The organism is Paenibacillus athensensis, assembly GCF_004514475.2.
GTDB classification, from domain to species: Bacteria; Bacillota; Bacilli; order Paenibacillales; family NBRC-103111; genus Paenibacillus_AL; species Paenibacillus_AL athensensis.
The window spans coordinates 1-57671 of record NZ_MYFO02000001.1; the positions used below are offsets into that span (position 1 = coordinate 1).

53 protein-coding genes and 1 pseudogene (1 of these 54 running past the window's edge) are annotated in these 57671 nt (G+C 55.5%); 40 read left to right on the forward strand and 14 right to left on the reverse strand.

The features are described from left to right. The 18 genes and pseudogenes from B5M42_RS00005 to B5M42_RS00090 form a co-directional block, all read left to right on the forward strand. Positions 1–283 (forward strand): annotated as a pseudogene (locus tag B5M42_RS00005) (PKD domain-containing protein); the annotation flags it as partial. 53 nt (positions 284–336) lie between these two features. Beyond that, positions 337–852: an A24 family peptidase gene (locus B5M42_RS00010; protein ID WP_134756960.1), complete on the forward strand. Its 516-nt coding sequence runs from the start codon at positions 337–339 to the stop codon at positions 850–852. A 20-nt stretch (positions 853–872) separates the two neighbouring features. After that, positions 873–2453: a DUF6382 domain-containing protein gene (locus tag B5M42_RS00015; RefSeq protein WP_134756958.1), complete on the forward strand. Its 1581-nt coding sequence runs from the start codon at positions 873–875 to the stop codon at positions 2451–2453. After that, positions 2453–3385 (forward strand): PP2C family protein-serine/threonine phosphatase, encoded by a 933-nt coding sequence (locus B5M42_RS00020; RefSeq protein WP_134756956.1) that lies wholly within the window; start codon positions 2453–2455, stop codon positions 3383–3385. The genes B5M42_RS00015 and B5M42_RS00020 overlap by 1 nt, the downstream gene beginning before the upstream one ends. Before the next feature lie 104 nt (positions 3386–3489). Further along, positions 3490–4449 (forward strand): CpaB family protein, encoded by a 960-nt coding sequence (locus tag B5M42_RS00025; RefSeq protein ID WP_134756954.1) that lies wholly within the window; start codon positions 3490–3492, stop codon positions 4447–4449. A 12-nt stretch (positions 4450–4461) separates the two neighbouring features. Beyond that, positions 4462–5679 (forward strand): AAA family ATPase, encoded by a 1218-nt coding sequence (locus B5M42_RS00030; RefSeq protein WP_134756952.1) that lies wholly within the window; start codon positions 4462–4464, stop codon positions 5677–5679. 12 nt (positions 5680–5691) lie between these two features. Continuing rightward, complete coding sequence (locus B5M42_RS00035) at positions 5692–7101, forward strand: ATPase, T2SS/T4P/T4SS family (protein ID WP_134756950.1); 1410 nt, start codon at positions 5692–5694, stop codon at positions 7099–7101. Then, positions 7102–8067, forward strand: coding sequence for a type II secretion system F family protein (locus B5M42_RS00040; RefSeq protein ID WP_134756948.1), 966 nt, complete (start codon positions 7102–7104; stop codon positions 8065–8067). It abuts the gene before it with no gap. Between the two features lie 3 nt (positions 8068–8070). Next, positions 8071–8961 (forward strand): hypothetical protein, encoded by an 891-nt coding sequence (locus B5M42_RS00045; RefSeq protein ID WP_134756946.1) that lies wholly within the window; start codon positions 8071–8073, stop codon positions 8959–8961. Next, a complete protein-coding gene (locus B5M42_RS00050; protein WP_167690277.1) occupies positions 8958–9095 on the forward strand; it encodes a hypothetical protein in 138 nt (45 codons plus the stop codon). Before B5M42_RS00045 ends, B5M42_RS00050 begins: the two co-directional genes overlap by 4 nt. A gap of 51 nt (positions 9096–9146) precedes the next feature. Next, positions 9147–9323 (forward strand): hypothetical protein, encoded by a 177-nt coding sequence (locus B5M42_RS00055; RefSeq protein ID WP_167690275.1) that lies wholly within the window; start codon positions 9147–9149, stop codon positions 9321–9323. Between the two features lie 12 nt (positions 9324–9335). Further along, positions 9336–9491 carry a hypothetical protein gene (locus B5M42_RS00060; protein ID WP_167690273.1) on the forward strand — a complete coding sequence of 52 codons (156 nt, stop codon included), beginning with the start codon at positions 9336–9338 and terminating at the stop codon, positions 9489–9491. Beyond that, positions 9470–9979, forward strand: coding sequence for a hypothetical protein (locus B5M42_RS00065; RefSeq protein WP_134756944.1), 510 nt, complete (start codon positions 9470–9472; stop codon positions 9977–9979). Before B5M42_RS00060 ends, B5M42_RS00065 begins: the two co-directional genes overlap by 22 nt. Beyond that, complete coding sequence (locus tag B5M42_RS00070; protein ID WP_134756942.1) at positions 9972–10535, forward strand: hypothetical protein; 564 nt, start codon at positions 9972–9974, stop codon at positions 10533–10535. The genes B5M42_RS00065 and B5M42_RS00070 overlap by 8 nt, the downstream gene beginning before the upstream one ends. A 325-nt stretch (positions 10536–10860) precedes the next feature. Next, positions 10861–11226 (forward strand): NucA/NucB deoxyribonuclease domain-containing protein, encoded by a 366-nt coding sequence (locus tag B5M42_RS00075; protein WP_230632622.1) that lies wholly within the window; start codon positions 10861–10863, stop codon positions 11224–11226. Positions 11227–11378: 152 nt separating this feature from the next. Then, positions 11379–11951 carry a hypothetical protein gene (locus B5M42_RS00080; RefSeq protein ID WP_134756940.1) on the forward strand — a complete coding sequence of 191 codons (573 nt, stop codon included), beginning with the start codon at positions 11379–11381 and terminating at the stop codon, positions 11949–11951. 16 nt (positions 11952–11967) lie between these two features. Continuing rightward, on the forward strand, positions 11968–12363 hold the full coding sequence (locus tag B5M42_RS00085) for a hypothetical protein (RefSeq protein WP_134756938.1): 396 nt from the start codon (positions 11968–11970) through the stop codon (positions 12361–12363). 209 nt (positions 12364–12572) lie between these two features. Then, complete coding sequence (locus B5M42_RS00090; protein ID WP_134756937.1) at positions 12573–13853, forward strand: MFS transporter; 1281 nt, start codon at positions 12573–12575, stop codon at positions 13851–13853. 106 nt (positions 13854–13959) lie between these two features. Here the strand turns inward: B5M42_RS00090 and B5M42_RS00095 are convergent, their stop codons facing one another. From B5M42_RS00095 to B5M42_RS00145, 11 genes are all read right to left on the reverse strand, one after another. Then, a complete protein-coding gene (locus tag B5M42_RS00095) occupies positions 13960–15132 on the reverse strand; it encodes a radical SAM protein (RefSeq protein WP_134756935.1) in 1173 nt (390 codons plus the stop codon). Next, the gene (locus B5M42_RS00100; protein ID WP_134756933.1) at positions 15104–16216 is read right to left on the reverse strand and encodes a UDP-glucuronosyltransferase; all 1113 of its coding nucleotides are present in this window, start codon (positions 16214–16216) and stop codon (positions 15104–15106) included. Before B5M42_RS00100 ends, B5M42_RS00095 begins: the two co-directional genes overlap by 29 nt. 21 nt (positions 16217–16237) lie before the next feature. Beyond that, complete coding sequence (locus B5M42_RS00105) at positions 16238–17596, reverse strand: hypothetical protein (RefSeq protein ID WP_134756931.1); 1359 nt, start codon at positions 17594–17596, stop codon at positions 16238–16240. Continuing rightward, on the reverse strand, positions 17589–17861 hold the full coding sequence (locus tag B5M42_RS00110) for a phosphopantetheine-binding protein (RefSeq protein WP_209280789.1): 273 nt from the start codon (positions 17859–17861) through the stop codon (positions 17589–17591). Before B5M42_RS00110 ends, B5M42_RS00105 begins: the two co-directional genes overlap by 8 nt. 50 nt (positions 17862–17911) lie before the next feature. Then, positions 17912–18487, reverse strand: coding sequence for a hypothetical protein (locus B5M42_RS00115; RefSeq protein ID WP_134756929.1), 576 nt, complete (start codon positions 18485–18487; stop codon positions 17912–17914). A gap of 7 nt (positions 18488–18494) precedes the next feature. After that, positions 18495–19469: a cysteine peptidase family C39 domain-containing protein gene (locus B5M42_RS00120; protein WP_134756927.1), complete on the reverse strand. Its 975-nt coding sequence runs from the start codon at positions 19467–19469 to the stop codon at positions 18495–18497. 15 nt (positions 19470–19484) lie between these two features. Further along, entirely contained in the window at positions 19485–20474 is a 990-nt protein-coding gene (locus B5M42_RS00125) for an LLM class flavin-dependent oxidoreductase (protein ID WP_134756925.1), read from the reverse strand. Between the two features lie 277 nt (positions 20475–20751). After that, entirely contained in the window at positions 20752–21078 is a 327-nt protein-coding gene (locus B5M42_RS00130) for a hypothetical protein (protein WP_134756923.1), read from the reverse strand. A 146-nt stretch (positions 21079–21224) separates the two neighbouring features. After that, entirely contained in the window at positions 21225–22019 is a 795-nt protein-coding gene (locus B5M42_RS00135) for a hypothetical protein (protein ID WP_134756921.1), read from the reverse strand. Positions 22020–22037: 18 nt separating this feature from the next. Continuing rightward, a complete protein-coding gene (locus B5M42_RS00140; protein WP_134756919.1) occupies positions 22038–24350 on the reverse strand; it encodes a hypothetical protein in 2313 nt (770 codons plus the stop codon). Positions 24351–24439: 89 nt separating this feature from the next. After that, positions 24440–25546, reverse strand: a complete 1107-nt coding sequence (locus tag B5M42_RS00145; protein WP_167690271.1) for an alpha-xenorhabdolysin family binary toxin subunit A — start codon at positions 25544–25546, stop codon at positions 24440–24442. Between the two features lie 559 nt (positions 25547–26105). Between B5M42_RS00145 and cysT the strand changes: the two genes are divergently transcribed. From cysT to B5M42_RS00185, 8 genes are all read left to right on the forward strand, one after another. Continuing rightward, positions 26106–26912 carry a sulfate ABC transporter permease subunit CysT gene (gene cysT, locus B5M42_RS00150; RefSeq protein ID WP_134756915.1) on the forward strand — a complete coding sequence of 269 codons (807 nt, stop codon included), beginning with the start codon at positions 26106–26108 and terminating at the stop codon, positions 26910–26912. After that, complete coding sequence (locus B5M42_RS00155) at positions 26909–27703, forward strand: sulfate ABC transporter permease subunit (protein WP_134756913.1); 795 nt, start codon at positions 26909–26911, stop codon at positions 27701–27703. The genes cysT and B5M42_RS00155 overlap by 4 nt, the downstream gene beginning before the upstream one ends. A gap of 27 nt (positions 27704–27730) precedes the next feature. Then, a complete protein-coding gene (locus B5M42_RS00160) occupies positions 27731–28840 on the forward strand; it encodes a sulfate ABC transporter substrate-binding protein (protein WP_134756911.1) in 1110 nt (369 codons plus the stop codon). Positions 28841–29039: 199 nt separating this feature from the next. Continuing rightward, complete coding sequence (locus tag B5M42_RS00165) at positions 29040–30770, forward strand: sensor histidine kinase (protein WP_134756909.1); 1731 nt, start codon at positions 29040–29042, stop codon at positions 30768–30770. Between the two features lie 29 nt (positions 30771–30799). Next, positions 30800–32428, forward strand: a complete 1629-nt coding sequence (locus tag B5M42_RS00170) for a response regulator (protein ID WP_134756907.1) — start codon at positions 30800–30802, stop codon at positions 32426–32428. Between the two features lie 40 nt (positions 32429–32468). Further along, a complete protein-coding gene (locus tag B5M42_RS00175; RefSeq protein WP_167690269.1) occupies positions 32469–34136 on the forward strand; it encodes a type 2 periplasmic-binding domain-containing protein in 1668 nt (555 codons plus the stop codon). Positions 34137–34325: 189 nt separating this feature from the next. Continuing rightward, positions 34326–39674, forward strand: coding sequence for a discoidin domain-containing protein (locus B5M42_RS00180; protein ID WP_230632527.1), 5349 nt, complete (start codon positions 34326–34328; stop codon positions 39672–39674). Positions 39675–39902: 228 nt separating this feature from the next. Continuing rightward, entirely contained in the window at positions 39903–40598 is a 696-nt protein-coding gene (locus B5M42_RS00185; RefSeq protein WP_230632529.1) for a DUF421 domain-containing protein, read from the forward strand. Between the two features lie 118 nt (positions 40599–40716). Here B5M42_RS00185 and B5M42_RS00190 read toward each other — a convergent pair whose 3' ends face one another. Next, positions 40717–42009 (reverse strand): hypothetical protein, encoded by a 1293-nt coding sequence (locus tag B5M42_RS00190; RefSeq protein WP_134757349.1) that lies wholly within the window; start codon positions 42007–42009, stop codon positions 40717–40719. Positions 42010–42185: 176 nt separating this feature from the next. Here B5M42_RS00190 and B5M42_RS00195 point away from each other — a divergent pair, with 176 nt between their 5' ends. Both B5M42_RS00195 and B5M42_RS00200 read left to right on the forward strand, forming a co-directional pair. Further along, positions 42186–42419 (forward strand): hypothetical protein, encoded by a 234-nt coding sequence (locus tag B5M42_RS00195; RefSeq protein WP_134757351.1) that lies wholly within the window; start codon positions 42186–42188, stop codon positions 42417–42419. 145 nt (positions 42420–42564) lie between these two features. Continuing rightward, positions 42565–42990 (forward strand): MarR family winged helix-turn-helix transcriptional regulator, encoded by a 426-nt coding sequence (locus B5M42_RS00200; RefSeq protein ID WP_134757353.1) that lies wholly within the window; start codon positions 42565–42567, stop codon positions 42988–42990. A gap of 221 nt (positions 42991–43211) precedes the next feature. Here the strand turns inward: B5M42_RS00200 and B5M42_RS00205 are convergent, their stop codons facing one another. Next, positions 43212–44186 (reverse strand): helix-turn-helix transcriptional regulator, encoded by a 975-nt coding sequence (locus B5M42_RS00205; RefSeq protein WP_134757355.1) that lies wholly within the window; start codon positions 44184–44186, stop codon positions 43212–43214. 143 nt (positions 44187–44329) lie between these two features. On the opposite strand from B5M42_RS00205, the gene modA reads away from it, so the two are divergent. The 3 genes from modA (at position 44330) to B5M42_RS25840 (ending at position 46566) form a co-directional block, all read left to right on the forward strand. Beyond that, positions 44330–45181: a molybdate ABC transporter substrate-binding protein gene (gene modA / locus B5M42_RS00210; protein WP_134757357.1), complete on the forward strand. Its 852-nt coding sequence runs from the start codon at positions 44330–44332 to the stop codon at positions 45179–45181. Positions 45182–45192: 11 nt separating this feature from the next. Continuing rightward, the gene (gene modB / locus B5M42_RS00215; protein WP_134757359.1) at positions 45193–45873 is read left to right on the forward strand and encodes a molybdate ABC transporter permease subunit; all 681 of its coding nucleotides are present in this window, start codon (positions 45193–45195) and stop codon (positions 45871–45873) included. A gap of 201 nt (positions 45874–46074) precedes the next feature. Continuing rightward, positions 46075–46566: a hypothetical protein gene (locus B5M42_RS25840; RefSeq protein ID WP_456238741.1), complete on the forward strand. Its 492-nt coding sequence runs from the start codon at positions 46075–46077 to the stop codon at positions 46564–46566. Positions 46567–46749: 183 nt separating this feature from the next. Here B5M42_RS25840 and B5M42_RS00225 read toward each other — a convergent pair whose 3' ends face one another. Further along, the gene (locus B5M42_RS00225) at positions 46750–47295 is read right to left on the reverse strand and encodes a hypothetical protein (RefSeq protein WP_134757361.1); all 546 of its coding nucleotides are present in this window, start codon (positions 47293–47295) and stop codon (positions 46750–46752) included. Between the two features lie 144 nt (positions 47296–47439). Between B5M42_RS00225 and B5M42_RS00230 the strand changes: the two genes are divergently transcribed. The 9 genes from B5M42_RS00230 to B5M42_RS00270 all read left to right on the forward strand — a co-directional run. After that, on the forward strand, positions 47440–48291 hold the full coding sequence (locus B5M42_RS00230; RefSeq protein WP_134757363.1) for a YwqG family protein: 852 nt from the start codon (positions 47440–47442) through the stop codon (positions 48289–48291). Positions 48292–48528: 237 nt separating this feature from the next. After that, positions 48529–49176, forward strand: coding sequence for a DUF2306 domain-containing protein (locus B5M42_RS00235; RefSeq protein WP_134757365.1), 648 nt, complete (start codon positions 48529–48531; stop codon positions 49174–49176). Positions 49177–49255: 79 nt separating this feature from the next. After that, positions 49256–50968: a cache domain-containing sensor histidine kinase gene (locus tag B5M42_RS00240; protein WP_134757367.1), complete on the forward strand. Its 1713-nt coding sequence runs from the start codon at positions 49256–49258 to the stop codon at positions 50966–50968. 84 nt (positions 50969–51052) lie between these two features. Next, on the forward strand, positions 51053–52087 hold the full coding sequence (locus B5M42_RS00245; RefSeq protein WP_134757369.1) for a response regulator: 1035 nt from the start codon (positions 51053–51055) through the stop codon (positions 52085–52087). A 2-nt stretch (positions 52088–52089) separates the two neighbouring features. Then, positions 52090–53781: a type 2 periplasmic-binding domain-containing protein gene (locus B5M42_RS00250; protein ID WP_167690328.1), complete on the forward strand. Its 1692-nt coding sequence runs from the start codon at positions 52090–52092 to the stop codon at positions 53779–53781. Positions 53782–53940: 159 nt separating this feature from the next. Next, positions 53941–54843: a DUF5677 domain-containing protein gene (locus tag B5M42_RS00255; RefSeq protein ID WP_134757373.1), complete on the forward strand. Its 903-nt coding sequence runs from the start codon at positions 53941–53943 to the stop codon at positions 54841–54843. 355 nt (positions 54844–55198) lie between these two features. Next, the gene (locus B5M42_RS00260; protein ID WP_230632531.1) at positions 55199–56161 is read left to right on the forward strand and encodes an ABC transporter permease; all 963 of its coding nucleotides are present in this window, start codon (positions 55199–55201) and stop codon (positions 56159–56161) included. Positions 56162–56176: 15 nt separating this feature from the next. Next, complete coding sequence (locus B5M42_RS00265; protein WP_134757375.1) at positions 56177–57058, forward strand: carbohydrate ABC transporter permease; 882 nt, start codon at positions 56177–56179, stop codon at positions 57056–57058. A gap of 124 nt (positions 57059–57182) precedes the next feature. Continuing rightward, on the forward strand, positions 57183–57671 hold the 5' portion of the coding sequence (locus B5M42_RS00270) for an extracellular solute-binding protein (protein WP_134757377.1). It continues 1074 nt past the right edge of the window; only the first 489 of its 1563 coding nucleotides appear in the window; it begins with the start codon at positions 57183–57185; its stop codon lies beyond the right edge, outside the window.

Genomic DNA, 57671 nt, shown 5'->3' on the forward strand with positions numbered 1-57671 from the left:
GCTGATGGTATCAGCGAATGTGACGAACACGGGAACGGCGACGGTAGCAACATCAGTCAGTGCTAAATTAATGGGGCCGGACACAAGCGCAGGCTTAAACAGCGCCAATCGGGTGAACTGGAGCGGCGAGCTATGGGACGGGGGATTTGACCGGTTGGCGGACGGGCTGTACACGGTTCGGTTTACGACGGTTTGGAGCAACGGATACGTCCAAACGTATGATGTGCCGATCACGATTAAAAACAAGATATACAGCTTTTTGGTGACGCAGCTAAGAGATTGAATCCGTACTGCGCAGTCGTTTAACTATACATCTGAGAAGAGAGGCGTAGCTTCATGCCGTTACATCTTTATTTGTTGGCCGCGTTTATTCTAGTTGCATTTTATTTTGATGTTATGTACAGTAAGCTTCCGAATTGGCTGAATGCCACAGGTTTTGTTGCAGGACTTGCCCATCACGGGATCAGGAACGGATGGCAAGGTCTACTCCATGCTATACTGGCGGCGTTGGTCGGTTTTGCAATTTTGTTGCTCTTATATGTCATGAAGGCTATGGAGGCTGGAGATGTCAAGCTGTTCGCTGCAATTGGTGCATTGACGGGATTGGAATTTGTGTTGTATTGTCTCATGTACGCAATTGTTTATGCAGGGATAATCGGTGTACTGCTGATCCTGTTTCGTAAAGAATTTTTCCTGAGAATGCGGCGAATTTTACGTTATCTATTCGGCGTACTGCTTTTGCGCAATATGACGGCGGTCAAGCAGATTACAAAGGAAGATAATCTCCGATTTCCGTTTATGTATGCAGTATTGCCTGCGGTAGCAACAACTTGTTATTATTTTATTCATTAAAAGGAAAGCAGGCGGTAACGATGAAGCAGCAAGTGTGTGGTCTTTCTTGCGAGTTTGTACAGGATAACGGTCATTTTCTGCTGGTAGGCGCTGACGGGCACTTGAAAAGTACGGAGCTGGCCGAATTGCAGATTCAGATGCTGCAAGCCAATTCCATTCCCCGGCTTCTTCCTCTACATGTAGAGGAGCTGAATTTAAGTGCCCATCTCCGATACGATCTTACGGCCAGGCGAATGTCCTCTAAAGTTATTTCGGCGTCACGGTTCAGCTTGATCGATTACTACGGTATTTTGTTGGCTATCGCAATAGCGATTGAAGAAGGCGGAGCTTACATGCTGTACGAAAATCATTTTGTGATTGATGAGGATTTCATTTTCATTGGTGAGCAGCTGACAGACATTTATTTGATGTATCTGCCCGTTAAGCAGCTCCAGCAAGCGATTCCGCTGGCAGAAGCTTTTCGAAATTTGGCTTTAAACTGGATTGGTCATGTTAAGGAAGTCTATGGAGACGGCTTGCAGGCTGTACTGAACTATTGCAGAGCAGATACATTCTCGGCTAGTGGGCTGAAGAAACTGCTGTTGCAGGTGCTTAATGCTGAAATTGCCCGCCCGATGCAAGCCGGCGCTACGCTGCCTGAACGGAGCCCTGCTCCTGCTGCAGAGGCAGAGTCATCATTTGCTCAAGCAGCTTCGATTCGTCCGGCGAAGACAACGGGACAGGAGCCGCAACCTTCGTATGTGAAGAGCCAAGTTGGAGCGCCAGTTGTCAAGCCCGGAGCTGCGACACAAGGAGCCAAGCCGCAAACACCTGAAAGCAGCGGATCTATGCCGGTGACGCAAAGGGAAAAAATCGTTTTGGCTTTACTTGTACTGCTGGGAAATGCCTTGATTTGGCGGGTTTATACCGATCATCCGGGAGAAGGCAGTCTGTTGATCGGTCTTGGCGCGACCTTATTGACATTTGATATGGCTTATGTGTATATATGCTTTCGTGATGAGCTAAAGGCCAAATTCGGACGCGGTGCAGAGAAAGATGAGGTTGCGGTCGCCAAAGAGCTTTCCCTTAAAGCATCTTCTCCGGCGAGATCGCCAAAAGCGGCGAAGCGAAACCGTGGAGCAACGGATGTGGAACCCAAACCGATCGGATTTGATAAATCGCAGCTCGCCGTGCAGCCGCAAGGGCCGCTTGATGCCGACTATTATAACCAGTTATCAATGCAAACGACGCTGTTGAACCAACCTGAACATGAGAAGACCGTTCTTTTGAACACCATGTCCGCTGGAACAGCCAAACCGGTGCCGCAACTGGAGGTTCGCAGGGATGGACGGACAGCTTTTCACGCACTTTCCGTACAGCCTTTCGTTATTGGGCGAGGGGGGGCAGCTGTACATCTTGAAGATAATACCGTAGGTGTGTCAAGGATGCATATGGAGCTACAACAAGATAATGGAATTTGGTACGCTAAAGATTTAGGGTCCAAGAATGGCAGTTTACTTAATGAGCAGCCGATGGTCGCTTACAGAGCCTACCCGCTCAAGGATGGCGACGTCGTGAAAATTGTCAAAACGGAATTTGTATTCCGTATGGTTCCTGTCTGATGCGTAATGACTGGGAATACGGTTTGTCTACCGATCCGGGGATATACAAACCCATTAATGAAGATCGCTGCTTTCTCAGACTGGGCGAAAAACGGCGTCCAGGTCGCCGTGCAATATTGGCTGCGGTCGCGGATGGAATGGGCGGTCACGGAGCTGGAGACCGGGCAAGTCAATTAGCGATTGACCGGCTCAAAAACTGGTGGGATAGAAGTATGCCTTTGATTGTAAGGCTGGACGAACGCATGGGTTTACTGGAGCGGGAAATGGCGGAAGTTTTTCGACAAATCAATGAGGAGCTGTGGAATCCGCCGGAGGGGGCGGCGTCAGGTAGCGGTACGACGCTCTCCGTTCTTATCGTTATCGATACGGAATATTATGTGTTTCATACGGGCGATACACGCGTTTATCTGCTTTGGAAGGATCAGGAGGGCAGGGGAGCCCAGCCGATTCCCTCGTCCTCTTGTCTGCAAAGCACGGGCAACATTCATCTAAAGGATTCATGGACTTACAACTCATTATTGCAGCTATCCATAGACCAGACATGGGTGGCTGAAGAAGTGAATCGAGGGAGGCTGGGGAGAGAAGCGTTGTATACGCATCCGAAACGCAACGTCTTGACGCATTGTCTCGGCATTAATGATCATGTGGAAACGATTAGGACAAGTGGAACTTGGCAAATGGATGAGCTGTTTGTAGTATGCAGCGACGGCTTCTTTTCTTTGTTTCCGGAAGATCGGTTGTTGTATGAAATCAACGCAGCTTTGGAGCGACACAAGAGCTTGCAGGAAGTCAGCGATGCTTTGGTTCATAAAGCCTGTCTTTTGGGGGCTCCCGATAATGTAAGCTTGCTGCTCCTGCGACCTGCGTCATCAGGCACGTTCAGAGGTGCATGGACAAAAAGACTGTGGAACGCGGCAAAAAGCAAGAAATAAAAAATATTTCAACATTCTATTTTATTCGTCATAATTCGACAATATGAGGCTGTGTTCCTAGTATATAATACATATATGCAAAGAGGTGAGGAGAGCATATAGTCATGCGGTTGCGCAAAATGCTGGTTTATCTGATCGGGATTTTATTCATCGTAATTTCTGTTTATTTGTACGTAAAGGTCATCAATAGCTATAAGGAGTCCGTTACTACGACGTTAACGCTGCAGGCTACCCGGCTTATTCAAGCCGGTGAAATCATCCAGACGGGTATGTTTCAGCCTGTAACTGTTCCCATTGCGCAGCATCGTGATGATGCAGCTATCAGCGAGCAGGAACTATTGGGCAAGATGGCCCTGGTTCCGATCGGAATGGGTGAGGAATTTGCCAAATGGAAGATCGGCGTCGATATTGCCGCGCCCGCGCCTGGACAATTTCTTTCCAGCTTCAAGACAGATTCATTGACGAATGTAAACAATATGGTGCGTAGAGGGGATCGCGTCGATGTTTGGATTGATTTCGAGAATCCGCGGCAGTTCGTCGATGCAAGCGGTTCGCGAATGCAGATTGGCAGTGTCAAAATCATATCCGGTTTGAAAGTTGTCAACGTAAAAACAGCCGAAGGTGCGGAGGTAGAAGAAAACGGGGGCGGGGCTGAAGTGCTCGATGCGATCAGAAGCGGAGCGCTACAGGTGAATCAGGATAATATTGGTCGAGTAAGGTCCAAGCCCAGCGGCATAGCTTTTGCCAATACGTATATTATGGACGACGAAATCAGCAATGCCTATGTGCTCGGTTCTCTTGGCGGCAGAATAAGGCTTACGCTGCCTAATCTGTATAGCAGACTAGAAGGATCGGGACAAACGGTCTTGACGGATACCTTTCAGCAGTTAAAGCACACCGGAATTTTTAATAAAGAAACAAAGGGCGAAGAGGTACAGGTTGGAACGATTGTCCCTTCAGAGGTCAAAGGTATTGAGGGATCAGCGGAAAGCTTGCCTTCCTCCGACACAAACAGCAAGGTTTCTGATGAACCCAAGCAGCCGACGATTATTGAAGTCAAATAGGGGGGCTCTCGGATGAAAATACTAGTGGGTCTGCCGGATACAATGTCTGCGGAGCTTGCTTCCGGGAACATGAAAGCTGTTCAGGCGATTAGTGTTCACAGCTTTGAACAGTATCAATATAAACTTGATGATCAATACGAGAAAATAGTGCTTCATTGCGACTTATTCGCCACAGTGTATCCGTGGGAATGGATGCAGGAACTAAAGCGGCGCCATCCGCATGTGCCAGTTGCTGTTATTTTGTCGGAGGGTGTTTATGATTCGATAATGAGCGATATCGTTTGCCGTTTGGCTGTCGATTTCGAAATGACTGTTATTCCGCAAAGCTTGACGGCGGATGAATTGGCAGAAGTCATTAAATATTTCGTTACAGGTGAACAAAGGCAATTTCCGGTCCGTGGCACCTTGATTGCAGTGATGTCCGCAGCTCCGCAGGACGGAGCGACGACAATTGCCGTTAATACGGCGATCGAATTGGCTCGCATGACATCTCTGCAAGTCGGTGTGCTGGATTTAAATCTATGGAGTCCGGTGTTAAAAGACGTGTTGAATATGCCCGCTCAAGGAAGAGATTTGCTGACACTGAGGCCCAGATTGGCCTCGCGTACGCTGACCTCCGAGGACCTTCTTCAGCACTGCGTCTCCAGCCGCAGCTATGCCAATCTAAAATGGCTTTTTGGTACGAGCCGTCGCGACACGGCGCCGGATTTATCGATGGAGCAGGTGCGTATATTGCTGGACACCGCCAAAAGCACTTTTGACGTCACGCTTGTAGATGTTCATACTTTGCCTAACAATGCAGCTACCGTATACAGCGTCAAACATGCTGACGAGCGTTGGCTGGTGACTCAGCCTGTGTATACAAGTTTTAAAACCAGCTGGCCGGATTGGTTTGAATGCTATTGGAGACATTGCGGGTTGACTGCCAAAGATTTTTCAATGATCATCAATCGATATGACCCTTCTGGAAAAATTAAGAAAAGCGCAATCGAAGCTTCGACGGGCTTGAACAGCATCGCTGAGATTGCCAATGTAGGCGGAGGCATGGGGATCAAAGCGGTTAACGATGGACAACCGTTACTTTTGCAAACCAATAATGAACAATTCGTTCGCGATATTCGCCGGTTGACGGAGAAGATTGCTGCGGGTTTGGGCATTCACACGCTTGGGGCGGATGCGGCAAATCGAACTCCCTTACTGAAAAAATGGCTGAATCGGCTGCTCAATTAAGGAGGCTAATCGATGACAACCATGCTAAGAATGCGTCCCCGTACCCCTTTTAATATGAAAGAATCGCTGCTAAATAGCAAAATTATGGATCAGCAGTTGTCCGAGCCGAGTGAACGACAAGCTAAAAATGGTTCATTTGCCATAGTACCTTTACGTAAAGCTGTAGATGTGATTTATGGACATATCACTGAACTGACAAAATCGGATGAAACGCTGCGTGAAGACGTGTTGAATGCCGGTTTGGGTAACCCGGTCTCTCAGGAGAAAATCAAAGCGACCATTAGTAATTTAATGACCGAATACCGGATTGAAGTAGATGAGCGAACAATTATCGACGGTATGACGGGTGTAGAGAGTATTTTCGCTCAAACGTGCGGCGCCAGTTTGATTGAAGATTTGTATCGCCAAAAGGAAGTAGAAGAAGTCCAGGTAAACGGCAGACGGATTTTTCTTGTAGTAAATGGGGAATCACAATTGCACCATCGCCAGTTCGAATCGCTGGAGGATGTGCGGCTGCTGCAGGAGCGATTATCGTTGTGTGGCAAAAAGCCCATCAGTGAAAAAAATCCGGTGCTCCAATCCTATATGTACAACCGTTCCCGGTTAGTTATGGCCCGCGAGCCGTATTCCGATCAACCGACAATTAATATACGGAATTTTATCGTCCGCGACGTTACGCTGGATAGTCTGGTTCATGACTCCGGTACATTGAATGTACGTATGGGGGAGTTGTTGCGCTTGCTCGTGCGTTATCATGCCTCGCAGATTGTGGGAGGCAGCACGAATACGGGAAAAACGACATTTCTCTTCGCTCTGTGCAACGAAATTCCGGTCAAAGAGCGGATCGTCACGCTGGAAAAAGAATTTGAAATTTCCCTGCGAGAAAGATTGAAAGGCGTCCGTAACATAGTCGCATTGCGAGAGGTGGAAGAAAGCCGGCTTCAAATGGAGGAGGCATTCAAGCCGATTCTCGTCATGAGTCCCAAATGGGTCATCATTGGCGAAGCGAAAGGCTCCGAAGTGTCGCAAATGATTCAAGGCAGCTTGCGTGGACATGACATTATGGGGACGATGCACGTCAAGTATCGCCAATCCTTTATTTCAGATGTCATCGATATGGTCAAACAGGATGGGCGTCATCATGATGATGACAATCTAAAAAGCCGGATTGCCCGTGCGTTTAACATTCTGATATTTTTGCGGATTGTCAATGTCAACGGAACGAATCGACGCGTAGTAACGGAAATTACAGAGTTGTATGCGAACGAGCAGGACCAGGTTTTTTTGAATCCACTTGTTTTGTGGAATTATAAAACGAACGATTGGGAATTTACGGGTAACAAGTTGAGCTCTGCGCTTATGGACCACATGATTCAACACGGGGCCAGGGAACAGTTTTTTGAAAGCTTGGGGGTGTACTGAATGAAAGAGCTGATCCAGGGGCTATCCTTCGGTTTTTTCGTGCTTGGCACCGTGATCCTGGCTTTGCAAATCATCCGCGTTTTGTACAACAGGTCGGAGGTTTTCCACAGGGAATATATTGTGGGTAAAAATCGGCTGGACAGGAAAACCGGCTTCAGCATGTATCAGTTCCGCTGGTTGGGCAAATTTAAAGAGATGGTTGAAATTGCCGGCGTGCGCTTCTCGCCAAATGTGATTCTAGGCGCTGTTCTTGTTTTGTTTTTTTTAGCTTTTTTCAGTGCAGACCTTATGATAAATATGCTCAGAATGCAGTATGCAGTAGGTGCTGCAAGAGTGATCGATCCGACCAATAAACTGCTTAATGTGTTGTTTGCTTTGTTAATTAGCTCATTACCGCTTTTTTATGTGTTTTTCAAGCTACAACGCAAGCGGCAAGAGATTGCTTTAAGCATGATTGCGACGGTACAAAATTTTATCGGAAATTACAACAATAATTTGACCTTGGGGGATCTGGTAACCAAATCGGCCAAAACGATGCCGCGGGAAATTCAAAGTGAATGGATGTTCCTGGAGATGGCGGTACGCACACGCGACATGAGGGAGGCTGTGCTGGATTTTGCCCGCCGGATCGATAATCATTGGGGAGAGGATTTTGCTGATATTTTGCTGGTTAAGGGCGAATACGGCAATGATGTTACAAATTCATTGCATAAGCTGGTCCGGGAGATGCAAGCGGCCAAGGCCAACGAGCAGAAGCGGCAAGCGATGATTTCGATTTATCGAATTGGCACATCCATGATGGTCGGGTTTGCATTGCTGATTATCGGGATTAATATTTCGCTTGACGGCAACAACTACAAATATTATTTTATCGACCCGCGTGGCAAGCTGCTGATTGAGATTTCGATTCTTGTGTTGTTTGCTTCGTTGGTACTTGTTGTATTCTCAGGAAGGAAAAGGATTTAGCAGATGCAAGTGATTGCTATTCTGTTATTTGTCGCCGGTCTCTGTATGGTTGTTTTCAGGTTTATTGCTGGTCTCAATTTTTCACGAACGTCCGGTTTATATTATCGGAGTTTCGTCCAGGACCGCCGTTGGCTGACCGATGTTCTGGCCAAGTGGAAGGCTTCCGAGGAGCAGTCCAAGGGAGGGCAAAAGCTGCGTCAGCGGCTGCATCTGGCCGGGTATCCGCTAGGTTTGACTGTGTTTGCTTATAATCTCGTCAAGATGGGGTTGTTTCTGCTGGTCACGAGCTTTTTCATTGTCGATTTTATTTATCGATTTCGCGTGTCGCACAACCTGCTCGATTTCCGTTTCTTCTCTTATGCTTTTGCTGTCACAAGTGTATTGCTTATGCCCGACCTGCTGCTCGCTTTGCGGGCCAGAAGTCGAAAAACGCAGCTATTGTTTGAAATTTCGAAGCTGTCGCACAGGCTGACGATGTGCATGTCCAACAAGTCCGATTTGCGTGAAACGATTTTGCGCGCCAGTCGTACGTTGGTTTTGCTAAAGCCTTATATCAATGAGCTGAGCACGAATTGGAACACAGGGCAGGAGGCTGCCATACTGGAATTCGGTCGTCAGGTCGGCATTACGGAAGTATATCCGCTCGTCAATACTTTGCTGGCTATCAGCACGGTCGAAGTGACGGAAATTGCCGATATGTTGGAGCAGCAAGTCGATAGCATTGATAAGTCACTGGATTTTGAAATTCAGAAGAAAATCGAGAACGCACCGCTAGGGATCATTTTTCTGATTATTATTCCCTTCTTCATTGTACTGGTATTAATGATTTACCCGTGGATGACATATTTGTCCGAGCAGTTAACCGGCTCTTTCGGAGGGGGAGGACTTCCATGACCAAATTGATAACGCTGCTTGTTGTATGCGTGCTGACGCTGGGGCTGGTGGCTTTCGTCTTTGGTACTAATTTGGGGCCGGCGATTGTGACAGCTGTAACCTCGGTTAAAACAACGATTACAAATGCATTTTGACAACATTGAGAACAAGCCGAATTTTATAACAAAAAAGGAGAGGTAATTCATATGACAAAAGCAATTACGATTTTTGTGGTGGCGGTATTGATTGTAGGGCTTGTATTTTATGCATTGCGGACCAATGTCGCGCCAAGCGTAGTAACGAAAAGTACACGCCTGAATAACTCGGTTAGCAATACGACTGTAGACAGTACAACCGGAGCAGTAACGGCAGTTGCTCCGTAAGGAGGGATTCCCGTGTCCAAGCTTATTACTATTGTTGTCGTGTGCGTCATTGTCTTGGGCTTGGCCGTATGGGCGTTTAACGGAAACAACGGAATCAAGCAGACGGTGGTTAACGGTCACGACACGATGAAGCAGGAGATCCGTTCGTGGGACTGGAGCTCGAATTAGAAGGAGGAAGCGGCCTGTGGCCGATGACCATGTTGCATGTAAGACGCATACTCGGCAATGAGCGCGGCGATTCCACACTCATTGCAACCATTTTTGTTGTGGCCATTTTAATGGTTCTTGCGTTCTCGCTAATTCCTTATTTTGTGTTTATTGTTCAGCGCGATAATTTGCGCACGATTGCAATACAGGCGCTGCGTGAATCGGAAAAAGCGGGGTATGTATCGTCGGCCGTAATGGACAGCACTTCGGCCAAGTTGGCGCAAATCGGATTGGGGGCCGTGACTAAAGGAGGAGTAGGCTATCCGTCTTACGCTGGCAGCACGACTGTTAAGGTGTTCCGCGACGATAGCGACCCGACGATCTGGATTGTTATCAAATATCCCGCTACGAATTTGAGTAAACTATTTACCGCTATCGGAGGGAGCAATGATCCGACGGACGGATTTTATTATATTCGTATTCCCGGTCGAAGCGAAGCTTATGAGTAAACAACGGCATGCTGTTTGGCTGCAAAATGAACGGGGCGGCGTTCAGGTGCTAATTCTCGGCTTGTTTGCCGTTGCAGCGATGATTCTTTTGTTTGTTGTTTCCGTAAATGTCAGCTTGCATATGGCAGCTCGCAGCGGGGTCAAGGATTATCTGGATATCGCAACGGCAGCTGCCGCTCTGGATATTAACGAAACGGAAGCTTCTTACGGAAGACTGGTCTGGGATGAAGCGAAGGGCAGCGCAAGCTTTAATAAATATTTGCAGTTGACGTTACGATTGGATGCTAACAATGAACCTCAACCGGGCAGCTTTTTGCATAAAGCGCCCATCATTCATTATCTGGGTTTTGTGACTCATGCAGGTTATCCTTATACGTATAGCAAATCGGTCAAAGTGCGCTCGGGTACGGACAAGGAAACGATCCGCAGCATTGAAGCGACGTTATATGGGCCTTCTGTTGTGGCCATTGTGGAAGTTGAGCAGAATATGTATGGTGAGCAGGAGGCCGAACCGATCGTCGTCCCCAGTGTTTCCAGCATTCGGCCAAGATATTAACTTTCAGGCTGGTTGCCGAGCCAAGCTCATGTTTAAAACATATTTCAACCCGTTATTGGGACAAGATGGACCGCTGCGGCGGTCCTTTTTGCATAGGGAAGAGCAGACAAGCGCAATGTCTGCCGAATGGAGCAAGAGTCTCCTGTCGGCTTCTCTGGACAACGGGAGACGATTGTCGTGTACAATGAGAGCAGAACAATACTGAGCTAACAAAGCCGCAGGTTCATTGCCAATTCATCACGAACAGGAGACGATCGATGTGAACAAAAAAACGCTCAATTCCCTGCTTGCGCTACTCATGGTGCTGCTGGGCTGTGCCGTTGTCATGTGGCTGCGCGGAGACTTGCCGGTCTATCGCGAGGCGGACGCTGCGGTCACGCTGGTGTTTCCCAAGGAGCGATATCCGCAGACGGCGGCGCATATCGCCGATGCCATTGCCCACGGCGAATCGCCGATTTGCACGCTGGACCGCGACCGTGCCGAAGAGCATCGCAAGGCGTCGCTCAAGGGCGTGCCGGTCAAAAGCGGCTACGACCGGGATGAATGGCCGATGGCGATGTGCGCCGAAGGCGGAGCGGGAGCCGACATCGCCTATATCAAGCCTGCCGATAACCGAGGAGCCGGGTCCTGGATAGCCAATCAACTGGAGAATTACCCGGATGGCACGCGCGTGAGGATTGTTGTCAAGTAATTATGGGTTTTGTCAAGTATCATTTAAATTTCGAAAATTTTCGTAGTAAAAAAAAGGAATTTTGTTAATATCTCGAAGCCTATAGCCAATTGCTGGAATAAATCCGGCTGCTGTTCAGATTCTTTGTCGAAGAAAGAAGCTTTGCGCCTTACATGACCAACAAGATGACGATCGCGATAGCCGCCACGTTTACGGCCGAGCCGCTTGCCGATCATCTGGCAGGGTGGTGCCAGCGGTTCGGTTTGGAGCCCGCCGTTGTTTTTGCTCCGTACGATCAGGTGGTTCAGCAGTTTGTCGACGCCTCTGGCACCTTTGCCTCTCATCCGGAGGGAATCCACATCCTGCTGCTCCGTCTGGAGGATGCGCTGTGCAACGGGGCCAACGAGCCTGATGAGGATCAGGCGCTTGCCGTGCTGCAATATTATGTTGAGCTGGTGCAAGCGATCAAGCAAGCGTCCCGCTCAAGCCCGCTGCTGATCGGCCTGCTGCCGCTCACCGAGCCGACGAATCTTTCTCAGCTTGCCGCCAAGCAGATCCGGCTGCTGCACGATAAGCTGGGCAAGGATTTGCAATCTGCCGCTCACGTACAGCTTGTCGATTTGACCGGGCTTGGCGAAGAGTACCGCATCCGCTCTCCTAATAATGAAATCGGGGATCAATTGGGCATATCCCCTACACCGACGAGTATTACGCCGCAATGGCGGCGGAGCTGGCCAGACGGATGAGCTGATCGGCGATTACTTGCATTCGCGCCCGACGTCGCGCCGCTACCTGTCGCATGTGCAGCCCTATGAGCTGGAATCGCTTGGCATGGAGCCGGTGTACAAACGGCTGGGCCAGGATATCGAGCTGCATATGGACAATGAAGCCATTTTTCAGTACCAGTCCTTCCACGCGCTTTATGAGCATAAAAAAACGCTGTCGCTCATCTACAGCTACATGCGCGGTCTCGGCTGCATCGGCGAGTCGCGCCGCTTCGAGGCGGTGGAGGACAAGGCGCTGTCGCTGCGCAACACGGTCATGAAATATGCGCTGACTCGCGATCCGCGGTTCGTGCGCCCGGCGCTGGATGCCTTGCGGGAGCTGCGCGCGATGGAGCAGGAGGAGCTGTCGCTACTGCTGCAGACGATCAGTTAATCGATGGCTGGAGCGGCCTGCGGACGAGCAGATTCAGCCTTCACGCGCCACAGGCGAGCGGTCGAAGTGCCGAAGGACAGACAGGAAAATAAAGGAGAAAGGGAACCTGAAAAAAGGTTCCTTTTTCTCTGATTATTTTGTAAGCTATGATATACAAATGCTGAAATCAGGCTCAGCCCAAAAAAAGAAACGGATAAGGTGGCGAAACGATGCAGAAAAAGCAAGCAACATCAAAGTTGTACTACGGCTGGGTAGTTATCGGCATTGTGTTTGTCGTGTTGTTGATTTCCGCAGGCATCAATTCGATGCTCAGCGTCCTGATGCTGAAATTCGAGCAGGAATTCGGCTGGGATCGGGCTGCGGTGTCCGGGGCGCTGTCGCTGCGTATTTTGCTTTACGGCTTGATGGGGCCGTTCGCTGCGGCGTTGATGCAGAAGCTTGGCGTCCGCCGGGTGATGGTGGTGTCGATGCTGCTGCTGGCAGCGAGCCTTATGCTGACCCCGCCGTTCATGAAGCAGCTATGGCAGTTTTTCCTGCTGTGGGGCGTTGTGATGGGCGTGGGAACGGGCATGATGGCCAATTCGCTCAGCGTGACAGTGGCCAATCGCTGGTTTATCAAGCATCGCGGACTTGTCGTCGGCTTGCTGACGGCGAGCGCAGCGACCGGGCAGCTGCTTTTTTTGCCGCTGCTCGCAAAGGTGGCCGAAACGCTTGGCTGGCGCTACGCCGTTTATTTGACAGCTGCAGCGCTGCTGCTTATGCTGCCGGTCGTCGCCATCTGGATGCGTAATCATCCCGCCGATAAAGGGCTGCCTGCGCTTGGTGCCAGCGAGATTGCACCTGCGCCTGCATTTACCGGGCATCTGCTTCTGGCTCCGCTGCGCAGCCTGGCCGCCGCTGCCCGAAAAAGCGTGTTTTGGCTGCTGGCCGGCACCTTTTTCTTCTGCGGTTTTTCCACCAACGGCTTGATTGGCACACATCTGATTCCGGCCTGCGGCGATGTCGGCATTCCGATTGTCGTCGCTTCCAGTCTGCTGGCGCTGATGGGCGTGTTTGACATGATCGGCACGACGCTATCGGGTTGGCTGTCCGACCGCTTCGACAGCCGCTGGCTGCTGCTGTGGTATTACGGCTTGCGCGGCTTGTCGCTGATCTTTTTGCCGCAGGCGCTGGGCTCGGGGTATCGGACGCTGCTCGTGTTTGCTGTCTTTTATGGTTTGGACTGGATCGCTACCGTTCCGCCAACGGTGCGGCTGACGTCCGATGCGTTTGGCAAAGAGCAGGCGGGGATGATTTTTGGCTGGATTGCGGTAGCGCACCAGATCGGAGCGTCGACGGCGGCCTATGGTGCAGGTTTGCTGCGCCAGCTGCTGGGCAGCTATTCAGTGCCGTTTATGACGGCAGGTTTTGTTTGTCTGCTGGCAGCGGTGATGGCGCTGCATATCCGGCGCGGGGAGCGGGCAGGAACGACGTCGGGAGCGGGGGCGTAATCGGCTATAGAATAGGATCCGAGAAACTGAAGGTAATAAACCAAAAAGCCGGTCCCCAGCACCCAGCTACCGGAGATCGGCTTTTTCATGTGTAATCAGACCGCCATTAGCGGCCGTTCAAATACAGCAGCACGCATTTGGAGCAAACCGGCATCAAGCCGCAGCTCAGCTTTTCGCGCACATCTTTAAAGCCCTCGTTATGCCAAACCTCTTGAATGCTGCTTCCGTTCAGATTGCCGACGGCAAATTCGGGAAATAGCTTGCATGTGCTGACTTCGCCGCTGGGCATCACGTCCATACGCGTGGAGATGGCCAGACATTGCGAGCGGTTTTGCGCCGGTTTTTCCTTGCCCAGTACAAAATCGCGCACCTCATGCGTTTCCAGCGCCGGCTGGTAACGCGGACGGATTTTCCACGCCCGGGCGTTAATCCGGTTCATTTCCTCAATTACAGGCTCAATCGAGCTTTCCGACAGATGGTATTTGAACGAATGCCAGCTCGCCTTGTGGGCGCTAATCCGGTCCGACAGCCAATCGAAGTTTTCATGCACATATTCGTCCATGCGGTTGGAAACCTCATCGGGTAAATACCACGGGAAGGTGAAATACACGGAATCGACGCCCAGCTCCTCGAAAAAAGCCAGAAAATCGTACAGCTTGGTCGCCATCGCGTCGCTGATCGTCAGATGCACCGATACCTTGCCCTTGTAATGGCCCTTGCGCTGCTGCTCCAGCAGCAGGTTGACCGCGTGCATGACCTTTTGGAATGTGCCGCGTCCGCGAATCGCGTCGTTTTCCTTTTCGAAGCCTTCCAGGCTGAGCAGCATCGCGAGATTCTCGGAAATTTTTAAAATCGAATCCATGCGTTCTTCGGTTTGAATCGCGTTCGTACAGCACGTCGTCCAGCGCGGGTCTTTCTCCAGCAGATCGCACAGCTGATCGAATTTGCTGTAGTACAGCGGCTCTCCGCCCCAGAGGAACACCTTCGATTTGACCGGGCGCGTTTCGGTGAGAATTTGGTCCACCAGCTCAATGGGCACCTCGCGATTTTTCTCGCTGCGCTCCATGTCGTGATGGAAGCCGTCGGCATTCCATTCAAAGCAGTGCTTGCAGCGCAAATTACAGCCGTTGTTGAGCTTGATGCCGATTTCCTCGGGAATGGCGGTGGCAAAATACGGATTTTTCCCGCGCTCGCGGCTGGCCACGGACATGTTCTTGACCGTTCGCTTGATCCGGTTGAACGATTCGCGGTCAAACTTGACTTCGGTTTTCGGTTGCATCAAAATTCCTCCCCAGATCGTGAAATGTCGTTCGGTTTCGTTGTAAATTCGTGTGCAGCGCCTCCAGCGGGTTCATCGAAAATCCGGTTTGCCGCCACGTCTCATAGCTGATGCCAAAGCCCAGCTTGATCCACAGGTCGGCGTTTTTTTGCTCATGCGGGCCAAACGGTTCTAAAAAAACGATCGGCGTCGCGGTCGCCAGCGAATCGACGAGCGTCGAGCCGCCCGGCTTGCTGATGATCGCTTTGTTGACGCGGGCAACATCAATCAGCAGGTGGTAGTGCGGCACATTGCGAAATTGCGGCGTTACGCCTGGCGCGACCTCGGCAAACGGCGGGAAGGTGTACGCCCCGCGTTCGTCCGGCACCCACGGCGACCAGGCCGGATCGCTCAGGAAAAAGCGCTCGCCCTCGCGGCCGTTCTCGGCTTCCTCGGGATAATAAGCGAGAATATCGAGCAGGACGCCGTGCTCGCGCAGCTCGGGAATTTTGCTCTGATACGTGCCCATGCCCCAGCCGCCGCCGTGAATGACGCAGCTGTTCCTGCGCTCGGCAAACGGAACGGGTGCTTCGTCGGTGACAACGATTTCGTTGATCAGCCGGCCGCTTTCATAATGAAACAACCAGACGTTGTTGCTTTGAGCGCATAACTCGGGGTAGTTCTGAAACGACGGCGAATAATCGGAATCGATATGGATAATGTCGACTCGCACGTCGGTCAAGCGGTAACGCTCCTTGTAGAGCTCCAGAATCGGCAGCCAGAAGCCGGAGAAGACGAGAAACACCCGGCGGCTCTCGGCGTGCCAGCGTTCGAGCAGTTCACCCAGCAGCCGGTCGTCCAGGCTGTCGCGAATATCGGTGGCCAGCGCCAGCTTTTGCCCTTTGAGGGCGAACTTGAAGCTGTTGTGGAACTCGCGTTTGGTTGTACCGATTTTGTTGCGTTTGTCTTCGACGATGTAAGTTTCCAGCACAGCCACCTCGCTGGCCAGACCGCGTTGCTGCAATTGATAATTCAGCTTGATGGCGGGAATGTACACGCCGAGCGCCACGCCCGAGCAGAGCAAAGTAACGGTGGTGCTTGTCACATAACCATCTCCCGTATCGGTTTAGTTGTAAATGGCGAAGCGGCGGCTTTGCAAAAATTGCCGGTAGCGGCCCAGCAGCTGGAGCCGTTCCTCTGCGTGGCGGGCGGCGATGCAGACATAGCTGCGGCCTTTGAACAGCTTGCCTGCGGCTTGCGGAGCCTCGGCCAGCTGCGCAGCCAGACAGAGGGCGTTGGCGGCAAGCGGGATTAGCCCGGACGAACGGCCGGGCAGGAACAGCAGTTCCTCGCGCTCCAGCTCAGCCAGCCATGCGGCATAATCGAACCTGCGCTCATAACCGAGCGACAGGGAGATCAGGCTGCCGGTCAAGCCGAAGTCGGACAAATAGCGGTCGAGCCCGGCATTGATCAGGCCCATCGATTGGCGGGCGTTGATTTCGACGATCGGCACGAGTGCTCCGTCGGTTAGCCGCATCGAATCGACGCATACGTTGCCCCGATAGCCGTCCTTGAACAGCTCGCCGGCGATTCGTTCCATAAGCGTGAAATAACCGGCCTGCTCCAGCACCGTCATCAGCTCGGGACCGGCTTGCGCTGAACCGAGATAGGCGAAGGCGTCGTTGACCATCGTTTGCACGGACAGCAGCGACCAGCGACCGTCGTCGTCAATGCGGAACTGGCAGGAAAAGTCGGTTTCCTTCTCCAGAAGCGGCTCCAGCAGAAAACGGGAGCTGCGGCCTTGCTGCTCTTGGGCAAGCAGGTGCTTGACGACGCGCTGGAGCAGGGGCGGGGCAGAGACAAGCATATTGCCCTTGCCGGAAACGCCGAACGGGTCTTTGATCAGAAAAGGGCCTTCGGCCAGCAGCCGTTCGCCGATCCGCTGAAGCTCTTCGGCACTTTCGGCGACGACGCCGGGCGAGATCAGACCAAGCCGCTCATACATATGATGCGAATAGATTTTCGAATTCACCGCCCGTACAGCTTCATAGGAGGGGGCGTTGTGGGCCAGCCCGTAGCGGTCGGCAAATTCGGCCAGCTGCGGAATGACCGCATACGCCGACAAGCGGCGGCCCTGCGGGCTTAGCCGCTCAACGGCAGGCGCAGCTTCGGCTTCCAGCCCGAGCGCGAATACCGAACGCGGGCTCGATGGAGTGAGCGCCGCTTCCGTCAGCGGCGCGCGATTCGCTTCGAATCGGTAGCCGAGCCGGTACAGATAGGCGTGCTGCGCCACCGGCAGCCCGTAGCGGACAAGCAGCGCGTCGCCTTCGGAGCAAAGCGCAAATAACAGCTCGTCCATTGCGCCGATAATAAAGGCGCGCTCTTTGTCGGGCATGGACGGCAGCTGGCTTGCGCCCGGCTCGCGCCAGAATTGCTCGGCGTCAAAGCTGCCGGCCACCAGCGAGCTGGCGCGACGGCTATTCATTTTCGGCAAGCCGGCCTGCGATATATTCGCCCAGCTTGCCAATTGAGCTGAGATGGTCAAAGTCGAATTGCTCGAAATCGATTTCAATAGAAAAGCTGTCCTCCAGACCGAGAATAAAGCTGATCATTTGCAGGGAATCGAGGCCGATTTCGTTGATGATGTCGGTCGATTCGGTCAGATTGGCAGTCAGCTCGGGATTTTTGCGAACCTCGACAAGCACGTTTTTGATTTCTTCGATCAAGACCAGCTTGGTTTCATTCATCATGCATAGCTCCTGACTTTATAAAATGGTGTAGGGAAGAGGAAGAACGTCGGCTACAGCAGCGTTATTGCGAAAATGTACATATAAGGGTTGTCCGGCAGCTCGACGGTTTGCAGCAGCGCGGCGGGATCGAGGTCCAGCGTCTGGAGCCACAGGCCGACGGGAAATTCCAGCGGCTTGCGGTCGCGCCAGTAGTAGGGCATGCGTAAAGCCACCCGTTCGCCGTAGCTGAGCTCCTTGTAGTCCCACAGCTTGCACAGATCGGACAAGCCCAGCCGGGCCCGCGAGCTGAATGTTTGCCCGTCGCGCTCGTAAGTGAAGCGCACGGTGTCTTCGTAGTCGCCCCAAGTCGTGACGCCGATCAGCGCCAGCTGACGGAAAGGCCGGTCGCAGCGCAGCTCGAGAATTTGTCCCTCGCAGCTGATATGGTCGTCATCCGTGGTGTCGGTTGCGGGAAATTGAAACGGGATGCCTTCGCATTCAATCCTTTCGCCATTGGGCAGCAGCGGTCCCGGAAGGCTGCTGAACGAATGCTCCATGCAGCCCCAGATGCCCAGGTCGGGCCAGGATACGGCTTTGCCGTTGAAGTAGGGGGCAAGCGGCAGAGCATAGGCGTGCGCTGTCGTCATTGGCCGATCACTCCTTTTGGGATAACGTGGCGAGCAGGATGCCGATATCGTTAAGCAAGTCGGCTTCCAGTCCGATCATCGGGGCAAGCCGCGAGCGGATTTGCGTCACGGGCACCTGCCCTTTCATTTGCAGCTTTTTGAGATTGTTGCGAAAGGAGAACCATTTGCTCGTCAAAGTTTCCAACGTCTCCAGCGTGCTCTCCGGGATCGCGCTGGCGAGCGCCAGCTGCGGATGGTGGCGAAGAAACAACAGAAACTCCTGAAAGCTCTCGCGGAAGGCAACGATTTGCTTGAGCGGGTTCCACCAGATATCGATCAGGCCGGTGCAGTCGTCCTGACCGTCCAGATCGGCGTACAAACGCTGCAGCCCGGCCAGTCCGGCTTGAATGCGGGCATGCGCAGAAGACAGTTGGCCGAGCAGCATGTCCCTTTCGGGGGCCAGCTGCGGCGCTGACAGCTCGAAGCCGTAGGTGCTGCCGTTCAGCTCAATGCCGCCGGTGAAAAACGCGTCGATCACGTCAAAGCTGACCCAGCCGGCGAAATCGGGCACGAAATCGACGACGTACAGCTCACGGTCGCGCGGGTTGTAGCCGGTGATCAAAATATCGTGGTTCATATGCGTCTGGCGGTAGCAGATCGTCGACCACGGAATATCCCAAATATCGCCCGTCAGAATCACTGTCGAGCCGCGTGCGAGAATGACTTCCTCGGCCAGCTCCTCAAGCGTCCGTCCGTGGTGCTGCGTCTGCTTCATCCCATAAAGCTTCTCCAGATTCATCCAGAAGGGCAGCGGCTCGTCCGGCTCCAGCGCGCTCAAATCGGTCAGCGAGCGGTAGCTGAAGCCCCAGTTGTCGGAGAACAGCCAATGAAAGGGCAGTCCGCGGGTTTTGATTGATGAGCAGATCAGAAATTCGGTGCAATCGATAAAATGGGTGCCAGCGGTATATAACTGCGGTCTGGCAAACAGCACGTCTTGAGTCAACTCGCTTCCCTCCTGCTAGGATGTCGGTACATATGGCAGCACATATTCGCCAAGCCGTTCGATTTCGCGGTCGCCGGCCATGCCGGAAAGCAGGAAATAATCGGCTCCGAGCGCTTCGTAGTGCCGCAGCGTGTCGATGACCTCGCGATAGCTGCCGACGATGGATAGCCCGTGCGCGGTGCTGATCTGGGCGATGCCCGACCACAGATGGCGGTCGACGCGATAATCCTCATGCGCCAGCAGCTCCTTGTGCTCGGCGATGCCGACCGAGTCCACGGTTTTGAGCAGCAGGCTTTTCATTTTCTTGTCCCTTCGGCTGAAGGTGGCGCTTAGCGCCTCGGCGGCTTGCCACGCTTCATCGGAAGCGCTCCGGGCAATCACATCGATCAGCAGGCCGCAGCGAATCGAACGCCCGTATGCCTGCGCCTGCTGCTTGACCGTTGCGAACGTTTCGCCGGCCCCGGCGAAGTCGCGGGCGTAGATGACGCAAAAATCGGCGTAGCGGGCCGCTGTCGCCAGCGCTTGGGGCGAACTGCCGGCAACGAAGATGCGAGGCGGCGGCGCTTGGGGCGTCACGCGAAACTGGTTCAAGCGGTAATAATCGCCTTGAAATGTAATCGATTCCTCCGCCGCCATGCGAAGAATAGACACGAATTCCTCCGTACGCCGGTAGCGGTCGATATGTCGTTCAAAATTTCCCTCCTTGCCTAGCTCCAGATGCGAGCTGCCGGTTACGATGTTCAAATCGATCCGGCTGCCCGTGATGAGATTGAGCGTGTTGACAGCTTTGGCCGTATAGGACGGCAGCACAAGGTTGGTGTTCTGGGCGACGAGAAACCGCAGCCTTTCGGTCTGGGTCGCCAGCTGCGTCGCCAAAATCCAGGGGTCCATCGCCATTTGCAGACTGACGATCAAGGCGGCGTCAAAGCCGTGTCGGTCGGCAAGTTGCGTTTGGCGGACGATGTCGGCATAGGCTTCGCCTTGCAAATTCCAACAAAATTCCATCGCGCAGCTTCCTTTGTCTGATAATAGGTTCGTTAGATGACGCCGGACAACCCCCTCATTGGCCTGATCGACAAAAGCGTTCGTCAGGTGGCGTTTTTGGGCTTCAATTTCTATTTTAAACCAAATAAACACGCGTTCTTAGTGGTCAATTTTCAGGTTGATTTGTATAGATTTCAGGTTTCTGGAAAAAAGGTCCATTGATGGCTCTTTTGCGAAAAAACAAAAAAGCTGACCGGCGTCATCGGCGATGACGACCACAGTCAGCTTGGAGCAACGGCTAGTTATGTCCGTTGATGTTGAAAAAACCGTCCTGGAACATGATGTCGATAATCGAATTGCGGTTCAGCTTGTCGTCAAGCTGCGAGCCGCGCGTGACAACGAATTCCTGCCGCGACATGATTTCGCCGTTCAGCAAGGCGACCAGCACGAAGCCGTTTAAATAAATGTTGCGCGAGTTGCCGTATTCGACCACCTTGGACTCATACGGCGACAGCGCCATGTCTTGCGTGCCGGCGCTGTTGGAAGGATTCTCGCCTTCGCGGATGTACAAGGTTAATGAAAGATTATGATTAGTTTGATTATGAAATGTTTTTCTGCCTGCCATGATAAGGTCACTTTCCTTTCCAAATGGTGGTGCGTCTTTGAATTTCACGGTTTTCGCGCCGTTGTTAAGACTCAGCTTGCCGTCAGGGTGCAGACTCGCGAGCGCCAAGCGTCTGCGTCAACGATTGGCAGGCGCCAAGCGGCGGATCAGCTCCAGACGTTGCCGGCAAACGCTTGCGCTTCGCCTGCGACCTGCTGCCATTGCGTGATCGCCAGCTCAATGCCCAGCTCGGTCAAAAAAGGCGATTCCGGATCAAAGCCGTCGGCGTAAGCTTCGGCAATTGCCGCCAAATCCTCCTTGATCGCGGTCCAGCTGCCGCGAATGAGCTGGATCTTGGCCAGCGGCGAATTCATCAGGCTGTTCAGCAGCCCTGGAAGCAGCGCCAGCGCCTTGGCGACTTCCCCGGCTTGGCCGCCAGGGTCGTAGCTGGCGCGCAGGCTGCGCGCGGATACGTTGGAGCCGGCTGCTTGCGTCACCTGCCGTTTGACTTTATCAATCGCATTGGCGAAGCGGACAACAGCGTCGGCGATCGTGGCAGCGAGCGATTCGTTGGCGACGACCTCGGCCGTTAATGCGTCGATCAGCTGCGTGAACTGCGGCATATAAGCAGCAACGCTGCCGCCGTTATCCAGCGCATCGACGATTTGTTTGAGCTTGGCGTATTGCTCTTTGACGTCGGCCGTTCCGTACTTGTAAATCGCTTTGGCCAGATGGATCATATTCGGAAACGTCCGCTGCTGCCAGTCGGTTGCACAGGCGTACAGCTCGGGAAACGCCGGAACGATGCCGTTAATATAGGAGCCAACCTTTTGTCCGGTTGTCACAATTTGGTTGACGTATCCGTTGACGCTATTCCAGTCGGACAGTGAGACGGCGTAAGGAGAGCGGGAGGGGTCGCTTAATGCGCCCGGGCCTAGTTTGGCGTCTAATACAGCGGTCATAAATTTTTCCTTCCTTCCCTAATTCATCTTCGCGATCAGCGAGCCGGAAAATTCCAGCTCAATGCCCGTCAGGCCCGACAAATCGAGCTGGCGGTTGTATTGGCTGTCTGTAGCCAGGCTAACGCGCCATTCGGTAAATGGCGTCGGGACGAAATAGGCGAATTTCGTTTCATCGGCCAACCGTCCGTCCAGCAGCACGCTGCCGTTTGCCGGATCGTAAATAAAGCCGAGCTGCAGTCCTTGCGACACGAAGGGCGTCGTGGGCTTGTTCTGCCAGCGGTCGGTATAAACACCCGTCGTACGCAGCTCCACATAAATCGGGGAAGCGCAGCGCGCGCCTGCCAGCCGAACGCGTACCAAGTCCACGCGCACGCGGTTGAAATCGGCAAATACGCTGTCCAGCGCACCGATGGTAAACGATACGCTGCCGTTTTGCTTGAAGGCCTCCAGCTTGCCGGCTGCGGTAATGGCATAAGGCATGTTCTGGAACGCTTGCGGATGCGGATTGAAATGCTCCAGCGCCCGATTGTAGTCGTTCTGGATTTGCGCCAGCCCGGACGTCAGCGCTTCGATTTTCTCCGTGATTGAGCAGCTGCAGGTTGAGTCCTGCAGCGCCCAATATTTGTAGGCGTGCATGTAGTTTTCCAGCGCCACGAACAGCGACATCTTTTGCATCAAATAGCGCAAATAAAACTGCTGCATCATTTCCGTCGTCGGCGCTTGACCGGCCTTGAGCTGTTTGACGTAATCCTCCAGCCGCGCCTGACGGGCGTCGTCAACCTGCTGCTGAAGCTTGAGCCGCACGAGCTGCTCGCTCATCTGAATCAGCGCCACCTGCTTGGTCGTCAAATCCTTGCCATACAAGGCGAGGATGTCCATTTGCAGCTGATAGTCGGAAGCGCCGCCAATGTTGTTGTCAATTGCCGGCTTCATGTTGGCATCAGCTTGCAGCTGATACTGATCCCAGAACACGGTGCCTGACAGCTCGCCCTGATCGCCGTCCAGCGACATTTGCGCCAGCTTGTCGGCCATCGATTGTCCTTGGGCCAGGCTGGTTGCAGCTTGCTGAATTTTGATCGCCATGTCGTATACTTTGGCCAGCGCTTCAATGATTTTGGATAAATTTTTCATCGCGTCGCCAAGCTCCACGGCATTTTTGGCCGCTGTAGCCGCAGCGGCAGCCGCTTCGGCCGCGGCGGCAGGCGCAGCCGCTCCCGCTGTTGCAGCCATAGTCGCGATCGAAGAAGCAAAGTCGAGAATAGCGCCGATAATCGCCAGAGCCGCTTTCCATTGCTGCTGCGTTTTCCACACCTCAAGGCCAAGCGCAAAGGTGCCGGCAGCACGCTGCATCTCCAGTTGCTGCATCTTGAATCGGGTCATGGCGGCGTCTACGGCTTTGCGGGCGATGCCTAGGTTGGTGTCGCACTGCTGGATCAGCTGCTGATTGAACTGCGATTGTGCCACACTATCCTTGAGCATCAGCTCGGCGGCTTCAATACGTGCGTTCAAATCCGATTCCTGGGCGCTGAAGCGTTCGTACTGGCGCTCGTATTCCAGCGCAACCGCGGTATAAGCGGCAGCCGTATCCTTGTATACCTGCGGACTGAGCACGGGTACGAACAGGGCGTTGCTCGGCTGGCTCTTGAGAATGACGAGCAGCGAAGCGCTTTGCACGACCATTTCATTAAAAGCGGGCGAGAAGACGGCGCAGGCGCGAATCCACTCCAGCATCGGCTCCGCGGCGTCCGGCTGGCGATTTACGAGCACGGTCGCGTACATGAATTCCTCGACCAGCATCAAATGCAGGTCGGAGCCTTCATTCGTCAGCGGAGCCGTCAGCGACTTGAGCGGAATTTGCTGCAGCTTGTTGTCGGCGCAGCTGATGCGCAGTCCGATCGTGTCCAGCTTGGAAATCGCCAGAGAGGTTGGTTCGCTTTGTCCGGCCATCAGCGCCTTGATTTGCAGCGGAGCCGTGAATTCCTGCGCATAGAGCAGCAGCACGGCATTGGCCTTTTCACGGAAATCAAGCGTAATCCGGGCTTGGTCGCTCGTTTCGATGCGGCGGGCGAAGAGGGTCAGCGAGCTGCTTTGCAACGTCCAGTTCAGACCGGCCGGAATGCGGACGACATCGGCGTATACGGACACCATCAGGGGCGAGACGCCTTGCTGCTTCAGCATTTGCTGCAGCTTGCCCAAATCGACCACCATGTCGCGCACGACGGTGTGGTATTTGTTCAGCGATGTCAATGTACAGTCGGGAATGCTGGCTTCCTGCCGAACCTCTTGGAACAGCGTATCCCAGTCGGTCGGAAGGTCGAGCGTAATCGTCATGATGAAGGCCTCCGTTTCAAGGGTAATAGAAATCTGGCGAAAGGACTGTTCGGCCCCCTCGCCAGCTCTGTCATGCTATGAGAGATACATCAAGCGGTCTGTGACGTAACAAAGGTAACGAAAGCAAAATGACGGTAGTCATCGGCATCCTGTCCAACCTTGGCCCAGCTGTCGGCAGCGGCGTCGAGACCCAGATTCCACAGCTCGGGGTCCTGATCGGAGATCGCATTTTTGATCAGGTCCTGCAACGATTTCAGATCGTCAGCGAGCGCTTTCCAGGAGCCTTTGGCTTTTTGCAGCGCCGGGAGCGCATTGTTGATCGATTCCTTGATGAAGCCGAGGCTTTTGGAGGCACTGGTCAAGGCGGCCAAAATGTTCAGGTCCGTATTCAGCTCGGTCGTCAGGCTGTTGATTTGCTTCTGGATTTCGTCCATTTGGCGCTTGCACGCTGCTGCTGCGGCGCCATAGGTGCCAGCAACGACCACAGCGGCGATAAAGCCAAAAATCGTAGCCCAGGCATATGTCGGCGTGGTAGCGGCAATGACGACATCGCGGTTGTATTCGTCATTCAGCTTGTTAAACTGGTCGGTCAGGTCGGAGATCTGCTTCTTCAGCTTCGTGACGACGCCGTCCTCGTCATTCATTTGCTTGTTGTAGTTCTCGTCAAGCTTTTGAATGACTGTTTGATCGTTTGCCGTGTCGTCGGCGAATTTGGTGACGGCAGTTTCGGCAGCTACGGCGCGGTCATGGAATTCCGTCGCTTTTTTCTGGAGGAGATTGATGATCGCCGTCAGCTCTTTCAGCACCTTGTCTGTCGGATTCTCCAGATAGTCGTCGATTCTTTTTTGCAATGCCGGATAGTAGGTCTTGGTGTATGTATTGTAATTGACGAGGTCGCTCGCCAGACTGACGGTTTGCGGGAATGTATCGTGCTGCCAGGTGTTGCAGTGCTCGTGTACCTTCTTATAGGCGTCGTAAATATCGCTGATATTCGGGATCGAAGCGCCAGGCTTCAGGTTAGCATAAACGCGAAATTCTTCGTCGTTGGTCGGCAGCGAAAGACCGTTTTGCGCATAGGCCTGAATGGCCGCCCAATCGGCGCGGGACAGCACATACTGATTGCCCTGCTGGGATTCCTGTCTCAACTGGCCGGGACCGAAATTCAAAGCGGTGTTAAGACGTATAACATTTGACATAAAGTTGATTCCCCTTTCAAATTTATCCATTTTTATGGGACAGGTCCATAGTACCACGCGAAGGAGAAAAATGGAATATAAAATCTAAAATTTTACATTTTATAAATTTAACGCTATAATAATGGATTTATTTTACATAAATAATGGTGCTAAAATCCTGACGGAAAATATTGAACCTGAAATATAGATATAAAGAACTAGGTAAATATACCTTTATGGAAAAACGCCAAAAAAGCGCTCCAGACGCATTGCTCCCACATATTTTGAAAAGGCTTCGCAGGACAACGAACCCGGCAGCAGCCGTTTTCCTTTTATTAAAAAGCCGATTGTCGATGATATGCATGCGACCAGCGGAGGGACGCCTGCAGTCGCTGCAGGCCAACCGGCTACGGCACGTTTTTTCAAGCTGAGGCCAATCTTTGCATAGCCTTCACATGCGTTCAATCAGCGATTTTGCAGGCTGCAAATTTTTTGCTTGACAGTTAAAGAGGTGGACTGCTATATTTGAAATCAATTCCTAGTATTCAACTATGATTAATTGTAATTAGGTGGTGTTGACTTGGCCAACAAAGTATTTAAAGCTACAGTACGATCTGTGCTTATCGGTTACTTGATCGCGCTGCTGGTGCTGCCGATCGGAGCCATTTACGTCAAGGGGTTCTCGCTGGGCTGGCAGCCCTTCTGGGAAGAAGTGACCGGACCGCTTGCCTGGAAATCGGTGGTGCTGACAATCAAGCTCAGTATCCTTTCAACCATCATTCAAATGGTCATCGGCACGATGATTGCCTACGTGCTCGTCCGCTACACCTTTCCGGGGAAAAAGCTGCTGAACAGCATGGTCGATTTGCCGTTCTCACTGCCGACCTCCGTCGCGGGACTGATGATTCTGACGCTGCTCGGACCGCAAAGTCCGCTCGGCGCGGCGCTGGAGCACGCCGGGATTAAGCTGCTTTACAATCAAACAGCAATCGTCATTGGCCTTGTTTTTGTTACCTTTCCGTTCGTCATCCGTACGGTTCAACCGCTGCTGGAGCAGATCGATCCATCCGAGGAGCAAGCGAGCTATACGCTCGGCGCGAGCAAATGGCTGACCTTTCGCCGCATTGTCTTTCCAGCCGTCGCACCGGGTATCGTTGCCGGCAGCATGCTGGCCTTCTCGCGGGCTTTGGCGGAATTCGGCGCCATCTCGCTGATTTCCGGCAATTTGCCGGGCAAGACAATGGTGGTCTCCGTCTACATCTACGGCGAGACGCAAAATTTCAATCCCGAAGGAGCCGCGGCGCTGTCCATCGTGCTGCTGACGCTTTCGCTGCTGCTGCTCTGGATCATTAACCTCGTAAGCCGCGAAAGGAGGCAGCTGACATGAGACGCACGCTGATTGGTTTGACCGCGCTGATTATCGCTGTTTTGCTGCTCCTGCCGTTCGCGGGAATTACCGTCGGCGCTTTCCAGGATGGCTTTGGCCCGTTCGTCGAAGCGCTGGCCCGGCCGGAGGCGCTGCACGCCATGTATATTTCAGCGGTCATCATTATTGTTGTGACGCTGCTGAACACCATCGTCGGCGTGTATCTGTCGCTATCGCTGGTGCGGGGCCGCTGGATCGCCCGCTGGCTCAAGCCGGCGTTCAGCGCGATCATCGACCTGCCGTTTGCGGTTTCGCCGATCATTGCCGGCCTTACGGTCATCCTGATCTTCGGGCCGAATACGCTGCTGGGCGCTTTTTTCGAAGCGCATCATCTGAAAATCGTCTATGCGCTGCCCGGCATGATTCTCGCTACGACGTTCATCACCTTTCCGCTGATGATCCGCGAAGTCGTACCACTGCTGGAAGAGATCGGCACCCAGTCCGAGGAAGCCGCCGCGACGCTGGGCGCCAGCGAATGGCGGACCTTCCGCCAGGTCACCTGGCCGGCGATCCGCTGGGGCGTCGTCTACGGCATCGTGCTCACCGTAGCCCGCTCGCTGGGCGAATTCGGTTCGATTCTCGTCGTTTCCGGCAATATCATCGGCCAGACGCAGACCGCAACGACGCTTGTGTATCAGGACGCCGAGAATTTCAATCTGATTGCAGCCAACAGCCTGGCTTTTGTGTTGGGTCTCATTTCGATTACCATCCTGCTCCTCCTGGAGTGGATGAAGCATCGCGCACACCGTTAATCATTTAATGTAAAGGGGAGCTTTTCCATGAAAACCATTCGCACGCAAAACAAACGCACATTCGGCGCGCTTAGCGCCGCTATTCTGACCATCAGCCTGGCGCTGACCGGCTGCGCATCAGGCAACTCTGCCAGCCCGTCGCCATCGGCGCAGCCGTCCGCTGCAGCCGCATCTCCGGCCGCCAATGCCGGCGGCAGCGTGACGATTACCATCGGCGCGTATTCGATTCTCAAGGATTCCCTTGACAGCATCCTGCCGCTGTTCAAGGAGCAATGGAAGCAGAAGACCGGGCAAACGGTCGAATTCAAGGAATCGTACCAAGCCTCGGGCTCGCAGGCTACCGCGATCATTCAAGGCTTTGAAGCCGACATCGCGCCGCTTTCGCTGGAAGGCGATATTCAGAAAATCGTCGACAAGGGCCTGATCACGAACGATTGGAAAAGCAAGCCGCACGGCGGCATGATTACGAACTCGATCGCCGCGATTGGCGTTCGCGAAGGCAACCCCAAGCAAATCCGCGACTGGAACGATTTGACCAAGCCGGGCGTCGAGGTGCTGATCCCGAATCCGAGCACGTCGGGCGGCGCGAAATGGGACATTAACGCCATCTACGGCGCGGGCTTGAAAATTTCCGAGGAAGCCGGCGCGAAAGATCCGGCCAAAGCGAAAGACCTCGTAGCTCAAGTGTATAAAAATATCAAAGTGCTGGACAAAAGCGGCGCAGACTCGCTCGCTACGTTTGACAAAGGCGTGGGCGATGCCATCGTCACCTATGAAAACGAGCTGATTGCCCGGATCAAGGCCGGCCAGAAATACGAGGAGGTCGTGCCGAAATATACGACGGCCATCGAGAACCCGGTTGCGCTCGTCGACAAATACGTTGACAAACACGGCAACCGCGCAGCGGTTGAAGCGTTCCTCGAATTCCTCTGGAGCCCGGAAGCGCAGAAGGTATTTGCCGACAAAGGCTTCCGCTCCGTCGTTCCTGAAGTCGCCAAGCAATATGAAGCCAGCTACAAAAAGCCGGAGGGCTTGTTCGACATCGCCTATCTCGGCGGCTGGTCGCAGGTGAACAAGGAGCTGTACGGCAAGGGCGCGATTTGGGAAACGATTCTTGCCGAAGGCGGCAAGAAATAAGCAAGCGGCAACGCCGACAGGCCGTTCGCAAGCAGCTCAGGCTGCTGCGGACGGCTTTTTTGCCGTATACGCAATTTGGCTGCACTTGGCGCGATTTTGCTGCAATCGTGTCCGATTGGCCAGCGACAAAGAGGAATCGCCGTTTTCGCTGTCGAAGCTTGTCTATAGCAAATCGGAGCCCAGCCTGCAGGAGAACCCTATGATCAAAATGAGCATATTCCGCAAAATGATTTACGTGCTGTGTCTGTTGATTTTTCCCATTGTCGGCATGTATGCGTATTCCGTGCAGACGAATACCGCGGTCATCGAGGAGCACATTCACCTGACCAACATCAATCGTCTTACGTATTTTGCCAATGAAATCGATTCCCAAATCAAGCAAATTACACTCTCCGGACTGACGCTGACCGAGGACCCGAATGTGCAGCAATTCATGGGGTATTCCTTTAGCAATGACTCTTATGAAAACGCTCGCAATAAAGCGGCAATCATCCAGAAACTCAAGCTGCTGGCGTTTTCCGTCAACTGGCCGGTCAACATCTCGATTTTTTCCAATGTAGCCCATGAGGTCATTTCCAACGATCCATCGCGTCTGTACGACGAGGGGGTGCTGCGCAACAACGTGCGCTCGGTGTGGATTTCCGGTCCGGCCATCGGCGCAGGCTCCGGAATGGATTTTCACTGGTACGCCTATTTACCGGAAAACAAGGAGCCATATGCGATGGCCAATCTCGTCGTCGAGCTGCGCTTCACCGAGCAACCGCTCGTGCAGCTCCTTGACCACTTCAAGCAGCAAAGCGTGGACGAGCCGGTGCTGTACCGCTACGGCGGCGACATGATCGCCAATCGCAGCCTCAGCCCGGAGCTCAAGCAGCAATTCACGGCTTGGATGGGCGAGAACAGCCCGCTGCTGGAGGGCAGCGGCACCTTTACCGCCGAGCTTGGCGGCCAATCTTACGAGATCGCTTACGTGCGGATTCCGAGTATTCAATGGTACGCGCTGAACATCACGCCGGTGGAAAAAATTCTGAAGCCGATTCATCAAAGCCGCAATTTGTTCCTGCTGTTCATCGGATTCATTACGCTGCTCAGCTTCGCGGCTGCCTTTATGCTGTACCGTCAGGTGCAAATTCCGCTGGACCGGCTGATCCGCGGCTTGAAGAAGATTCAGTCCGGCGACTACGCCGTGCGGCTGGCGACGAAGAAGCGCGACGAGTTTCATTTTCTGAATCAGCGGTTCAACGATATGGCCGAGCGCATTCAGGAGCTGATCGAGCGGGTATTTCACGAGAAGCTGCACGCGCGCGAAGCGACGCTCAAGCATTTGCAGTCGCAAATCAATCCGCATTTTATTTATAATTGCATGGGCTTCATCATTAATATGAGCAAGCTCAAGCATCAGGACGCCGTCATTTCGATGGCGCAAAATTTGAGCCAATACTATCGCTACACGACCCGGCTGGAAAAACCGACCGCCTCGCTCAAGGAGGAGCTCAAGCTGGTCACGCATTATCTGGAAATCCAGAAGCTGCGTCAAGAGCGCGTGCATTATGAAATCGACGTGCCGGAGGAGATGCTGGATATCCAGCTGCCGAGGTTGATGCTGCAGCCGATTGTCGAGAATGCGATCATTCACGGCGTGCAGAGCAAGCTGGAGGCTGGATTTATCCGCATTTGCGGCCGGTTGGAGGACGACGAGGTGATGCTGTACGTCGAGGATGACGGGAAGGGACTGGACGAGGAGCAGCGCAGCGAGTTGGAGAACAAGATGAAGCTGCCGCTGCAGGAAGAGATCGGGTGCGGTCTGTGGAACGTCCATCAGCGGCTCAAGCTGCATTTCGGCGAGCAGGCCGAAGCGGCGATCGGGCCGTCAGAGCTCGGCGGCTTGCGGGTCACGCTGCTGTGGAGCTGGAGCGCGGACGAAGCGTAAGTAACAACATACGTAAGGAGAGGATCAAGATGCTGCAGCTGCTAGTCGTGGACGACGAGGCGCATTGGGTGGAAAGTCTGGTGGAAACCATTCCCTGGGATACGGTCGGCATCGGCCAGGTGTTCAAGGCTTATTCGGGCAAGGAAGCGCTGCATGTGATGAGCGAGCAGTCGATTGATGTGGTCATCACCGATATCCGCATGCCGGAAATGTCGGGGCTGGAGCTGATTCGCGAAATCCGCAAGGTATGGGCCAAGACCAAGTGCATCATTTTATCGGGCTACGCCGATTTTGAATACGCCCAGCAGGCGATGCAATACCAGTCATTTGATTACTTGCTCAAGCCGGTATGCGACGAGGATTTGCTGCGTACGGTCCATCAGTCGGTCGAGGTGATCCGCCAGGAGTGGGAGCAGGTCGCGTCCTACGAAAGCAGCATGCAGGTATTCCGCGAGAATTTGCCGCTGCTCAAAAGCAACCTGCTCGACGAACTGCTGCACGTGCAAACCTACAGCGAGGAGCGCTGGCTGGCCCGCAGCAAGCACCTCAACCTGCCGTTTGCCTTTGGCGCGCCTTATATGCTGATGCTGGCCCGGCTGGAGGACGGCTTTGAGCGCTTCAAGCCCGATCTGGCCGAATTTGCGCTTGGCAATATCGCCAATGAGCTGGGCAAATCCCATTTTCATTTCTGGTACACGAGCGACGTGCACGGGTATCTGGTGTTCGTGTTGACGCCCAAGGAGCCGTTCGGACCGGAGCCTGTGCCGGGCATGGACCCGCTGGAGGCCAGGCAGCAGATGGCCGAGCGGACGGCGCTGCGGCTGCAGCACAACGCCAAGGTGTTTCTCAAGGGCGAAATTTCGCTGGCACTCGGCAAATGGGGACGGTTTCCCGAGCAGCTGTCGGCGTCGTACAAGGAGATTTTGAGCGCGTTTCGGCAAAAGGTCGGCGGCGACAAGCATTTTTTCCTGAAAATTATGGAAGCCGCTCCCGAGCTGATCGATATTCAGGCATTGACCCGGCTGTATGAGCCGCCAAGCCTGATGCATTTATTGGAAGCGGGCCGCTGGGAGGATGCCGAGGTCAAGCTGGGCGATGTGTTCGCCGAGCTGGATCAGAAGCCGTTCCAGACGCAAGAGCACGTGATGGAGGTTTATTTTCATCTGCAATCGACCTTCATTTATTTGTGTCATAAAAACAACCAGCCGGTGCTTGGCGTCGACAGCATGCTGGAGGCCGGCCCCGACAACCGGATCGATTCGATCGAACGGCTGCGCCGCTGGGCGTTTGACATTTTGTATACGCTGCGCGACAGCGTCATTGCCGAGATGAAAATTTCACGCAAATCGATCATCCAGAAGGTGCAGCAATTCATCGACAAGCATCTGACCGGCGATATTTCGCTGAATACGCTCGCCCGGCACGCTTATATGCACCCGACCCATCTGTCGAAGATTTACAAAATGGAAACCGGCGAAGGCGTCAGCCAATATATCCATCGCATCCGGATGGAAAAGGCGGCTTTTTTGCTCAAAAATGCCTCCGACATGCGGATTTACGAGGTAGGCGAGCAGATTGGCATCGCCAATACGCCGTATTTTATCCGGATTTTCAAGAAGTATTTTGGCGTGACTCCGCAGGAATACAGAGAAAGCTGAAGAGTAGCATTGTCATCACGTGTCCGAATGGAGGATGGTCATGAGCAGGAAGAAGCGGATGTGGGGAGCGGCAGCCGGAGCGCTGCTGCTGACGGTAACGGTGAGCGGGTGCAAGCCCGCGGCAGGCGACACGGTGGCACATAGACCACCGGAAGCGGCTGGCGGCATTCCGTATGATCCGCCGATTACCGTGACGCGCGTGGTCAACAACACGCAGGAGCGGTTTGCGCCCGGCGAGGATTGGGATGATAATGTGTTCAACCGCTGGTCCAAGGCCACGCTCGGCATTCAGCTGAAAACGCTGTGGGTCGTCGACAATACGAACGACAACTACAAAACCAAGCTCAAGCTCAGCTTGTCGTCTGAAGGCATGCTGCCCGACATCGTGCCGTACCGCGATACGCTAAATGATTTGAACGAGCTGATCGATTCCGGCCGGTTCATGCCGGTGGATGAGCTGTTCGACCGTTATGCCAACGAAACGTGGAAAAAGCTGGCGGCCCAATACCCCGAAATGTGGTATTCCGTGACCAAGGACGGCAAGAAGTGGGCGGTTCCCGTTTTCGACTACACGTATAACGTCGAGCCCGTGCTGTGGATTCGCGAGGATTGGATGCGCAAGCTGGGCCTCTCTGCCCCGCAGACGGTCGACGATCTGGAGCGGATCATGGACGCCTTCGTGCACGACGACCCGGACGGCAATGGAATCGACGATACGTATGGCATTGCCGTGACGCTGCGCGACAAGGTCAATACGTGGATCGCCGATCTGAGCTGGCTGTTCGGCGCTTACGGCTCCGTGCCCCGCCAGTGGAACCTGAGCGGCGGTCAGCTGGCCTACGGCTCGATTGATCCCGGCAACAAGCTGGCGCTGGCCAAGCTGCGCAACTGGGTCGAGAAGCGCTATATTGCCGCCGATGCCGTCGTGTGGGACGAGACCAAAGCCGCCGAGCTGTTCACACTGGGCAAAGCCGGCATCGTCGCAGGCCCGCACTGGCTGGCCGATTGGCCGCTCAGCCAGCTCAAGGCCAACGTGCCTGGCGCCCAATACAAGGCGTACCCGGTGCCGGCGGGACCGGACGGGAAGCGCGGCGTGCGCGCCGGTTATTTGAACAATATGGTCAACGGGTATGAGCTGATCAACAAAGACAGTCCGCATCCGGAGGCTTATTTCGTATACTACAATTATATGCTCGATCATTTTGCCAATCCGCAGGCCGGCTCGGAGTTTGAGAACGGCTTTGCCGAAGGGTATGACTGGAAGCGGATCAACGGGTATGCGTCGCGGGACAAATCGCTTAATCTGCTCAATCCGCTCGCGTATTCGCTCAATTGGGACGGCGCCCGACTGCCGGATCTGATGATCGAAACGCTGCTCAAGCTCAAGAAGGGCCAAGCCGAGACGCCGTTTGAAATCCAGACGCAGCAATACCGAACGCGCGAGGAGATCGAAGCGGCGGCGATTGTCGCCGATTACGAGCGGGCGCATATCCGCTATCCCGACTATTTTGTCGGAGCGAGCACGCCGACGATGACGTCCAAGCTTGACTTGCTTCATCAGATGGAGGTGGAGACGTACACCAACATGATTTACGGCCGGACGCCAATTGAAGCGTTCGATGCCTTCGCGGCGCGTTGGCGGGAGCTGGGCGGCGATCAAATCACCCGCGAGGTCAACGACTGGTATCAAAGTGTGCTAAAAAAATAAAAACGCCTAATAAATTGCCATAATCACAAATTATTGTATCTACGCGATTCGCTGCCGCTCCTTTACGCTAGAAATGTAATCCATTTCAACGGAAAGGAGGGGCTTGGAGCCGATTTTGCATGGTCCAAGAGCAAACGCAGAGGCCCGAGACGGGCTCACTGTGGAAACGAATCGAACGGAGGTACAATAATGGCAAGCAAGCAATCCAGCTGGCGCAACAAAATGTTCAAATGGATGACGGCACTGTCGCTCGTCATCGGAATGATTGGAACGGTGCAGGTGCAAGAGGCGTCTGCAGCCGACCCGTATCTGCTTTCGCAGAACAGGCCGGTGTATGTATCATCGAATAACGGCGGGGTATCCGGGCCGCTGGCTGTCGACGGGGACATGACCACTCGCTGGGAATCGGCGCAAGGTCAGGACCCGCAATGGATGTACGTCGATCTGGGCGCTTCGGCGTCGATCACACGCGTCACGATCAACTGGGAAAGCGCGTATTCGAAAAATTTCCAGATTCAGGTTTCCAACGACGAATATACATGGAACACCATTTATACGAATACGAATTTCGGGGGAGGCACCACCGACGTTAACGTGACCGGAACCGGGCGTTACGTGCGGATGTACAGCGTCGAGCGGGCGCTGAGCGGCTACGGCGTCTCCATCTACGAATTCAAGGTGTTCGGCACGGGAGGCTACAACCAGCCGCCGAAGCCGCCGGTCGCCAACGCTGCGCTGAACAAGCCGGTCACGGCGTCGTCGGAGCAGAACCAGGATCCGAACTTTGCCGGACTGCCGGCCAGAGACTACGCCAAGGCGGGCTTGACCGACGGGGACCGCGGCACGCGCTGGTCGTCGCTGCAAACCGATGCCGAATGGGTGTACGTCGACCTCGGGCAGACGACGCAGATCGGCAAGGTGGTGCTGCGCTGGGAAGCGGCGTTCGGCCGGGCGTACGATATCCAGGTCTCGAACAACGCGACGAACTGGACGACCGTCTACCGCCAGCTGCACGGCTCGGGCGGCACGGACGAGATTTCGCTCTACGCCAGCGGCCGCTATGTGCGGATGAACGGCTACGGCCGGGGCAGCGGCTACGGCTATTCGCTGTGGGAGATGGAGGTTTATCCTTACCAGACAGGCGATCCGCAGCCGAGCTATTCGATTCCGGCGATTCCGACGAAATCGACCGTCAACGTGGGTTCGGGCAGCTATGAAATCAACGATATTACCCAACTCGAAGCGGTATATCCGAAAAATAAAACGTCCAACGTCACCGGACCGATTCCGTCCAACGACTGGTGGCAGAACCTGCTGATCGCTCATTTGGGCAACAGCACAGGCATTATTACTTTGCCGCTGAAGAACAAATATACGGAGAACGGGCTGGGCCTGATGAATCCGGGCGCGGGCTACATCAACGGCGATGGCGGCGCGGTCAACGCCGACGGCGAACCGGATATGTTCCTGATGGCGAACAATATGCCGAACACGTCGGCTATTGAAACGAAGGTCGACGGCTACGGCGACTATTCGGTCAATGTGATCATGAGCGACGACAGCTCCGCCAAAATGAAAACGACGTTCGTCAAAGGCTCGCCTTACGTATACAACACGTTTGCCGACCCGAATTCGCCTGAAATTTATTCGCTGGGCATTACGAAAATTTTCGACGATGCCAATAACAGCATTTTAACGACCGACGGCGCAAGCATCACGGCCGATCATATCGGGGTGCAAATTACGAACAAGGACAACGCCGCGACGCCGCATACTTTTGTGCGTTCGTATGCCGTTGTTGCGCCTCCGGGCACTGTGTTCACCAAAGCGGGCAATAAAATCAAAATGAAGCTGGGCAGCAGCCAGAACTATCTGTCGATTGCGACGATTCCGTCCAACGGCGACTTGAACTACTACTACCAGCACGGCTACGCCTTCGTGACCAACACGCAGGTCAGCTACAACTATGACGTTTCGCAAGCAACCGTGACCACAAACTTCAATTCCGTCACGCAGCTCAAGCGCTCCGGCTTTTCGGCCGATACGCTGATGGCGATGCTGCCGCACCAATGGAAGGTGTCGAACTCGTCGACGAGCGGACGCACGTACGCATCGATCCGCGGCTTGCTCAAGGTGCACGAGGGCAACTCGTTTACGACGGCCGACAAATTCAACGGCATTATTCCGCAAATGGTCGAGCCGAACGATTCCAGCTACTCGCAAGCGTCGCTGAAATCGTACCTGACCTATCTGGATACAGAGCTGGCCAACACCGGCGGCTTGATGAATCAGGACCCGTATTGGCAGGGCAAGGTGCTGCATCCGACGGCGATGGCGGCGTTGATTGCCGATCAGCTCGGCGACTATACGCGCCGGGACAATTATTTGAACGTGCTGCGCACGGTGCTGACGAACTGGTACACGTATTCGGCCAATGACGCGCTGCATACGTTCTATTTCCACTATTCGCCGGACTGGGGCTCGATCTATCCGTGGGCCGCAGGTTGGGGCATTAACACGGGTATAACCGATCATCACTATACGTATGGTTATTTTGCGTATGCTTCGGCGGTATTGGCTTCTTTCGACAATGATTTCAAAAACAACTACGGCGGCATGGTCGAGCAGCTGATTCGCGACTACGCCAACCCGTCGCGCACCGATACGATGTATCCTTGGATGCGCAGCTTTGATCCATACGAAGGCCATTCCTGGGCCGGCGGCTATGCCGATAACAATAGCGGCAACAACCAGGAAGCGGCAGGCGAATCGCTCGACGGCTACGCGGGCGCTTACCTGTGGGGCGTAGTAACCGGCAATACTGCCATTCGCGACGCTGCGGCGTGGGTATTTACAACCGAGCTGAAGTCGATTGAGCAGTATTGGTTCAACTACGATCACGACAACTGGATTCCCGAATATCAGCACGGCGTAGCCGGTCAGGTATGGGGCAGCGCGTATGTGTTCGGCACGTATTTCTCCGGGGCTCCGGTGAACATTTACGGCATCCACTGGCTGCCGACGGCGGAATGGATGACCTATTTCGGTAAAAATCCGCAAAAAGCCGCCGATTTGTATGCCGCCTTCCTGCAGGATAACGGCGGGCCGGAGGTCGGCTGGGAGCATATCATTTGGTCGTTCCAGGCGCTTAGCGATCCGCAAGCGGTCATTAACAAATGGAACCCATCGATCATGCAGCTCAACGAGGTGTTCAACACATACTGGTTCGTGCACAACGCTGCCAGCTACGGCAACCGTACCACCGATCTGTGGGCCGATAACTGGTCATCGGTCGGCGTGTACAAAAAGGGCAATCAATATACGGCGCACGTCTGGAACCCGACGAATGCAGCGATTACCGTGCAGTTCCGCAACGCCTCCGGCGTAACCGGCTCGGCTACGGTAGCCGCTCACTCGCTGGTGAAGGTCAATCCGATGGTGAACGGCGGAGGAGATACGCAGCCGCCAAGCACGCCAAGCGGCCTGACAGCCACAACGGCGTCGAGCAGCCAAATCAACCTCAGCTGGAATGCGTCGACCGACAACATCGGCGTAGCCGGCTACGACATTTACCGCAACGGCACGAAGGTCGGATCGTCGATCGGCACCACGTTCAGCGATACGGGCTTGTCGCCGCTGACGGCTTACAGCTATACCGTGAAAGCGCGCGATATCGCCGGCAACGCCTCGGCAGCCAGCGGTACAGCCAGCGCGACGACGCTTGGCGTGTATACGGCGCTCAGCCGCACAGGCTGGACAGCCACGTCGAATCCGACGAGCGGCGATGCGCCGGGCAACATGCTGGACGGCAATACGTCCACGCGTTGGAGCAGCGGCACGGCAATGGTCAACGGACAATCGTTCACCGTCGATATGAAAGCGTCCAAAACGTTCAATCGCGTTGTGATTGATGCGGCATCCGACGATTACGCCCGCGGCTATCAAGTGTTTGTGTCGGGTGACGGCACAAACTGGGGCAGCGCGGTAGCCAGCGGTACGGGCAGCACGCAGGCGATCAGTGTCGACTTTGCGGTGCAAAACGCCCGTTATGTCAAGGTCGTGCAAACCGGCACCTCGCCTAACTGGTGGTCGGTCGCCGAGTTTAACGTCTACTATAACGGCACGCCGGGCGGCGGCGATACGCAAGCGCCAAGCACGCCAAGCGGTTTGACGGCCACAGCGACATCGAGCAGCCAAATTAATCTGAGCTGGACAGCTTCGACCGATAATGTCGGCGTAACCGGCTACGATATTTACCGTGGCGGCACGCTGATCGGTTCCAGCACCACAACATCTTACAGCGACACAGGTCTGACGGCCTCGACAGCTTACAGCTACACGGTCAAAGCGAAGGACGCAGCAGGCAACGTATCGGCAGCCAGCAGCGCAGCGAGTGCCACAACGCAAGCTGGCGGCGGCGGTGGCGGCACGTACACGGCGCTGTCCCGCACGGGCTGGACGGCGACGTCCAATCCGACGAGCGGCGACGTTCCGGCCAACCTGCTGGATGGCAGCCTGACGACGCGCTGGAGCACGGGCGCAACGATGACAAACGGTCAATACTTCGTGGTTGATATGAAATCGGCGCAAAGCTTCAATCGCGTCGTGATGGATTCCACGAATGCAGCAAACGACTATGCACGCGGCTATCAAGTGTTTGTGTCGAATGACGGCACGAACTGGGGCACGGCTGTAGCCAGCGGCACAGGCAGCACGGCTGTAATTACGGTTGACTTCGCCGCTCAATCGGCACGTTACATTAAAGTCGTGCAAACCGGCACCGCTTCGAGCTGGTGGTCGATTAACGAATTCAACGTTTACACGAACGGCAGCGGCGGCGGTGGCGGCGATACGCAAGCGCCAAGCACGCCAAGCGGTTTGACAGCAACAGCAACATCGAGCAGCCAAATTAATCTGAGCTGGACAGCTTCGACCGATAATGTCGGTGTAACCGGCTACGATATTTACCGTGGCGGCACGCTGGTTGGCTCCAGCACCACAACGTCCTACAGCGACACGGGTCTGACGGCTTCGACCGCTTACAGCTACACGGTCAAAGCGAAGGACGCAGCAGGCAATGTATCGGCAGCCAGCAGCGCAGCGAGTGCCACAACGCAAGCTGGCGGCGGCGGTGGCGGCACGTACACGGCGCTGTCCCGCACGGGCTGGACGGCGACGTCCAACCCGACGAGCGGCGACGTTCCGGCGAACCTGCTGGACGGCAGCCTGACGACGCGCTGGAGCACCGGCGCAGCGATGACGAATGGCCAATACTTCGTCGTCGATATGCAGTCGGCCAAAACATTCCGCCGCATCGTGATGGATTCGACGAACGCAGCTGGCGACTACGCCCGCGGCTATCAGGTATTCGTGTCGAGCGACGGCACGAATTGGGGCACGGCTGTAGCCAGCGGAACAGGCAGCACGCCTGTAATCACGGTGGATTTCTCCAGCCAATCGGCGCGCTACGTCAAAGTGGTGCAAACCGGCACCGCTTCGAGCTGGTGGTCGATCAACGAATTTAACGTCTACCAATAAAAACAGGCATGTCTACAAGGGCTCCCGCGCAAGCGGGGGCCCTTGTTTGCGTGGCGCCTCGCGCGCTGCGATGGCGGCAGCTTTTGTCAGAGAGGGCTTGGCTCCGTCCAGTGGTTGGGCACTTGACGGAATGAACCCGAATCAGAGGGGGGATTGTGGTGAATTTTCGGAATATGTGGGTATATTCAGTTCATGAGGCTGGATGTATACGCGGGAGGAGTGGGGCAGATGGAAGGCAATCTGTATATGAGTATCGGTGTGAAGCTGACAGTCGCTTTGATCGGTCTATTGGTAATGACCCGGCTGCTTGGCAAAAAAGAGATTTCCCAGTTGACCGCTTTTGATTTTGTTTCTTCCTTAATGCTCAGCGAGCTGGTCGGTAATACGATTTATGATGACGAGGTTCATCTTAGCCATCTTATTTTTGCGCTCGCGCTCTGGACGCTGCTGGCACTGGGGCTGGAAAAGCTTATCGCGTTATTTCCCAGACTGTCCCGCTATGCGGCGGGGACGCCTGTTCTGCTGATCCGGGATGGCGTGGTGGATTTCAAAGCGATGAAGCGCAACAATCTCGATTTTGCGCAATTGGGCATGCTGCTGAGGGAAAATAATATTTTTTCGCTGCGCGAGGTGGCGTATGCCCTGTTCGAAACGAACGGCAGCATCAGCGTGCTGCGCCAGAAGGAACCGGAAGAAATCAGCGGCAACGCCAAAGCGCAGCGGGGCAGCGTCAGCCTTCCTGCCTATATCATTGAGAATGGCAGCATCAATGAGGATACCTTAAAGCGCCTCGGTCGAAACCGGCTTTGGGTGGAGCAGCTTTTGCAATTGAGCGGAATTCCGCATCAGAAGCGGGTGCTTTTCGCGGAATGGTCGGATTCGAGTGGTCTTTATTATCAATTGAAGGAAGAGCAGGAGGACTAGTCTGATTTGTTGCGCCCCCCGAACATACAACACCAAAAAGCTCCTGCGTATGCAGGAGCTTTTTGGTATGCGCAGAGCAGCCTGCTGCTGGGTTCCTTCAATTCGACGCTACGCCCGCTCAAGTCAAAGCAAGTACACCGGCACCGCCGGCACCTGACGGCTGATTGCCGCCTGCTGCGTTGTTAAATTGATTGACGACTTCATTCTTGAGGTCATTGAGATGCGGCCACTGGTTAATTTCCAGCCCGTTCGCTCCGCCATGCTGGACATGCATGGACACGATTTGGCCCGGTGTCTGCCCTTGGGCCGCTACGCGGTGCCAGTGGGCGTGAATGTCAATGGTCACGCCGCCAACGACGGCACGCAGGAAGCCGGTTCGCGGCTCGGCCAACTGGAAATGACCGCCGTTGTAATGGACGTCGGCTTGATAGCGCGTCCAGACGATGGCCGCTCCAGCATCGACCGCAGCGGCAAGCCGGGTGGCCAGCAGATGGGAGGGCGTGCTTCCCGGTGAAATTTGCATGTTGTTGGCATGTTCCAAATATTCATCGGCATTGCCCCAACCGGCGGCGGTTTGCACGCGAAATGCAGCCCCGTTGCCTGCAAGCGTCAGTGTGTTCAGCAGAATGCCTGCGCTGAAATGCGCGCCGCCCGCCTCCATCACGTCGGCAATGGTCAGTCGGGAGGGGTTGGTGGTCAGCCGGGTCATCAGCACGCTCCACTCATAAGCAGTCGCTGCTCCCGGCATGTTGTCGATAGCCCGCTTGATGTCGGGCAAATCGGCGATTTTATTATAGAGCTGCGGCATCGCAGCGTTAACGGCATCGTCATCGTTAACCTGCGCTTTCAGCAAGCGGGCGATTTCCAGGTCGTCTTCGTTTTCCGGCATGGCCCGGTCAAGCGTATATTCGATTTCCTCGTCATTATAGACGTTCTCCTCGTCTTCCTCCCAGTTGCCGCCCACGCATTTGTACGTATGCATCAGGACATTGTCGCTGGAGTACACGAGCGCGGTGTTGCCGCCGTCCGTCAGCTTGACGATGCTCCCGGCGTCGAGCAAGGCGTACAAATCCGCATAGTCCTCTTTAAACGTATCGAACGACATAGCAGCAGCTCCGTCAGTGGGTGCTACGGTCTCATTATCGTAGTTGATCGTATGGTAAGCAACGCGCTGGATCGCAGGCGTTGTCATCGGGGTGAATCGCCGCTGCACCATTTGCAACACGGCCCGATTGCCGTACATCCGCTGCAGTTGGATGGGCGAATAGCCTCCAAGCAGGGAGGAGACTCCGCTTCCCGTTCCCCCGGTCAAGGAAGAGACGGAGGCTCGCGAATTGGCGGCGGTCTGACGTTCCTGTGCCGACTCGGCGGCCGGGACGGTTTGTGTTTTGGCGGGCACCGATTCTCTCATGATTTCATCCTTTTTGCGAAAAATTTGCCGAATCACGTTGCATGGTCCATATATTCCCTGCGAAGTGCGGGAATTCCTGCCAAATGGAGGGTTTCATTAAGGTTATTTATTACTCTGCGTCGAGCTCCGGCTGTATGCTAAGATGAGGCTGTAATCCCAGGAAAAAGGAGCTGCTTTTGGCATTTTCCATTCGACCTTATGAGGTTAAAGATAAGCCGGATATCGCAGAGTTTCATTACCTGTTTCATCTGGCGTATGCATATAACGACGATTTTGCGCCGGATCGTGTATTTTGCAATAAAGCGACGCTTGGCGTTGCGGCTCACCATGCGCCGGCGCTGGCTTTGTACAAGTCTTTGGGAAACGAGCTGACCGATCTTCACTTGCCGTTGGTCAAAGAGCTTGTCTGAGCGCTCAGAGCAGCGCAATGATTGGCAAGATGGCGGAATTCGGTCGACCATCGTCTTTCTTACGCTAGTAGCAAGGTACGCGGGATTGTCCTGCGCCGGTAAATCCCCTACACTAGAGGGAGGGATGACCGGGAAGGAGCTGGACATGGAGAAAGAGAGATTGCCCAAGCATGTATATGAACAATTGGCGATGTTTCGCTACCGCATCCGCAAGTTTATTCGCTTCAGCGAGGAAGCGGCGCGGAGTAAGGGACTGACCCCCCAATATCATCAGCTGATGCTGTCGATCATGGGCTTCCCCGAACGGGAGTACGCAACGCCCAAGGAGCTGGCCGAGCGGCTGCAAATTACGCCGCATGCCTGCGTGGAGCTGATTCAGCGCTGTGAGGAGTTCGGGATGGTGCGGAGATTCCCCAATCCCAAGGATAAGCGCAGCACGTTCATCTGTCTGACCGATACGGGTAGGGAGCTGCTCGAGGAGCTGTCGGAAATCCATCGCGACGAGTTAAAACGGGTCGGACTGCTTGATTTTGACAGCGTCGTTCAGATTCTAAATAGTCAGGAAGAGTAGTTGTTGGCACAAAAGCCTCCCGCCGATTCAGCGTGGGAGGCTTTTGTGCGGCTTTGTTGCCTGCGGGCAGTAGTGAAAGCAGGCAACAGAGCCGCAAATTGTCATTCTTATGTAATTAAAATTCACATGAAAGGGATTGAATTTTGTCGTTTTACGATATATATTGAATATAATCAGTTATATTTAGTTATGTTTGATTATATTTAGTTTTGGTGATTTAGCTAAACATCCAGCCAGATATGGCCTGTATGCGTCAAATCATAGCCAGACAGGGCCGAAAGCTCGCGACGGAACTCCGCCGAGCGCAGCACGGCAAGCAGTGACGGCAGCCAGACAGCCGTGTCCGGCGTCTTGAGCACCACCAGATCGTACCGCTCCTGAATCAACGGGATGAAATCAACGCCGCCGACCAGCGCCGCTGCCCGTTCGATGCCGACGCCGACATCGGCTTCGCCGGCAGCCACCTGCACGGCTACGGCGAGATGATTCGTCTGCACGTTGTCGTAGCCGACGATCTGGCCCGACGCGATGCCGGCGAGCCGCAGCTGCTCGTCGAGCAGCACCCGCGCGCCAGAGCCGCGCTCGCGATTGATCAGCCGCAGGCCCGGCTGACCGAGATCGCTCCAGCGCGCGAGCCCGTGCGGGTTGCCCTTGCGCACGTACAAGCCGGCCGCCCGCGACAGCAGGTGAACGACCATGTACGAGGAGCCGACAAGCAGCTTACGAATATACGGGATATTATATTCGCCCGTATCACCGTCCAGCAGATGGGTGCTGACGATGTCGGCTTCACCGCGGTACATGGCGATCAAGCTGTCCAGGCTGCCGGCATGGGCGCGCAGCGGGCGCAGGCCCGGCAGGCTGGATTCCAGATGCTTGCCGAGCATGTCCAGGCTGATGTCCTGGCCGGTGATGACGAGCGACCGCCCGCCCGCAGCGGACGGCGAAATCGGCACGTGCGGAGCGGCGGGCAGCTGCACCGGCAATAGCGCAGCGTCGCCGTCGGCGCGCGTCGCTCCAAGACCGGTCTTGGCCCGCTGCTTGTACGCTTCGAGGTCGTCGGCGTCGACGCGCATTTGCTTGCCGACGCGGTAGGCGGGCAGTTCGCCTTTTTTGATCAGATCGTAGACGGTCAGCTTGGAAATTTTCAGCAGTCTGGCAATGTCTTCGGTCGTATAGGAAATGTCGCTGGACATGGGAACCCTCCTTGCTTGGCGGCAGCGCGCTGCCGTCCTGTAGCTTATTGTAGCACAACGGATGGCGACTCGCTTGCATCCCGGCAGCAGGAGCGATACGTACAAGCAGCAGTAACAATATGTAGAAAAGAGTGGAGAGAAGAATGATGCTGAATGTCAAATCGATGAAAAATTACGCCCTGATCGCGCTGCTCGGAGCTGCGCTTGTTGTTGTTGCCGGGTGCGGAGCGTCGCCGGAAGCTTCTCCGGCTGTTTCCCCGTCCCCGTCGGCTGCCGCAGCGACCGGCGTTCCGGTTGAAGCCGTGGAGCTGACCGTATCCGCCGCCGCCAGCTTGACCGATGCGCTCAAAGAAGTGCAGACGGCCTATGAAGCCGCGCATGCCGGAATCAAGCTCAGCTTCAACTTCGGCGCATCGGGCGCGCTGCAGCAGCAAATCGAGCAGGGAGCTCCGGCCGATCTGTTCCTGTCGGCCGCAGCGAAAAACATGAAGGCGCTCGTCGACAAACAGCTGATTGATCCTGCGTTGCAAACGGCGCTGCTGGCCAACTCGCTGGTCGTCGTCGTGCCGGCCGATGCCCGGACAGCGCCGGTCGCGCTGAGCGATTTGACGAAGCCCGAGGTGAAAGCTGTTGCCATCGGTATCCCGGAAAGCGTGCCCGCCGGCAGCTACGCCAAGGAGGCCTTGACGAAGGCCGGCCTATGGGACGCGCTGCAGGCCAAAACGGTCCAAGGCAAGGATGTCCGCCAAGTGCTGCAATATGTGGAGACGGGCAATGCCGACGCGGGATTCGTCTATAAAACCGATGCGCTTACCTCGGCCAAGGTGCGGGTCGCCTTTGCCGCTGATCCGGCGACTTATGCGCCGATTGTTTACCCGTTTGGCATCGTCAAAGCGACCAAGCACCCTCAGGAAGCGGCTGATCTGTATGCCTATCTGCAATCGCAAGCCGCGCTTGACGTGTTCCAGAAATACGGCTTCTCCGTGTCCCACTAAGGAGCACAGCCATGAACGAGCACGAATTCTGGCAGCCGATCCGGCTGTCACTGCAGGTTGCTTTGCTCGCCGGGATCGTCGCGCTGGCGCTGGGAACCGCTGCTGCCTGGCTGCTGAACCGCCGCCGCTTCCCCGGCCGGACGCTGGCGGAAACGGTGCTAATGCTGCCGCTTGTCCTGCCGCCTACCGTCGTCGGCTTTCTGCTGCTTGTCGTATTCGGACGGCGCAGCCCGGTCGGACGGCTGATTGAAGCGCTGTTTCACAAGCCGCTCATTTTTTCATGGTGGGCGGCGGCTGTTGCTGCTGTCGTCGTCGCTTTGCCACTGGTTTATCAAACGATGAAAACCGGCTTTGCCTCCGTCGACCGCGAGCTGGAGGAAGCAGCCCGCTCGGCGGGCGCGAGCGAATGGGCGGTGCTGCGCGCCATCACGCTGCCGCTGACCTGCCGCTCGCTGCTGACGGCTTTCGTGCTTGGCTTTGCCCGTTCGCTCGGCGAATTCGGCGCGACGCTGATGATTGCCGGCAACATTCCCGGTCGCACGCAAACGATTCCGACCGCGATCTATGTCGCTGTCGATGCGGGCAATATGCCGCTGGCGTGGGCATGGACGCTGGCGATAATAGCGATCTCGCTCTTGCTGCTGCTGCTGACGAATCGCCCGTTGTCCCTGCCCGGAGGCAGTCGCCCGTAAATCGCCTGCACGCCTCTAAGGGGTGAACCGGCAGCTTTTCCCCGGCTGCCGGCGGCGAAGCCTGCTTCGCTTGAAGCATCCCGCAGAGGGTGGCCTGTGAATCGCATTTAACAGACGGGCTGTGACGCCCGCCGATTCGCGTCGAAATGAACAAGATGCCTTCCGTCCGCTTGCAGAGTGGCTGGGGAGGCATCTTTTTTCATGATGGGGGACCTGGTCTACGGACAATCCGCCATTTGGATGGCCTTGCCGGGCTGCTGGCAGAAGCAAGAGGCAGGCGGCGAATTTTTTTGCGAAAAAAGGTTTCATCACCAGGCAAGTCTGTTTGTCGAAGAGGAATACAGTGCCGAATGTCGCGCCATGTTCGGACGGGACATTGCGTTTGCGCGTATTGACGAGCTGCTTGGCGGCAGCAGTCGCGACGACCGAGCCTATATTACCGAGGTGCTGGCCAGCTTGTTCGCGAGCTGTCCGGCCGGGGCGTCGGATTGTCCGCTGTGCGGCGGACCGTCGAGCAATACGGCGGCTCGATTGCGCTGGACAGCTCGGCCGGGAGCGGCACGACCTTTACGATTCGTTTGCCGCTGCGCTAACCGCGCGGGCTCGCGCGACAAAGCGGATGAGCAGGCACATGCGGGCGGGTGGTTCGAACGTGCCATCAGCGTTCAGGAAGCTGTACACAGCCGGCGCTAGGGCGTCGTTTATAGATCAGCGGTCCATCGCTGACGACTGCAAGCAAAACCTTCCGACTTTGGACTTTGTGCCGACGGAAGGTTTTGTTATTTAAGCGCAAGGAATTAGCGCAGCGGCGTCGAATCCAAACTACATACGCGCAAGCTGTAGAAAGAGAGGTTACAATAGATGGGCAAGCCGCCGCTAACGGATCGTTCCGACGTGAACGATCGTGCCGTTGACAATGCAGACGGCTTGCGTCCGGTCGCTGCCGGTAAAATAAACGGCGCGGTGCACGCGGTCGCCGCCCTCCCAGTCCGGCGCGCCGGCAATGGCGTCGAAGGCGCGGCGCACGTCGGCCGGCTGCTTCAGCGCGCTGACGATTCGCGCTGCATCGGCGGCGCTAAGTCGCGGCCCCTCCTTGGGCAAAGCGCCGACAATGGCGAGAGCTTCGCGCGTCCAGACGCCGCGTCCAAGGCTGCGGTCCTGCTCCAGCGCCTGTAGCGCAGCGGTTTGCGAAGCCGAAGCCGCTTTGCGGTAAAAGGCTGCGTACAGTCCGTCCCTGCTGGCCTCCTCCGGCGAAGCCGCAGGCGAGCTGACGGGCGTTGCATGCAGCGCATCGGCGGAGCTGCCGGTGCCGGACAGCCACGGGGCGGCCACGTCGGTGGCGCTGGCCCAGACCGCGGCCGAGGAGGTGGACACAAGCACGACGGCGCAAGCGGAAGCGATAAGATGAGCCGCTTTGTTCATGGAGATTCTCCTTTGCAGGTATACAAAATCAAGCCAATTATTTACAATAATAATACAATTTATATTATTTTGTACATACTTAGTCGGAATTCGCTGAGTGTCGGGTTTCAGGAATTTAAAATCGGAAAGGGGAATACGTGATTGATGATGGAGTGGAAGCAAGTGCTGGACAAGCTGGGGACGTATCGCACACATGCGGAGCGATCCGTGCGGCCCTATGTGGAAATTACGGCGCATGCAGGCGCAACGGCGCCCTGGATGAGCAAGTTTGGCGGTAGCGCCTATATGGCGGCCGGTCAAACGTATCCGCTGGATGCCGCAGGCAAGCCGATGCGGCTGCTGGCGCAAATTAATTTAGCCGAGCTGCCGCGGCTGGATTTATTTCCGGAAAGCGGCTTGCTGCAATTTTTTATTGCGGCGAGCGATGATTTGCACGGCTTGAGCTTTGACGATCCGTGCGATCAGCGTAATTTCAAGGTGACATACGTGCCGGAGGCTGCGCTGGCCGACGCTTTGACCGGCGCTGCGGATTCCGCCGAACCAGCTACCCAAGCGGCGGACGAAGCCGGCAGGGAAGCGGCTGCTCAAGCGGATTCGACGGACGGGGACTTCCCGCTGGCCCGCGAGCTGGCGCTGAGCTTGGCGCGTAAAGATGCGGCCGTGAGCAGCGCGGATTATCAATTCGAGCGGTTTTTCGGGGAGGAGCCGTTTGCGTTTTTTGAACAATTCGGAGATGAAGAGACGGAGCTGAGCGATGCCTATGCCGATGCTTGCAGCGGGATCGGTCATAAAATCGGGGGCTACGCCTTTTTTACCCAATCCGATCCGCGCGAGGGCCGCTATGAGGATTACGAGGTGCTGCTGCTGCAAATCGATTCCGATCACGACAACGGGATTATGTGGGGCGATAGCGGTGTTGCGAACTTTTTTATCCGCCCGGCCGACCTGCAAAATCGTGATTTTTCCAAGGTGCTCTACAATTGGGATTGCTATTAACAAGAGAGCGGCGGGCTTGCGCAACGGCTGGGCCGTCAACGTTTTGACCGCGACCGGGAAGCGATTTCCGGTTTTTTTTGTGCGTGGATCGCGGCAGTTTACCTTTTTTTAAGAAATCGTTTAGCTCGCGTTTAGCATCGTTGTTTATACTGGAAGCTGACGCGCTCCGCCTGCTGCGCGTGCGGGACGCTTGACCGCATCCGGGCGGGGACTACGCCGCAATGGAGTGTGAGGTTGATGGAAATAACGAAGCTAACGAAGCGCGAGTGGCTGCTGCCGCTGATTTCACTGGCCGTGATCGTACCGTTCATGGCTCCTTATTTCACGCTGGACCCGGCGCGCAGCCGTATCGAGGTCGGCCCGGATGGTCTGCAATTCCCGGTGTTGGTTGCGCATATCGCGACGGCATTCGTTGCGCTGGTGCTCGGCTTTATTCAATTGCTGGAGCCGTTGCGGCGCAGCCGCCCCGGCCTGCATCGGCGGCTCGGCCGCGGGTATGCCATGTGTGTGCTGCTAAGCGGCCTGCTGGCGCTCATCGTGACCGCGTATATCACCGATTTTGGCAAAGCCGTTTCGTTCATCACGCTTTCGCTATTGTGGCTGTTCACGACGCTGCTTGGCGTCCGCGCTGCGCGCCGTCGGCAATGGGAGGCGCATCGGCGCTGGATGTACCGCAGCTTTGCGTTTACGCTGGTTGCTGTTAGCGGCCGGCTGCTGGTACCTTTGCTGCTGCTGCTGCTTTATGCCGCTCTGCACGGCTTTGCTTTGCCCGGAGGGCGTGAAGCTATGGTGGAAGCGGTGCTGAATGTGAACATTTGGGCCGGTCTGGTGCTCAATCTCATTGTGACCGAATGGCTGGTGCTCGGGCGCAGCCGGGGGGCGTAGGCGGCAATCGGACCTGAGCGGCCGCGGCATATACAACGGCGTGTCCCTATGATAGACTCGAATCAACACAGGAGGGTCTATGAGTCTGATTGCGAAAATGTTTCTGCTGATTGCCGTTCTGATGACGCCGGTCATCGCCTTGTTTACCTATTCCAGCCAGCAAAGCGCCGAGGTGATCACCCGGCAAATCAACATCGCCAACCAGAACCGGCTGGGCCAATTTCTGTTGAAGGTCGAAGGCATGATGGATCAGGTATCGAACCTGTCCAATCTGATTACGAAGGACCCCGACTTTACGGAGTTTGCCCAAGCGTCGCCTTCAATGGATCGGTATGCCTATGCGGAGCTGATGGAGACGGTCGAGCGCAAGCTCGGCCTGTTCAGTTTGTCGGTGAATAAAATGAGCCGGATCAACGTTTATTTCCCCGCATCGCAGCGCGCTGTTTCTTCGGACGGTCCGCTTGCTTACGACGGCGCGGCGTTGCAGGAAGCGATTAGCGCCAACTGGACGCTGCGCGCCGTGGCTGATCGAGGCGTGGCGAAGCGGGCGTTCGTCCGACATTTCGTCCAGCCGTATTCACGCGGGCTTGATGTGTTGCAGGCTTCGATTGTCGTCGAGGTCGAGCTGATGGAAGACAATCTCGTCGCGCTGCTGAACGAGTTCAAGTCGGCCGGCAATAACGATCCATTTTTGTTCGGGCCCAATCGGCAGTATGTTTTCAACGGCTCCTCCGACGAACGTTTGTCCCGGCTGATTCCCGCAGCCACCGGCTTTACGACCGGCATGTCGCCGATTGCACAGCGGCTGCAGCTTGACGGCAAGCAGTATTTGGCTTACTACTATAAGTCGGACAAGCTGGACTGGACGCTGATCGATTATGTGCCGCTGGAGGATATTCTGGCCCCGGTGACGCGCAGCCGCCAATTATTTTACGCCGCGGTTGCCGTGCTGTTGCTGTTCGGAGCGGTCAGCGTGGTGCTTTTGTATTGGAACGTTCAAGTGCCGATCAAGCAGTTGACGGCCGGCGTGCTGCGGCTGGCCCAGGGCAATTTTTCGGAGCGGATTACGAAAAAACCGGCGCGCGAGTTTCAACTGCTCGTCTTGCAGTTCAACCGGATGGCGGCGCAAATTCAGCATTTGGTCGAAAAGGTGTACGCCGAGGAGCTGCGCGCCGGCGAGGCGGTCATGAAGCAATTGCAATCGCAGATCAATCCGCATTTTTTGCACAACAGCTTGGCTTATATCGTCAGTATGGCGAAGATGAACCGCACACAGCCGGTCATTTCGATGGCGTACAGCTTATCCGATTACTATAAATATATGACCCGCAATGTCACGATGACGACGACGGTGCGCGAGGAAATCGCGTTTGTCAGCTCATATGTCGAGATTATGAACAACCAGTTGGATAAAATTGACTTTCGTGTTGAGCTCCCTCAGGATATGCTGGAGCTGACGATTCCGCGGCTGCTGATCCAGCCGTTGGTGGAAAATGCGATCGGTCACGGGCTGGAAGCGAAGCTGGGCGGCGGCAGTCTGCGGATTACCGGATGCGGCGACGGGCCGTGGTGGACGATCACGGTAACCGACAACGGCGTTGGCCTCAGCGCGGAGGCGTGCGTTGAGCTTAACAAACGACTGCAAAGTTCCGATAAAGAGGGGGAACAAGTCGGCTTGTGGAATGTCAGCCAGCGGCTGCGCATCCAATTCGGCACAGAAGCCGGCGTTATCGTGTCTCCGGCGGCGGGTGGCGGGCTTGCGGTCGAGCTGCGCTGGAGCCGCGAGCTGTGAGGAATGCAGCTGCCGCCGACGGGCGGCTGACAGGACGGGGACGGGGAGGCCGCAACGGCAAGCGGCAGATGAAGGGGGATATGCATGTTCTCATTGTTAATCGTCGATGATCACAAGCATTTGGTCGAGAGCATGCTGACCACCATTGCGTGGCAGCAGTATGGCGTGGCCCATGTCTATGGCGCGCATTCCGGTTACGAGGCGCTGGAGCTGATGCTCAGCCGCGATATCGATGTGCTGGTGACGGATATCCGCATGCCCGGCATGTCGGGGCTGGAGCTGATCGAACGGGTGCGCGCGGGGTGGCCCGGCGTGGATTGTATTCTGCTCACCGGCTTCGCGGATTTTCAATATGCGCAAAAAGCGATTGAACTGCAAGCGGCTCATTATTTGCTCAAGCCGGTGCGCGATGAGGAGCTGCTGCCGCTGATTGCCCGGCTGCTCGGGCGTCGGCGGAGCGAGCAGGAGGAGCGGGCGCGGGTCGAGCGGCTGGCGCTTGGCTCGGAGATTACCGCGCTGGAGGAGCGCAGGCGCATTGCCCATGAGCTGCACGATTTGCTGGGCCATACGCTGACCGGCACGATTGTGCAGCTGGAAGCGGCCAAAACGCTGCTGGAAGCGGGCAAGGCGGGCGGTCTGGAGCGCGTCAAGCTGACGCAGGAGCTTGTGCGCCGCGGGCTGGCGGACGTCCGGCAGGCGGTCGGCGCGATCCGCGACGGCGGCGAAGCGCTCGACCTGGAAGCGGCGCTGCGCCGCGAGCTGGAGACGCTGACGACGGAGGCCCGGCTTGCGATCGAGCCGCGCCTGAGCTTGCCCGAGCCGGTCGCCGATCCGATCCGCGTCAAGCTCGTGCTGCTCGCGCTCAAGGAAGGCGTGACGAACGGGCTGCGTCACGGCGGGGCGCAGCGCTTCACGCTGGAGCTGCGCGGCGAGCCCGGCCTGCTGTCGTTCGAGCTGTGGAACGACGGCAAGCCGTATGACGGCGGCGGCGCGCCGGGGCTCGGCTTGAGCGGGATGCGCGAGCGGTTGCGGCCGCTCGGCGGCGCGGTGTCGCTGACGGCGGGGCCGGACGGCGCGGGCGCGCTGCTGCGCCTGCTCATCCCGCTGCAGGAGGGATGAAGATGAGCAGACCACGCCTCGCGGCGGTCCTGCTGGCGGCGCTGGTCGTCCCGCTTGCGCTGGCCGCTGCCGGCTGCCAGTCGCAGCCGCTGCAAGCAACGCCGGGCATATCAGCGTCGCCGGAAGCAAGCGGTGTGCCTCCCATCGGCAAATTCGACCCGCCGGTCGTCATTACCACAGCCAAAGCGCTGCGCGACAACGACCAGCTTAAATTTAACGATACGATCGACAATAACCCCATTTCGCGCTGGGCCAGGGAGCGGCTTGGCATCATTCAGACCAACGCTTGGCTGCTGTCTGATCAGAATCAGGCGCTTGCGACGCGCATCAAGCTGGCGTTGTCCGGCGGCGAGGAGCTGCCCGATGTGCTGTTTATTACCGACAAGGACATGCCGGAGCTGCTGGACGAGCTGGCCGAGTCGGGCAAAATCATGGACATCGATGACGCCTTCGAGCGCTACGCGTCGGCGCGGATGAAGGAAGCGTATGCCCGCAATGCCGATGTGTGGGACACGGTCGCCTATAAGGGCAAACGTTGGGCGCTGCCGCAAATCTCCGATGATCGGGTCGGCTCGCCGATTCTGTGGATTCGTCAGGACTGGCTGGACCGGCTTGGCCTGCAGCCGCCCAATACGCTCGATGAGCTGGAGCGTGTCATCCACGCGTTCACCTATAGCGATCCCGACGGCAACGGCGAGCAGGATACCATCGGCTTGGCGCTGGCCGGGCAGAACACGCTGAACGGCTGGATGGGCGACGCCTCGCTCGTCTTCGGCGCTTACGGCGATCAGCCGTATCAATGGAACCGCGAGCCGGACGGCGCGCTTGCTTACGGCTCGATTCAGCCTTCCGTCCGCGAAGGGCTCGCCCAGCTGGCGCGTTGGTATCGCGAAGGCTACCTCGACGCCGATTTCGGCACGCTGGACGAGCAGGAAGCGGCGCAGCAGTTCGTGGACGGCAAAGCCGGCATCATTTCCGGCCCCGGCTGGATGGGCGGCTGGCCGCTGGAGCAGATGGCGGCGTCCGGCGGCGTCGTCAAGCCGATTCCGTATCCCGCAGGTCCGCGCGGCGCCATCGGCAAAATCGGCTCGCAGCTCTCCTATGGCGCCTACGTGTTTCGCAGCGGGTTCGCCCACATGGATGCGATTTTTGCTTATCTGGATGCCGTCTACGGCGCGCTGATCGAAGACCCGGCTTCCGATTTTGCCGCAGGTTATGCCGAAGGCTACGATTATATGAAAAAAGACGGGGAATACGTCTACGATTTTCCGGGAGCCAGCAGCACGATCTCGAATTTCTTCCTGATTACCTCGGGCAGCGCGCCCCCACATGTGCTGCAGGGTGAAAGCCTGGAAAGCCGCGTCCTGCGCGGCAAGCTGGATACGCCCTACGAGCGGCGGCTGGCGAGCACGACTTCGCGGCTTTATCTGCAGGGGCTCGTTGTCGGAGCCGGACAAACGGCCGATTCGCACAGCAACGCCTTCGCCGGACCGTACACAAAGACGATGAAAACCAAGTGGGCCTCGCTCAAACGGCTGGAAAAGGAAACGATGCTCAAAATCGTCTACGGCAGCGCGCCGCTCGACGCGTTCGACGCATTTGCAGCGGCTTGGCGCGCGCAGGGCGGCGACGAGATTACGCGCGAAGTCAACGCCCAACGGCAGACGTCGCCTACGCCGCCCGGCGCACGTTGAAGCGCAGCTCCGCCGGCGCCAGGCGTCAAAATGCCGCAGCGCATCCGGCCCGCCACACACGGGGGCGCAAGCCGTATGGCCGGCTCCTCGCTCCGGGAGTCGCGCGCGGTGCGGGGGACTTTTTTGCCTCTACCTTATGAACTGTGAGGTGCTGATTGCGTGAGAGAAAATGAAACGTACAAATTGATTCCGTATTTGTTGTACGATATTCCCTATGCCTTGCCCACGAATGCCTCTCCGGCATTAAGAAGGCACATGCATCTGGCTTTGGCCGCCTATCTGCACGAGGATTTGGATTTCGAGCACGTCAGCGATTATCGGGAAGACATCGACGAGCTGGATTTCAGCCTGGATGAAGGCACGCAAAGAGACTTTTGCGTGGACATTGTGATGACGACCATCGTCCAATTAACCGAATTGCTCACGGCGCTTGCGCCGCATTGCAGCGAGTTTTATAGCTTGAGGTATGGCAATGCGATGGGCAGACTAAGAGCCTCTTTTGAAAGCTGCATCATTTTGCTGAGGAATGGCTATTACATTGAGAGCGTGCCGATCCTGCGATTGATTTTGGAGCAAATTGCCTGGGCGTATGCGATTTTGGGCAAAGAGCGGCAGGAAATCGAGCAAATGAAGGTCACCAAGCAGATTGCCCATTTGAATGACCTGATCCCGGACAGCAACAAACTGAACGGCCCTTACTCGCAGCAAGCGCATTTGGATCCGCAAACGATTGGCTCGTACACGGAAATTGACGAGGAGCTGGGCAGAGTCGGCTATCGGTACAGATCGGGCTCACGCAGCAAGGAAAAGTACTATGATCTGTTCGTTTTGGCCCAATTGTACATCCGCTCCCTTTATAAATTTGCCGAGCGCCAGAAGGTGCTGGACCTCGATACCGAGCTGCAAACGCCGGACAAGCAGCTTGTTTTTTCCGTCCGAGAGCGGTTGGCCGGGGCCGAACAGGGTTTGGTCATCGCGTGGAATCATCTGTGTAAAATCGACGGCAAAGACTACGACGCCACACTGCCCAAGCTGAGCATCGTCGAAAGTGCTTTGCTTTAAAGAGTACGCCGACGCACGGGTCTGACCGCCCGTTCGGCCGGCCCGGAGCCCTGAAGATCGGCGCGTTGGGTGCGTAAGCCAAATTCAGCTTTCCCCACCGGCGTTGTCGCAGCTCCGCGCACGCGTCTTTGCGCCAAAGTGTATCCATACAGGCATGAACGAACGTGTTCCCGAACAGGGAGGACGCCCGTTCATGCCTGTTTCTTTTGCCCGCCGACGTTTCCGGCGCACGTGCCCGGCAGGAGAAGACGATTACTGCAGTAAATCGACATACGGCCACATTGTTGGCGAAGAGGGGGGATTTTATAATAAAGACACCGGATGAAACACACTTCAAACAACAGTAGGTGAGGATATGGAAACCATCGTCACACAAAACAAGACGGCCGAGCTTCCCGCCGTCAGACCGCGCAGGCTTCCCGCCTGGAAGTACATGCTGCGGCATCGCGCTTTCTACCTCATGCTCGTGCCGGGGCTGCTTTACTTTCTCGTGTTCAAGTATGTGCCGCTTGCCGGCAGCGTGATTGCGTTTCAGGATTACAACATTTTCAAGGGCTTTGCCGGGAGCGATTGGGTCGGCTTCCGCTGGTTCGAGCAGATGCTGGCGTACGACAAGTTCGGCCGGCTAATCCGCAATACCTTGCTGATTTCGCTCTATCAGACCGTGTTTGCTTTTCCACTGCCGATTTTGCTGGCGTGCCTGCTTAATGAAGTCCGCTCGATGGCGTTCAAGCGCGTGACGCAGACGGTGCTGTATTTGCCGCATTTCCTTTCGTGGACGATTGTATTCGGCTTGACGTACATGATGCTGTCGCCGGCGCAGGGCTTTGTGAACCAACTGATCGTCATGCTGGGCGGCGAAAAAATCGCCTTCCTCCAGAAGCCGGAATATTTCCGCTCGATCATCATCACCTCGGGCATCTGGAAGGAGATGGGCTGGAATGCGATCATCTTCATCGCCGCACTGGCCGGGATCAATCCTTCGCTGTACGAAGCGGCCAAGATGGACGGTGCCAACCGCTGGAAGCAATTTCTGCACATTTCGCTGCCGGGTCTGCTGCCGGCGATTATGATTCTCCTGATGCTCAAAATCGGCCACGTAATGGACTCCGGCTTCGAGCAAATCTATCAGTTTCTCAATCCGGCGACATACGAGACTGGTGATGTCCTTGATACCTATACGTATCGGGCGGGCATCTTGCAGGGGCAGTACAGCATTACGACGGCAATCGGGCTGTTCAAATCGGTGATCGGCTTTATATTGCTCGTCATTGCCAATCGCGTCAGCAAGCTGACGACAGGCGAAGGACTTTATTAAGGAGGAGGATTCGCGATGAAAATCAAACGCACCGCCGGCGAATTCGCCTTCGATTCGGCCAACACGATCGTCCTGCTGCTCTTTTGCTTCGCGGTGGCGCTGCCGCTGCTCAACGTCGTCGCCGGCTCGCTAAGCTCTAATGAAGCGATTGTACACGCCAAGGTGATGCTGTGGCCGGTCGGCTTCAACTGGCTCAACTATGAATATGTGCTGAAAAACGCCGTATTCTGGCGCGCCTTCTGGGTCACGATTCAGCTTGTCGTCATCGGTACGGCGATCAATATGACGATGACGCTGTTAACCTCGTATCCGCTGTCCAAGCCGTGGCTGCGCGGCCGCAAGTTCATCCTGCTGGCGATCATTTTCACGATGATCTTTCAGGCGCCGATGGTGCCGATGTACCTGTTGATCAAAAGCATGGGCATGCTCAACTCGATCTGGTCCTTGATCATTCCCGGCGCGCTCAGCGCGTTCAACATGATGCTGTGCATCACGTTCATGCGCTCGATTCCCGAGGAGCTGTTCGAAGCGGCGCGCGTCGACGGCATGTCCGAATACCGGATTCTCTGGCGCATTGTCGTACCGCTGTCGATGCCGATTAACGTCACGCTGATTTTATTTTACGCGGTAGGGCATTGGAACAATTATCTCGGTCCGCTGCTGTACATCACGGATCGCGAGATGCAGCCCTTGCAGCTTTACCTGTACAAGCTGATTTCGCAGTTCGATATGGATTCCGCAGGCGGCCAGTCAGTGCTGGAGCTGTCGTCGGCGATCACGCCGCAAGGGCTGCAGATGGCGACGATCATCATCGCCACGGTGCCGATCATCATCATATATCCGTTCCTGCAAAAGCATTTCATCAAAGGCGCGCTGCTCGGCTCCGTCAAGGAGTAGGCGGCCCCGATCTTGCAGTCAGATTAAGCGGCGGAGGTGGTGCAAATTTTACCACAATCGAACAGATGATTCACACGGACCGATTCACTTATAATGAAAAAGATAACCAGGGAGGGTCTCATCCATGAAAATCACATTGAAAAAAACGCTTACGATCAGCTGTGTCATCTGCTTGGCCGGCGTGTTGGCCGCTTGTGGAACCGATAAAAATGCAGCGTCCTCGCCGTCGGCGGCATCGCCGGAAGCGAGCCAAAGCGCGCAGCCAACCGCGCCTGCCAAAATTACGATGTTCGTCTCCAACAACGCCCAGCAAATTCCCGGCGGCAAGTCGATGGATCTGGCGACCGTGAAATATATCGCGCAAAAAACGAACACCGACCTCAACATCACGTTCCTGCCGCACGAGAACTATGCCGACCAGCTCAAGCTGAAATTCGCCTCCGGCGACATCCCGAACGTGCATATGGTGTGGGGCATCGAGACGTCCGATCTGGTGATCAATGGACTGGCGCTTGACCTCAAGCCGTATATCGATAAATACGGACCGAATTTGAAAAAAAATATCCCGCAATCCGCGTGGGACGCCGTCACCTTGAACGGCAAAATCCTCGCG

Bases quoted from the DNA above. Each gene is read 5' to 3' on its own strand.
- B5M42_RS00135 (WP_134756921.1), bottom strand. From the start codon at position 22,019: ATGACCGCTGTATTAGACGCCAAACTAGGCCCGGGCGCATTAAGCGAC.
- B5M42_RS00015 (WP_134756958.1), top strand. From the start codon at position 873: ATGAAGCAGCAAGTGTGTGGTCTTTCTTGCGAGTTTGTACAGGATAAC.
- B5M42_RS00140 (WP_134756919.1), bottom strand. From the start codon at position 24,350: ATGACGATTACGCTCGACCTTCCGACCGACTGGGATACGCTGTTCCAA.
- B5M42_RS00070 (WP_134756942.1), top strand. From the start codon at position 9,972: ATGAGTAAACAACGGCATGCTGTTTGGCTGCAAAATGAACGGGGCGGC.
- B5M42_RS00130 (WP_134756923.1), bottom strand. From the start codon at position 21,078: ATGGCAGGCAGAAAAACATTTCATAATCAAACTAATCATAATCTTTCA.
- B5M42_RS00170 (WP_134756907.1), top strand. From the start codon at position 30,800: ATGCTGCAGCTGCTAGTCGTGGACGACGAGGCGCATTGGGTGGAAAGT.
- B5M42_RS00045 (WP_134756946.1), top strand. From the start codon at position 8,071: ATGCAAGTGATTGCTATTCTGTTATTTGTCGCCGGTCTCTGTATGGTT.
- modB (WP_134757359.1), top strand. From the start codon at position 45,193: ATGAACGAGCACGAATTCTGGCAGCCGATCCGGCTGTCACTGCAGGTT.
- B5M42_RS00240 (WP_134757367.1), top strand. From the start codon at position 49,256: ATGAGTCTGATTGCGAAAATGTTTCTGCTGATTGCCGTTCTGATGACG.
- B5M42_RS00230 (WP_134757363.1), top strand. From the start codon at position 47,440: ATGATGGAGTGGAAGCAAGTGCTGGACAAGCTGGGGACGTATCGCACA.
- B5M42_RS00095 (WP_134756935.1), bottom strand. From the start codon at position 15,132: ATGCAACCGAAAACCGAAGTCAAGTTTGACCGCGAATCGTTCAACCGG.
- B5M42_RS00040 (WP_134756948.1), top strand. From the start codon at position 7,102: ATGAAAGAGCTGATCCAGGGGCTATCCTTCGGTTTTTTCGTGCTTGGC.
- modA (WP_134757357.1), top strand. From the start codon at position 44,330: ATGATGCTGAATGTCAAATCGATGAAAAATTACGCCCTGATCGCGCTG.
- B5M42_RS00180 (WP_230632527.1), top strand. From the start codon at position 34,326: ATGGCAAGCAAGCAATCCAGCTGGCGCAACAAAATGTTCAAATGGATG.
- B5M42_RS00205 (WP_134757355.1), bottom strand. From the start codon at position 44,186: ATGTCCAGCGACATTTCCTATACGACCGAAGACATTGCCAGACTGCTG.
- B5M42_RS00155 (WP_134756913.1), top strand. From the start codon at position 26,909: ATGAGACGCACGCTGATTGGTTTGACCGCGCTGATTATCGCTGTTTTG.
- B5M42_RS00055 (WP_167690275.1), top strand. From the start codon at position 9,147: ATGACAAAAGCAATTACGATTTTTGTGGTGGCGGTATTGATTGTAGGG.
- B5M42_RS25840 (WP_456238741.1), top strand. From the start codon at position 46,075: ATGATGGGGGACCTGGTCTACGGACAATCCGCCATTTGGATGGCCTTG.
- B5M42_RS00025 (WP_134756954.1), top strand. From the start codon at position 3,490: ATGCGGTTGCGCAAAATGCTGGTTTATCTGATCGGGATTTTATTCATC.
- B5M42_RS00225 (WP_134757361.1), bottom strand. From the start codon at position 47,295: ATGAACAAAGCGGCTCATCTTATCGCTTCCGCTTGCGCCGTCGTGCTT.
- B5M42_RS00125 (WP_134756925.1), bottom strand. From the start codon at position 20,474: ATGGAATTTTGTTGGAATTTGCAAGGCGAAGCCTATGCCGACATCGTC.
- B5M42_RS00010 (WP_134756960.1), top strand. From the start codon at position 337: ATGCCGTTACATCTTTATTTGTTGGCCGCGTTTATTCTAGTTGCATTT.
- B5M42_RS00050 (WP_167690277.1), top strand. From the start codon at position 8,958: ATGACCAAATTGATAACGCTGCTTGTTGTATGCGTGCTGACGCTGGGG.
- B5M42_RS00090 (WP_134756937.1), top strand. From the start codon at position 12,573: ATGCAGAAAAAGCAAGCAACATCAAAGTTGTACTACGGCTGGGTAGTT.
- B5M42_RS00020 (WP_134756956.1), top strand. From the start codon at position 2,453: ATGCGTAATGACTGGGAATACGGTTTGTCTACCGATCCGGGGATATAC.
- B5M42_RS00115 (WP_134756929.1), bottom strand. From the start codon at position 18,487: ATGACGACAGCGCACGCCTATGCTCTGCCGCTTGCCCCCTACTTCAAC.
- B5M42_RS00145 (WP_167690271.1), bottom strand. From the start codon at position 25,546: ATGTCAAATGTTATACGTCTTAACACCGCTTTGAATTTCGGTCCCGGC.
- B5M42_RS00185 (WP_230632529.1), top strand. From the start codon at position 39,903: ATGGAAGGCAATCTGTATATGAGTATCGGTGTGAAGCTGACAGTCGCT.
- B5M42_RS00250 (WP_167690328.1), top strand. From the start codon at position 52,090: ATGAGCAGACCACGCCTCGCGGCGGTCCTGCTGGCGGCGCTGGTCGTC.
- B5M42_RS00200 (WP_134757353.1), top strand. From the start codon at position 42,565: ATGGAGAAAGAGAGATTGCCCAAGCATGTATATGAACAATTGGCGATG.
- B5M42_RS00080 (WP_134756940.1), top strand. From the start codon at position 11,379: ATGACCAACAAGATGACGATCGCGATAGCCGCCACGTTTACGGCCGAG.
- B5M42_RS00190 (WP_134757349.1), bottom strand. From the start codon at position 42,009: ATGAGAGAATCGGTGCCCGCCAAAACACAAACCGTCCCGGCCGCCGAG.
- B5M42_RS00105 (WP_134756931.1), bottom strand. From the start codon at position 17,596: ATGAATAGCCGTCGCGCCAGCTCGCTGGTGGCCGGCAGCTTTGACGCC.
- B5M42_RS00075 (WP_230632622.1), top strand. From the start codon at position 10,861: ATGTGGCTGCGCGGAGACTTGCCGGTCTATCGCGAGGCGGACGCTGCG.
- B5M42_RS00035 (WP_134756950.1), top strand. From the start codon at position 5,692: ATGACAACCATGCTAAGAATGCGTCCCCGTACCCCTTTTAATATGAAA.
- B5M42_RS00265 (WP_134757375.1), top strand. From the start codon at position 56,177: ATGAAAATCAAACGCACCGCCGGCGAATTCGCCTTCGATTCGGCCAAC.
- B5M42_RS00160 (WP_134756911.1), top strand. From the start codon at position 27,731: ATGAAAACCATTCGCACGCAAAACAAACGCACATTCGGCGCGCTTAGC.
- B5M42_RS00260 (WP_230632531.1), top strand. From the start codon at position 55,199: ATGGAAACCATCGTCACACAAAACAAGACGGCCGAGCTTCCCGCCGTC.
- B5M42_RS00235 (WP_134757365.1), top strand. From the start codon at position 48,529: ATGGAAATAACGAAGCTAACGAAGCGCGAGTGGCTGCTGCCGCTGATT.
- B5M42_RS00245 (WP_134757369.1), top strand. From the start codon at position 51,053: ATGTTCTCATTGTTAATCGTCGATGATCACAAGCATTTGGTCGAGAGC.
- B5M42_RS00110 (WP_209280789.1), bottom strand. From the start codon at position 17,861: ATGATGAATGAAACCAAGCTGGTCTTGATCGAAGAAATCAAAAACGTG.
- B5M42_RS00165 (WP_134756909.1), top strand. From the start codon at position 29,040: ATGATCAAAATGAGCATATTCCGCAAAATGATTTACGTGCTGTGTCTG.
- B5M42_RS00030 (WP_134756952.1), top strand. From the start codon at position 4,462: ATGAAAATACTAGTGGGTCTGCCGGATACAATGTCTGCGGAGCTTGCT.
- B5M42_RS00175 (WP_167690269.1), top strand. From the start codon at position 32,469: ATGAGCAGGAAGAAGCGGATGTGGGGAGCGGCAGCCGGAGCGCTGCTG.